Genomic DNA, 57,671 nt, shown 5'->3' with positions numbered 1-57,671 from the left:
GGTAAATGATTAACTCACCTGAACTGGGGTCTTGAATTAGACTCATGAACTTAGGTCATGAATTTAGGTATTGAGTGTCAGGTGAAGCTTCTTATCTTGGTGTTGTTTCATTAACGAACAATGATCACATATTCATGCGGATTAGTATAAAATGGAGGGCTAATTATATGGGGAAGAACTCTGTGACAGAATCTACGTTTCAACTTGAATCTCAATACACCCCGGCAGGGGATCAACCTAAAGCAATTGAAAAGTTGGTTGATGGTATTGAATCCGGAGTTGCGTGCCAAACTTTACTCGGTGTAACTGGCTCAGGTAAGACGTTTACTATTGCAAATGTGATCAAGCAGCTAGCCAGGCCTACTATTATCATGGCGCCTAATAAAACTTTGGCTGCTCAATTATATGGTGAGATGAAGGAGTTTTTTCCACACAATGCGGTTGAGTATTTTGTCTCCTATTACGATTACTACCAACCGGAAGCCTATGTACCATCTACGAATACCTTTATAGAGAAAGATGCTTCGGTTAATGCGCATATAGAACAGATGAGGCTCTCTGCAACAAAAGCCCTGTTAGAACGCAAAGATGTGGTTCTCATCGCGTCTGTATCGGCCATTTATGGTCTGGGGGATCCCGACTCTTACTTGAAGATGTTATTACACCTGAGACAAGGTGATTTCATGGACCAGAGGGATATCTTAAAGCGGTTAAGCGAATTGCAATATACCCGTAATGATATCGAATTGAAGCGGGGAACTTATCGGGTCAGAGGGGAAGTCATCGATATTTTCCCTGCCGATTCGGATAAATTGGCGATTCGTGTCGAGCTGTTTGATGTAGAGATAGAACGTTTAAGTTTATTTGATCCGCTAACGGGTCATATCAGTAAGCGCATTGCCAGAACCACCGTATACCCTAAGAGCCATTACGTCACACCGCGTGAGAAAATTCTAGCCGCTACCGAAGATATCAAAGAAGAGCTGAGGATAAGGAAGAAGCAGCTATTAGATAATAATAAACTGATAGAGGCGCAACGAATTAACGAACGTGTGCAATATGATATCGAGATGATGACCGAGCTGGGTTACTGTTCCGGTATCGAGAACTATTCCAGATACCTATCCGGTAGATCTGAGGGCGATGGGCCACCGACTCTACTTGATTATCTACCCGATGACGGACTGTTGATCATAGATGAGTCACATGTGACGGTTCCGCAAATTGGTGCTATGTACAAAGGGGATAGATCCAGAAAATCTAATCTGGTCGAGTACGGATTTCGGTTGCCGTCTGCATTGGATAACCGACCACTGAAGTTCGAAGAGTTTGAAAGCCTGATGCCGCAAACTATCTATGTATCGGCCACGCCCAGTAAATATGAGATAGATAAGAGTGATGGTGAGGTAGCTCAGCAGGTCATCAGACCTACGGGCTTACTGGATCCTGTGCTGGAAGTTCGCCCAATCGCTATCCAGGTTGATGACTTGCTTTCTGAAATTAATCAACGGGTAAAGGTAAATGAGCGTGTACTCGTGACCACATTGACTAAACGAATGTCAGAAGACCTGTCAGAATACCTCGACGAACACGGGATAAAGGTCAGATATCTGCACTCTGATATCGATACGGTTGAACGAGTTGAGATCATCAGAGATCTACGTCTAGGCGTGTTCGATGTGCTGGTAGGTATTAACCTGTTAAGAGAAGGGTTGGATCTGCCAGAGGTTTCGCTGGTGTGCATACTCGATGCCGATAAAGAGGGCTTCTTACGCTCAGAGCGTTCACTCATTCAAACCATTGGCCGCGCCGCACGAAACATTAACGGCAAGGTTATCCTCTATGCCGATAAGATAACGGATTCGATGTCCCGTGCGATGGGGGAGACCGAGCGACGTCGTAAACTACAGCATCAATTTAACCTCGATAATGGCATCGTCCCTAAGGGAGTATCTAAGAAGATCACCGATGTCATGGATGTGGGTGACAAGAGTGCAGATGGACAGGATGTTGACAATAACAAGGTTGCTGAGTCCAGGGCGCCTTACGGCGGGCCCGACATTGCGTCCCTAAGCCATCAAATGGACGCATTAGAGAAACAGATGCATGAGCATGCTAAGAACCTTGAGTTTGAACAGGCAGCGGCAGTTCGCGATCAGGTAGCAAAATTGCGAGAGGCACTGATTAAAGCTTAAGATATGAAGGTTGCGGGGCTAGCGCCCCGCATTTTCAGATATTGGCTTTACGGTACAGTTTGCTGAATAAACTGACCAAACCCACGACAAAAATGCCTGTGATGACGCCGACTAAGTGAGCTTCGGTGGCGACCCGGGCACCAATCATCTCTGTTACCTGAGCGCTCGCACCAAATATTTGCTCATAGGCGACCTTAATGATAACCCCCAACAGTAGCAGGTAGCCCGACTTAAGCCCCGTTGAGATATCTCTTATCGCGCCGTAAGTAAACAGGCCGTGTAACATGCCACTTAACCCGACATAGCCCAGCAAGCCCGGGTAGAAAAGGTACAATCCAAGGCCTTGAAGTAAACACAATGCTGAAAAAATCAAGGTAAAACTAAGTGCTTGGAAATGAGGTTTAAAGAGTAACAGGAGTACCCAAAGGCCTGCCAGATTCATTAGCAGGTGCCATTGATTGGTATGCAGTAGGTTACCGGTGAAGAGTCGCCAGTATTCACCATTAGCGATCCCATCACGCCGAAATGCCAGTAATGAGTTAGTATCCATAAAATGCAGTAGGATACAGCACGCCGTGATCAGGGCTGCAACGGCATAACTACTGCGTATAAACGGTTTTATTTTTGACATTTAGATGCTAAGTCCGATTGAACCTGCTCCCGGTTATTACAGTAGTCTTCTAAGCCTCGTTGTCTGAGAAGACATGCAGGACAAGTCCCGCACCCATTACCAATAATGCCGTTATAACACGTTAATGTTTCATCTCTGACTAACTCGAGGCTCTTATACTGGTCTGCTAAAGCCCAGGTCTCGGCTTTATTTAACCACATTAAAGGCGTTACGATTTCACATTGACGATCCATTCCTTGATTCAATGCTGACTCCATCGCTTTTACGAAGTCATTTCTGCAATCCGGGTAGCCCGAAAAATCGGTTTCACAGACGCCGGTAATGACGGAATTGGCGCCTAATTGGTACGCATAGATCCCCGCCAAAGTAAGAAACAGAATATTTCGGCCTGGCACAAAAGTATTGGGTAATCCATTTTCCATAAGCTCATTGGATACTTCAATAGAATCCCGAGTTAGCGCCGAAATGGCTAACTCGTTAAGCATAGAGACATCTAATATCTTATGACTGACCAAGCCAAGGCGTTTACCCAGAGATCTGGCAACCTCAATCTCCTCACTATGGCGTTGTCCATAATCGAACGTAATACCATGCACTTCATCATATTGGTTGAGTGCTTGGATCAGACAGGTGGTCGAATCTTGTCCGCCACTAAATACCACTACCGCTTTTGACACTTTTGACATAAATAATTTCTTACTGAATTAAACTGTGACTATTTTAACTGACAAGGAATAGCTTGCAACTCTTCCAAGAGGAATAAAGTGTGTAATCATTAGAGGGTAAATTCGAGTAACACCTGAAAGACTAATCATTACTTGCCTGCAAGCGAAAAATAATTTATAAATGCCGCCCATTCTTTTTGAGGTTTATCATGAAATACCCTGTCAATGAAGTGTTCGAGACGATTCAAGGGGAAGGCTTTTTTACCGGTGTTCCAGCTATCTTTGTTCGACTTCAAGGATGTCCGGTTGGATGCTCTTGGTGTGACACTAAACACACATGGGATGTGATAGAAGACAATAGAGTCGCGCCAGAATTGGTGATTCAAGTTGATGGAACGATTGGGCGCTGGGCCGAACTTACGGCCGAAGAGTTGATCAGCAACTTCAAAATAAAAGGTTTTACTGCAAAACATGTGGTTATCACGGGGGGAGAACCCTGTTTACATGATTTGATCCCGCTGACTGAATCACTACACCTTTCGGGTTACGCGACTCAAATTGAGACCAGTGGCACATTTGAGGTTATATGTTCAGATAAAACCTGGGTGACGGTTTCGCCAAAAATAAATATGAAGGCGGGTCTACCCATTTTAGAACAGGCCTTAATCAGAGCGAATGAGATCAAGCATCCGGTTGCGACGCAAGCGCATATCGATGATCTGGATTGTTTGCTTAAGGGGATCCCTCTGGCTGAGAAGACCATCTGTTTACAGCCTATCAGTCAGAAGAGTAGGGCGACGGAGTTGGCGATGCGCGTCTGTATTGAACGTAACTGGCGCCTTTCAATACAGACACATAAATATTTAGATATAGACTAATCAAGCTTTCCGGTGAGGCTAACCTGTTGCAGTTTAGCCTCATAGTGAGAAAGATCGCCTATGTTATTTTTAACCCATTCAGGGTTGTAATAGGTATCAAGGTAGCGCTCTCCTGAGTCACATAGCAAGGTTACCAAGGACCCTTTTTTCCCCTCTTCCAGCATTTTTGTGGCTATCTGCAGAACCCCATAAAGATTTGTCCCCGTTGAAGGTCCCACCTTTCGACCTATTATTTTTTCTAGCCAGAAAATAGTCGCAATCGAGGCCGCATCCGGAATTTTAACCATACTATCGACGACGCCGGGTATAAATGAGGGTTCGGCTCTAGGTCTGCCTATTCCCTCAATCTTGCTGCCCTTTGAGGAGGTGATACTCTTATCTCCGGTTTGGTAGTAATCGAAGAAAACGGAGTTTTCAGGGTCAACGACACAGAGTTTTGTTTCGAGCTGTTGATAACGTATATACCGTCCTATAGTGGCCGAGGTTCCCCCTGTACCCGGGCTCATCACAATCCAATTCGGGATTGGGTGAGGCTCACGACTCATCTGATCAAAAATGGAATTGGCAATATTATTATTGCCACGCCAATCTGTTGCTCGCTCAGCAAAGGTGAACTGATCCATATAGTGGCCGTTTAAGCGATTGGCTAACCGTTCAGATTCGGCATAGATCTCACTAGAATGCTCGACGAAGTGGCAAGTTCCACCATAAAATTCAATTTGCTGGACCTTCTTCTTTGCCGTCGAACGTGGCATGACAGCGATAAAGGCTAAACCTAACAGTCGTGCAAAGTAGGCCTCTGATACCGCAGTACTTCCCGATGATGACTCAATAATGGTCGTGTCACTCTTAATCCAACCATTGCAAAGCGCATAAAGAAAAAGAGAACGAGCCAATCGGTGTTTTAGACTTCCTGTTGGATGGGTACTTTCATCTTTGAGATAGATGTCGATACCTGCAAGTGCCGGTATATCGAGTTTGAATAAATGGGTGTCTGCACTACGTTGGTAATCGGCCTCAATAATGGCGATAGCCTGATTAATCCATGAATTTGACATGCTCTCTCTTATTTTAGGTGATACCAATCAGTATAAAGATGTGATCGCTCAGCGAGCATTTAGTGCTTCTGAGGCAAGGCAACGAGGGAAGAACATAGTTGTTCTACGTTCAAGTTCGTTAACACAGCATCGGATGCACTAAAACTCGCCTGTTAGGCGTGTTTTTGGCTGCCTACTTCTGCGTTGAATGGCCTTACAAGGGAACAACCATTCCATCATACATTCGCCTTGAATTAGTTGCCAAAAAACACGCTGAGTAGATCACTTTCTTATACTGATTGGTATTGTTACTTTATGTTCTAAATAATAGCTAAAATGCATTAGTGATGACAGCGAAAGCTGCAGATTATATTTGGAGTATCTGGAGCCTAAGGGATATGGATCTGGGGACAAATGGTGGTAATAGCTTTTTTACAAATAGTATTGGCTATTGTGTAACGAATGATGGGCAATATTGGGTGTGCGAGAAGGCTAGTGTACGGATAATAATGACTATGATGAGGTTTGAAATAGTTTGGAGGGAATTAATTAAGCTAGATAGAAGTGGTGGAGGGAGAAGGATTCGAACCTTCGAAGGCTGAGCCGTCAGATTTACAATCTGATCCCTTTGGCCACTCGGGAACCCCTCCACATTTTCTACTTTTTTACTTTCGAACTTTTTACTACTGATAAACTTTATATCGAATAAATTGAAGTGGTGGAGGGAGAAGGATTCGAACCTTCGAAGGCTGAGCCGTCAGATTTACAATCTGATCCCTTTGGCCACTCGGGAACCCCTCCACATTTTTCAACTTATTTTTTTCTTCTTACTCTTACATCTTTTAAATCAAGTTACTTATGCTGTCGACAAAATAAAGATGGTGGAGGGAGAAGGATTCGAACCTTCGAAGGCTGAGCCGTCAGATTTACAATCTGATCCCTTTGGCCACTCGGGAACCCCTCCGCATATATCTTTATCTTACTTTCAACACTTTTTCTCTCTTTAACAAAGCAGAGTACACAAATGGTGGAGGGAGAAGGATTCGAACCTTCGAAGGCTGAGCCGTCAGATTTACAATCTGATCCCTTTGGCCACTCGGGAACCCCTCCTCACTTGCGGCGGCAATAATAGTCACAAACGTTTGCGGAGTAAAGCCAATATTGAAATTAATTCTAAAGTTCTTGTTCAAGTGGTCGATTAACTATCAACGAGTTGATTTGTTGATGTTTTTTTATGCAGCCAGGTAAGATATTAGTTAATGAGACACAATTAGGCTCTCGCCTCAATCGCGCAATAGACAGCGATAGAAGGGGGGAGTTTGCGCTATTGCTCGCTTTATTGTCGACTGATGCGAGAGATATGGCTCAGTTTCACATTAAAGATAATGCCTTAACTCTGGAAGCTGAGCTCAGAGCTAAGTTTGACCTTCCGATTGAAGAGACATTAATTAGTGACTTAACACTTGAGCCATCACCGGTAGATAACAGTGAGCAGTTTCACCTGGGTGGTGCCAGAGCATTTCAACTTATGCAAGCCTTAAAGCCGGAAGCTATCGTTACCAGAGGTGAGGAATCTTTGGATATGCAGCAAGTTTTGGCCAACTGTGACTTAAATGTCAGGCAGAAATATCGCTACCAGACGCAAGGTGAAACGTATAGACCCGAAGTGATGCATTTTGTCGATCAGCTTTCTCAGCAACGTCAGATGAGTGAAACATTGGCCTGACCTAATAAGAAAAATTATAAGGTTTTGTGATCTAACCCTGAGTGATGTCGCGTAGGATCTAAGAAGTTGACGTATAATAAATGACATAGTTTATTTTAGAGTCTTTAAAACATGAAAAATATTAAGAGTGCCCAATCAGATCTCGTCAACGATACTTGCAGCGACTGTGGCAGCTATGCCGATATTGGGGCTGTGATTGATGAGCATGATACACAGCTAGCGATAAGTTTTACCGGAGATGCCGCTCAGGCAGAAGCCGAAGCGATGTCTGCGAAAGCAAAGAAACGATTCGAGGAGATAAAGACCGAGATTAAATCTGAAAATTCAGAGGTCACTTTATTGCTCAACTTCTCATTTAGTGCCGAAAAAATGATTTTTCAGCTCGAAAACGGTATTTAAATTAACCGGTGTGTTGCCGACTCGTGACCTTCTCGTGTAGTCTCCTAAAGAAAAATTATATTTAAAATCTGTTTGTATATTTATACATTGGTTTCATTATCTCTTGGCTCGCAAACCAAAGTTAATTTGAGACAACCAGCAAGCCATTTGGCTTGCTACTTCAAGGACATTTAGTGAAGAAACGTAAGTATCAACACTTATTGGAATTGATCGTTAATTCCAAAGCCAAACAAGAAGGTGATTTTCAAAAGACTGCCGAACTAGCCACAGAGCTTCTGTGTCAGCAGCTCCATGTCACGCACGTTGGTGTATGCATCCTCTCTTGTGATAACAACGAAATTAGTAACATAGCTAATTACGGTTCCTTGCTGTCCGACACATTTTTACGACCAGCCCCCCTCGATTGCCCTCATTATATTATCGAGCTTAAAAATCAGCGTCTCATCGATGCGACCGATATCGATACCGATGTAAGACTCAATGAGCTCGCTTCGGTCTACTTTGCCCCCAAGGGGATCAAGTCCACATTAGATATCGCAATCAGAATTAACGGGCATCTGGAAGGCGTGCTCTTTCTCGAGAGAAAAGATCATTTTCACTGGTCAGACTCCGAAATCCATATTGCGTCACAAGTTGCCGATCAATTGGCATTAACGTTGGCGACGCGCAATGCCTATGAAAAAGATGAAAAGCTCACGTTATTTTTAAGTGCGGCCGAGCAATCGGAACAGATCAGTATGTTAGTCAATCTTCATACCGATATTATTGAGTATGTAAATCAGGCTCATGAAGAGATATCGGGAGCCTCTAAAAAACAGATCATTGGCCGCTCGTTCAAACATCTCGATTTTGTTAAGCAACATCCCGAACAGGCCATGATGACATTGGCAAAAGTTCGAGAGGGTAAGTTTGCTAAAGGCGAATGTGAAATTACCCGCAAGGATGGTTCCTCCTATTGGTTAAGGTATTCGGTTAAGCAATTTATTACAGAAAGAGGCAACCATTTTGCGTTAGTTAATGCCGAAGATTGCTCCGAAGAGGTAAGGTATCAATCTGAGTTAGAACGTTTAGCATGGCATTGTGGTTTAACAGGCTTATACAATCGTACTTACTTCAATCGAGAACTTGAAAAAACGACGACGGGTCTGCTGATTTTAATCGACCTTTGTGGCTTTAAGCGATTTAACGATACCTATGGACACGAGAGTGGCGATATTCTTCTTATCGAAGTCGCGCGTAGGTTGAAACATTTTGCCAATGTAAACCATACCGATCAAATCGCGCGTGTGGGCAGTGATGAGTTTGCCATTATCCTGTCTGAGCAGAGCGAAGCCGATATGGAATACATTACCGCTAGGTTATATCGCCAGCTGATCATGCCTGTGACCATAGGTCGAGAGCATATCGATCCCAAACCCGCTCTGGCTATTGTCGATATTAACTCAGTCGAAGACCTGTTTTTACCCTTGGCATGTGCCGATATCGCACTACAATATGCGAAAAAGAAACAGGGTGATACGATTCAGATCTTCAATAATGCATTACTTAATGCCTTTAAAGATAACACTCAAATTGAACGAGATCTGCAAACCGCGTTGCGAGGCAGGGAGTTTGAACTCTATTACCAGCCATTGAAGGATCTCCAGAAGAAGGCTTATATAGGCGCTGAAGCCCTTATACGTTGGCATCACCCCAAGAAAGGGGTGCTGTACCCTGGTGCGTTTATCGATATAGCGGAACAGACAGGCTTGATCAATGCCATCGGTTCCTGGGTTCTCGAGGCTGCTTGCAGGCAGCTTAACCTATGGCAACACCATAAAATTGATATATCTATGCACGTTAATGTGTCCGCGAGGCAGTTTTTTAGCGGCAATTTGTATGAACAGGTATGGCAGTTAGTCGCCCGTTATCGTTTGAAACCGGGAACTTTGATTTTGGAGATCACCGAAACAGAGTTGATGGAAGATATCAAAAATGCCACGAAATTGTGTCAGGAGCTTTCTGAGCTCGGTGTCGGTCTTGCAATCGATGACTTTGGCACCGGTTATAGCTCTATGCGATATCTGAAACAATTTCCCATCAGTAAGCTTAAAATTGACCGCTCTTTCATCTCTGATTTAACGGTAAGCCGTGAGAGTCGGGAGATTGTGAGTGCGATTATTGCGATGGCATCTGCGCTGAACATCTCCTTGACGGCGGAAGGAGTGGAAACTCTGGAGCAGGAGAGTTTCTTGTCCGAGCATAAATGCCATCAGGCTCAAGGTTTCCTCTATAGTCCTGCGTTAAGAGAATCTGAATTTAGTCGATTTTTGTTTCAAGCGAAACCCGAGTTGATTCATTAGATACTGCCCCGTCTATAGGAATATCTCGGTGGATGACAGGGGTTATCTCATACAACACTGTTTAAACTTCTTACCGCTATTGCAGACGCAAGACTCATTTCTCTTTGGCAAAACCGCCTCTTTTTGCTCGCCCTGAGTATAAAGCCAGTGCCCATCGATACACTCAAACTGAGAGCATTCATGGATAGCATCGATCTCTGTATCATCTCTATACCAAGCCTGAAAGCAGACTTCTCCGGACTGTCCGCTACTCCTTGTCGATAAAATATCGAGAGACAACCAGCTTGTTTCTCCGCCCTGAGACAATGCCTGTGCAGTAAGACCGTCCAAATAGTCAGGGTGATGAGTCGCTATCAAGTATTCATACTCTTTGAGAACAAATGCGCTATAACGACTTCTCATTAATGCTTCAGGCGTCGAGGGGAGGGCTAAACCTTTATGAAACGGCTCACAGCAACGTGTATAGGTAAGCGGTGTCTCATCTTTAGTGTTACCACATGGGCAGATAGTGCCAGGGTTAGTTGTCATCGTTCTCTGTAGTTAACGGCGTAAATTGACGGCCATAATACAGATTTGGAGAAGGTTTTGCATTGTAGTAAAAGGGAGGTTCAGCGCGGTTATTAGTATCGACGGTCAAATACCATTTTCCATCTTCATTTTTCTTAGATACGGTGACGAATTTTCCGGCAAATTCGCTGACAGGTTCTTCTGCATCTACAGGAGGGTAAAAACGAATTAAATAGTAGCCAATATCGGTTGCATTAGTGGTTTCCATCTGACGTTCTATGACTCTGAAATCAACCTCAATTCGTGCTTCTTTGTGTTTGATCTTGCCAAAAAACTTTTTGTACAGAGCGATAATGTTTTTTCGCCCCATAGTGATCTCTTTACTCTGATTTTCAGGTATGTAGCAAGCGTCTTCGGCATAAATACTTTTTACCAGATCGGCATCGAGATGCTCAAATGCTTGAGAAAATTGGGTATAAAACTGATTGAGCGCGACGTTATCTTCAGGCATAGCTACTGCGGGCTGTAAAACACAGACAAAAGAGAGGAGAGAAGCTGCGAAAAATTTAAAAAGTGTCATTAATGATTTCAATTCTACTAATACTGATGTCACTATAATAGAAGGTGCAACCGATCTAAAGTTTTAGTTCTTAACAAAGTGTGTCTAAGAGGAGAATTCGGTAGTGAATGATGAAGTTTTATCCTTTCTGGACGAGATGGTAGGGGTTAAGCCTCTAACTGGTAGTGAGCAAGTCAGGCCGGCCCATAATAGTGAGATATCGGCATCCCAATTAGCCCGAAATAAAGCGGCACAATTAGCAGACGTGTTACTGCTGCTAACGACAGATATTAACCTTATCAATGCTGTAGAACCGGAAGAGGTGATCAGTGTCTGCCGGGACGGTGTTCAAGCGCCGGTTTTCAAGCAGCTGAGTGCAGGGAAATATGAATTTCTCTCGGAGTTGGATCTCCATGCTTTAAAAATACGACAGGCTAGGGAAGCGCTATATCACTATATCGAAGACAGGTATGAGAAAGGAGAGCGGTGCGTTCTGATCATTCACGGCAAAGGCTTTAAGAGTAAACCGATCAACGCCCTGATTAAATCTTTTGTGGTCAATTGGCTGACTCATCTGGATAAAGTGTTAGCTTTTCATAGTGCTAAAAGAGAGCACGGAGGAACGGGCGCTTTATATGTTATGTTGAGCAAGTCTGAAAACAAACGCACAGAGTCGAGAGAGCAAAATCATAAGGGTAGCGGTTTTAGATAGGTTGATTTAGAAGAGATATTAGCTTTGAAAAACGCTCAACATAATCAGTTGAGCGTTTTTCAATTCATTAGTCTGACGGTTTTAGACTACCAACCACACTGACGATTAGCTTCACTGTTTTGATTATCTAACCAGACTTGTAATGGCGCGAAGTAATCGAGAACGGCGCTGGCGTCCATCTCCTGACTACCTGTGACCACTTCCAATGCTTCAGGCCATGGGCGACTCTGTCCCATCTCTAACATTGCGTTGAGTTTAGCGCCTGCTTCCCTGTTTCCGTAGATACTACAACGATGAACAGGTCCCTTATCACCTGCAACGTCACACAATGACTTGTGGAACTGGAACTGTAGGATATGGGCTAAGAAATAACGTGTGTAGGGAACGTTACCGGGCACATGATACTTAGCGCCTGGATCAAAGTTTTCCTCACCTCGCGCAATTGGCGCCTTCACACCTTGATATTTCTCCCTTAGATCCCACCATGCCTGATTATATTGTTCCGGCGTGATCTCACCACTGAATACCTTCCAGCGCCATTGGTCGATCATCAAGCCAAATGGCATAAAGGCGACTTTATCTAACGCCTGTTTAAGTAGCAGGCCGATATCTTTCGATGCATCGGGTACTTCGTCCAGTAAACCTATCTGTTTAAGATAGCTTGGAGTGATGGATAGGGCGATGGTGTCACCAATCGCTTCATGGAAGCCATCATTGGCACTATTTTTAAAGATAAACGGCTGCTCTTTGTACGCGCGTTGATAATAGTTGTGGCCAAGTTCATGATGAATAACGGTAAAATCTTCGGCCGTTTTTTGAATACACATCTTAATGCGGATATCGTCTAAATCATCGAGATCCCATGCAGATGCATGACAGACCACATCTCTGTCTTTAGGCTGAACAAATAGAGAACGTTCCCAGAATGTGTCCGGTAACTCGGCAAAACCCAGTGAGCTGAAGAAGCTTTCAGCCTGTTTTACCATCTTTACTTCATCATAGTTATGTTGTGCGAGAAGCTCAGTTACATCATATCCAGGATCGGCGTCCTGTGGCGCGACTTTATCGTAAATATTGCCCCAACTCTGTGCCCACATATTACCCAACAGATGTGCTGGGATAGGGCCCTCTTTCGAGACAACCTCATCGCCGTACTCATCATTTAACTCGCCACGAACATAACAATGCAGTGAGTCATAGAGCGGCTTAACCTGTCCCCATAAACGGTCGAGTTCGTTAGAGAACTCGTCGGGCTTCATGTCGTATTGACTACGCCATAATTCAGATAGGTTGGCGTAGCCAAGATCTTTCGCCCCTTCATTCGCCAGCTCGACTTCACGTTTAAACAGAGGGCGCATAGGTTTGCCAATTTCACGCCATCCTTTCCAGACTTCAAGTAGTTCGGCCGGGTCTTGTGATTCAGCCATGATGGCCGACAGCTCGGGTTGTGTTAAACAACGTCCATCGTCGAAGCAGTACTTTCCTTTTCCGTAAAGTCCGTTTAACTCGGCGCTGATGTTAGCAAGCTCTGCATTTTTTTTAGGATCGAGAGGGGCTGGCAGCACCAAAGAGCTGCGTAAAATATTAAGTTTACGCAGACTGACTTCATCCAGGGGTAGTTGAGTATAGTTGGCTGCCATGGTGGCCAGTTTTACAGCGGTGGCGGTTTGTTTCTCACCTACGGCGGCTGAGAGGGCGGCCGTGTCTTCGGTAATGAAGTTACTGTAGATCCACTCAGCGCGGTTAATCTCTATAGACAGATCGCTAAGTTGTTTCTCTGATCCCTGAATAAATTGCTTGGCTTCATCAGTTTTAGATTGAGTGGCCGCATCAGAGTTTTGTGCCGTGTTACATGCCGTAGCACCGATAGACAGAGCGACTAGAAGTGAAAGCTTTGAAAGCTTTGGAGATAAACGTATCATCGAATCATATCCCTTGTTATTTTTGTGTTGCATATTTTACCCCAAAATCATCTGTTTAGTAGCATCAGATTGAAAAAGGCGGGAATATGAGATGAAAACCGGGTGATTATGTCCCTCAGACACCCATCTATCTCATGGGCTTCATACCTGAAACTTGAAGTTGGTGAACAGATAAGGCCCATTGATTAACTTTGTCATCGGACTCTTTCAGATGAGTTGAAGTTCCGCCTAGTTTAATTTCCCACTAGTTCGGCTACTTTTAAAGCAGAGAGAACAGCACCTTCCTGTAAGCCGTCATAGAGGTAAGCGCCAGCATGGTATGTGTGATTATCGCCGTTATGGTCGATGATTTTTCGACGGTAATGAAATGCTTCGACGCTATAGAGAGGGGTGTGATGTTCAAAGGATTGAATGATATTTTCTTTTGCGATCAAACTATCAATATTGTAGGCCAAGCTATAGTGCTGCTGTGAGGACAAGCCGCAGATCCGGCTTAAACTTGCGTTATAGCCCCATCCGTCTTTAGTCTGGAAAAAATCAAACTCAGATGGATGGGCTATGCCATAGCGTTGATAAACCAGAGGATCCCTATGCAGGACGGTTGTGGCAATATTCTTTTTCCATGGATCGAAAAATTGTACCTCACGCTCAGTAGGATCGGATAAGAGTGCCAGGACCTGATCAGGCGGGACGGCTAAAACCAGTTTATCGAAATTTACTTCAGTGCTATCCCTGAACCTCAATACTATCCCTGTATCTGAACGGCTTATTCCCTCAATGTCCGCATTGCGTATCACTTTACCGTTTAACAGGTGCTCAATTTTCTCGATGTAGGTGTAGACACCGCCATCTATCCGTTTCCAATCAGCCCAAAAATATCGTCGGAAAATATTAAACGCCAATTCCGCTGGAATTTTCATGATGGTTTTATAGGGAATAGAGAAACAATACATAGTAAATAGTTTTAGCCAGGTATTTTTTATCTGTTTTTTACTTACGTAGTCAGAAAAAGGCTTATCTCTGAGCAAAGAGGAGGGCTTTAAATATATCTGCAACAAGAGCCAGTTTGCAGACAGGTAAACAAAAGCGAGCTTAATAAACTCCAATATGAAGCTCACCCCCCGAATATTTCCGGTGATAACCCTAGGTGAAAGAAAGCGTTTCTTATTACGTCGGAGTATGGCTGAACCCACTTTCAAGGGTTCGAGTTCAACGTCAAGTTCATCCATCAATGCAAGAAAGTGCTTAAAGTTACTCGAAAACTCGACGACTCCACCTTCCAAAACCATGTCGGGAGCGATGCTTTCAATTTTGACATTTTTATTTACGGTGCGTATATGGCCGCCTAAGATGGCTTGCTTTTCATATACGGTAACCGAGTGGCCCTGCTTACTCAGATAGTAGGCTGTCACCATGCCACTGGTGCCGCCACCGATGATCGCAAACCTCATCGTTTCCCTCCCTAATAGCATCCGTCGTACTGGACAGATTATAGAATGCGCTCTCCAGTCAGGTTCTGGTAAAGCTTAGCCCCGGTCCAAAACGTACCGGCAAAACCAGCATAGCCGGATGAGGCATTACAAAAATAGAGACCCTTCAGTGAACTGTTATGATTTAATCTGCACAGATTGAAATAGCCGGGCGTCATCGCCGAACCATATGAGTTACCTTGAGGACACCAACAGAAATTTTCGTTTGTCGTCGGGCTACCTGTATTCTTGTAGGCTAAATATTCCCTGAAATCAGGGATATAATTATCTTCGACGATATCTATTATGTTATCTAATATGCCTCTTTTTCTCTTCCGATAAGCTCTGGAATCGCTGGCCTTCAGATCTTTAAAATATTGATAATCTGCGACGGTCAAAAATTCTATGATCTGTTGGCCCTCAGGCCGGTCAGAATGATCATCGGTTAAAAAACCAGGAGTGGAGATGGCAAAACTGGGGGCCGAATAATCATGTTGGTTATACATGGCATCAAACGCAGCGTTAAGATCTGGATTACTGGTATGGAAGATATTCCATCTACCAAAACCATAGTCTTGTAGATTGATATCCTTAACTGAACAGTAAGCCATAAAGTTCGAGGGCGAATAGGCATAGTCCAATTGCCTGCGCAGCTTCAGAGAAAACTTTTCGATGCCAATCAAGTGTGCGGCTTTCTTGGGGTCCATATTACAGATGGTGCATTTAGCCTCATAGCGTGCGGCCTCTTGGGTATTAAGATCGCTAGCTTCAACCCCAAGGACTCGATTGTTTTCGACGATAAATTTTTCTACATGAGTCTTATAGACAATCTGCCCGCCATTATCTTCAATGGTCTTGGCCAAAGAGTTAATGACATGCTCGAAATGCAGAGTCGGGTAATAGGCGCCCCTTTGATAACCGGTAAAAAGCAGTACCCAGGCACAAAATGAAAGCTGATTGGGTGGAAGTAAAAAGTCCGGCCATTGCAGAGCCAGCAGTGTTTGCGCCTCCAGAGGTAGCCGGTGTTTGTCAAAGACCTGCTGCAGGGTAGATCTGATGTTGTTAAACGCGGTTACTGTTTGACTGAAGTTTTTGAAGATATTCCTATATCGTTCGTCGCCGGAGAGCACCTCTAATCCGTCGGCAGTACGCCTGACTTCATCGATAAAGGCGGTGCACTGTTTAACATGATCAGGAAACAGTGCCCATAGACGAGCGAGCAGTAGATCTGTGTCATAGGGAATATCGAGTTGGTATCCAGGCATACGCATATGGTCGAACCCTTCAGGATCGAATGACTCGAAGGTTACCTGTTTATCGAGTTCGAGTTTCTTGAGAACCTTGTTAACGGTTTCACCCTCTCCGCAATTCCAGACATAATGAAGTTGAGCATTGAATTTGTAATGTTTGCCCATAGGGAAGGTATGGCCGAATCCTCCGGGGTACTGATGTGCTTCAAGCATGATCACTTTACTGCCCGCTTTTGCACTGAGTGCGCCGAACACTAATGCTGATAATCCACTACCGACAATCAAGTAGTCCACATCCATTATCGACTCCGTCTGGCAAGTGAGGGCAAGACTCGAGACTGATGCCCTGATCTCTTTGAGTTTTTACCCCCTGTAATATTGAGTGTAGTGCCCAACGCGATGGCCAGCAAATGAGGAAAATTGCTTTAAAAAATAGGAAATGCCCCTTAATGAGAATAAATGTCGTTCATTGATCTGTCCTTGTCTGAAAATAGGGTCAAATGATGGTTTAAAAGACAATTGTTAATTGTATATTGGGCGTAAACTATTTAGGATCACCTCAATATCTTTCCGATAAAGAATCAAGCTAATGACTTCTGATCTATATTTTATCTACGACTCCCATTGTCCTTGGAGTTACGCGGCCACACCTGTGGTAAATGCACTCAGTGAAGCTTACCCAGAAATGAATATTCACCTGCTTCATTGTACCCATTTCAACGGCAGTGATAGTGCGGGTCAGGAGCAAGTTGACGCAGTGTTGAAATTGAGTGCGGTTAAGTTTGGCAGAGAACATATTCGCTATGTTAACAGTCCCAAAAATGCCATAAAAACGGCAAATTTAATGGCTTGGATGCAAAACAAGCAACCTGATAAAATGTTACCCGTACTAAATGCATTGCAAAAAGCGCATTTTATCGAAGGTAATCCACTGAATAGTAAGCATGACTTCACTCATATTCTTGAACAGTTTAAATTGTCACCATCGAATAAAGTGTTCAGAGATGAGTTAAGTAGTGACGCAGAATATGTGCTTGAAGATATCAGTGAGATCCAAGAGATGATTGGAACTATGGCATTTCCAGTGCTCTTGTTGTCAACCGAAGACAAAGGTGTCTTTATCGACCATTCCTTGTATTTAGGCCAACCACAAGATGTTGTTGAAGCCGTAAAGCAAGAGTTAAGCTAGGTTTAATTAGGGACGTACTTTACCGGGTAAGATGTAATGGTACTGGTCGGTTAAGTGATAAAGGGGTCAGTGCAGTTTGTACCGACCTTTTTATTTCGATTCTTAGTTCGGGTTAGGTGGCTTTCCCCATAAAGAATGTAGTCTTGGAATGACTACTTACTACTTTACTGTGAACTTGGTGTTGAGTCGATTAATGAAGACCATAGCTTCATTGCTATCTATCACCTACATCCCAGTTTTCGATACCCTCAGCCGTATCAACACTTTTTCCAGTTCTCTCTTCGATATTGTCTTTTGGCTGGAGGTAATGCTACCGCTCTGTATTGTTTAATACTGCGCCAAAATAATTCTCGATAAACACCTTTCTCGCTCTCCAAACACGGCCTTAGATTGATCTCTGGATTATACTAGTGATAAGTTATTCATATTAATGAAATAACTCTCCTATGAATCCACATTAATAGTAAGCACACAAGGATTAGCATGGATAACGATGAAATTACAAAATCTCAAGAGATTTTGCTTAACATAACAAAAATTGTTGAAACTGAATGCCCTCAGGATGCGAGTGCATTATTAGAGGAGGGGTTCGTTTTACTGGGAATAAGTACTAGCATTTTTGAAGACAGTGAAAATCGTTTTGTTTATTCTCTTGGTTTTCCCAAACCAATTGCGGAACAGAGTGACTGGGCTCGCTCAAATTTTTAAGAAGCGATATAACGAGTCATTAAACCGTGAAGTGTGATTATGGGTTTAGTTTTGGCTGCTGGCAATGAGCGGCTAACCACCGGATTAACTGTTGAAATTATCCGACACAACTATGTGTAGAGAATGATGAAAGATAAAATTGGATCTATTGAGCGCCAATCGATTTCCATCGGTATTGTGGCCAACTTTGTGATGGCATTGAGCGGCTGGGCGACGTTTTATCTGTCTGGCTCTCAAGCTTTACTGCTCGACGGTAACATGTCATTTATCCTGTTTTTATCTTCGATAGTGGCGCTTAAAATATCGAAGATTAAGACTATTCGCTCAGAGAAGTTTCCCTTTGGTTTGTACGTGACCGAAGCGCTGTATTCATTGATGAAAGGCTTGCTGCTGCTCGGCGTTATCATCTCGGCTATCACCTCTAACGCCAGTAAGATCTTCCAATACCTGGAAGGAGAGCCGCTTAATATGATAAAAACCGGACCAATCGTTTACTATGCCATAGCCATGGTATCGATCTGTTGGGGATTATCGGCATTTTATCGAATGCAAAACCGGCGTATCAAGATGGGCAGCTCAATGCTCAAGGTTGACCAAAAGGCCTCATTTATTGACGGCATGCTTTCGGCTTCTACCGGTACTATCTTGGTGGTGATTGGTTATGTTCAACCCGGGACTCAACTCGATTTTCTGCTCTATATTGGCGATGCCTTGTTAGTGATACTGCTCGCTGTTGCGATACTTGGTCAGCCGATCGGCATCATTAAAGACGCATTCATTGAATTGGCGGGTGGCAAGTTACAGGATGAAGTGCAACATCAAGCTATCGAAGATAAAGTAAACCGCCAACTCGAGCTGCGGGGAATAACCTCAGAGGCGCTAAATATAGGTAAGACGGGGAGCAGTTACCTGGTGATTATCAGCTTGTCTTTTAGTAAGTTGGCAGGGCATAACAGCAATGCCATCATGGGGTTTAAGGAGTCACTGACAGCGGAGCTTGCAGGTGAACTCACCTTTGTGGATGTCGAATTGGTGCTGATTTAACGGCCCAAAAGATTATAGGTATTGTGTCACTGAAAATATCGATAACAACAACTTATAGAGAGCAGGAGCAAGGATGTCTGAATATACAGCCGTAATTCGATGGGCTCGTAGTGAAGGTGAGTGCTTCATTGATAACCAATATAGTCGAGGGCATACATGGGAATTTGATGGTGGGGTTATTGTGCCGGCTTCATCTTCTCCCCATGTAGTCCCACTTCCTTATTCTGTAGAGACGAACGTTGATCCTGAGGAAGCGTTTATCGCTGCCTTGTCCAGCTGTCATATGCTGGTGTTTCTCTCTATTGCTGCCAAGCGTAAGTACATCATAGAAAGTTATCTTGATAATGCCGTCGGTCTTATGGAAAAAGACGGCGACGGAAAAACATCAGTGACCAAAGTAAGGTTACGGCCTCACATCATCTTTTCTGGTGAGCGTCAGCCAACAATGGAACAGTTGGAAAAAATGCATCACCTGTCTCACGAGAATTGCTTCATAGCAAATTCGGTAAAGACAGCAGTGACAACTGAAATTATTGTCTGATGTTCTGTTTATTCATCAAGGAAGCATCATTGAAACTGTTCATATTTGTGTTTGTTTTTCTATGTAGTACGCCATTATTGGCAGATGCCGCCTTTGAAATCCCAAGAAGTACAGTTATAGAATTGAAAGAGCCTAAGACGGATAGAGTCTATCCTCTGTTTATCAAGTTCCCTCGCTCCTATCATAGTGACGCTAAGCGAAAGTACCCGGTTATCTATCTAACCGATGCCTGGTACAGCTTTCAACTTGTTTCCGGCGCGATTCGCTTTCCTATGAATAGTGGTGTCATGGAAGAAGCCATTATTGTTGGAATTTCATATTCTGAAGGATCGAGTGGATCTTCGAGTCGAATAAGAGATTACACACCGATAAAAGTCGATAGTTGGAAACGTGAAACGGGTAATGCCGATGGGCATATAAAATTCATTAAGAATACTGTTTTTCCTCACATTGAAAGTCATTATCGAGCAAGCTCAACACAGAGGACATTTGTCGGCAATTCTCTTGGTGGTTTGCTTGGAACCTATATCCTATTTACACAACCTAATATGTTTTCCAGTTACATTATTGGCAGCCCTTCGGTCTGGTTTAACGATAACTACATATTATCTGAGTCAGTAAAAATACCTACTCGTCCTGTTCGGGTATATTTATCTGTGGGTAGTCTGGAGAGGCCTGAATACGGTCAAAGCGAAGATATGGTTGCCGATGCTAAGGCCTTGGAAGATAAGCTTAATGGTTATAAGTATCCAAATCTTGACCTGAAACTTTCAATCATTGAAGGTGCCAGGCATGCTACTGCTTTTCCTACTACAGTGATTCAAGGGTTGGACTGGTTATACGGAAAATGATGAAGCAGATAGTGTGTAGTCGATGGCACGGCGCGCAAGGCGACATGTTTAATTGGCAACCTTAGTTATCAAAAGCGTTACTGCCAGAATAACCAGACAAAGGTGGATAGGGTGACGATACAGATAAGATTAAGAATAACCCCCACTCTCATCATCTCTCGCTGTTTGATATGACCTGAGCCAAACACGATAGCGTTCGGCGGCGTGGCGACCGGCAACATAAAGGCGCATGAAGCACTGATACCTATCAGTGCTGACAGAATAACAGGTGATACACCCAGCACTTCCGCTATCGAGGCAAATATAGGGACTAACAGTGCCGTACTTGCAGTGTTGCTGGCAAATTCTGTCAGGAAAACGACAAAGGTCACTACCATCAAAAGGATCACAAACAGATCGGCCTGCTCAAGGTATTCACTTAAGCTATGGGCCAGAAAGGTACTGGTGCCGGTTTCTTTTAGTACATTACTGAGGCAGATCCCTCCACCAAATAGCAGTAATACCCCCCAGTCTGTTGTGTTGTCTATGTCTTTCCATTCTACGACTCTGGCAAGGCTCAACATGATGATAGCAAGGAGGGCGACCAGACTATCGAATCTGCTATAGCCACCGAGATAGGCATTGAGTGGCTTACTGAATATCCACAGGAATACAGTTATGCCGAAGATGATAAAAGTGGTAATTTTTGCACTGCTCCATTTGACCTGTTCACGGGGAATGTTGAAGGTGTAACTAAGATTTGGCTTTAACATCAGGTAAAGCAGGCTGACTGCTATAGGGAGCAGAATCAAAGTTATCGGCAAACCCAGCATCATCCACTCTGTAAAACTGAGACCAACCTCGGCAGCCGCGATTGCATTGGGTGGACTGCCAACGATAGTGGCTATTCCACCGATACTGGCACAATAAGCGATTCCCAGCAGAACAAAAACATAGGTGTTGTGATCACTCTTGTCATCGACTTTAGCTAAAATACCCAGTACCAATGGCAACATCATCGCCGTCGTAGCCGTGTTACTGATCCACATAGAGAGAATGGCTGTCACTGCGAATAACATCACGACTGCGACACTCATCTTTCCATTCGCGAGTTGCAGCACTTTGTCAGCAATGACTTTATCTACTCGCTGGCGGTGCAGGGCAGCAGCAAGAGCAAAGCCGCCAAGAAACAGAAATATGATCGGGTTGGCGAAGTTGCTAAGGGCCTGAGGTGTTTCGAGGACACCGAGTCCCGCGGCAAGCAGAGGAACGAATATGGCGGTGATCGAAACGTGAATGGCCTCTGTCAGCCACAATATGGCAATAAATATTAGCAGGCTGAGACCTATCACTATATCAGGTTGAAATGGCAGTGTATTTAACATGACCACAAACAGGAGTGCATCGGCAAGAAAGATCAAACTCTTGCGGTGTAACAACCAATCTTTTATGGCGAGAGACAAGCTATGCATATGCTTTCCTTAGCACCGATCCTTTCTTTGACTAATGACCTACGTGAGAGAAGCTCATAGGGTCGTCTGTATAGATTTTACGGATAGTACTATTATTGCACAGTTGAGCGTTTTTACTGGTAATTTAATAGACATAAAACAGTTGGTTAAAATATCAATTTAACGAGGGGAGATATTCGGCAGGAGTTGATTGTTTTATCTGTTTACGGTCTGTCGTCTATCAGTCATTTACCTCATGGCAAAGCCAATAATACCAATCGGTATAAGAAAGTGGTCAACTCAGAGTTATTTTTGGCTGCATAATTCAAGGCGAAGGAGTGAGGGAATGGTGATCCCTTTTGAACTCATTCAACACGGAAGTAGGCAGCCAAAAACACTCCTGAAAGGCGAGTTTTAGCACTTGTGATGCGGCGTTAACGAGCTTAAACGTAGAATAACTATGTTCCTCACTCGTTGCCTTGCCTCACAAGCGCTAAACTCTCGCTGAGTGACCACACCTTTATACCGATTGGTATAAATCCCCTGCGTGACTGAGAAATGTTTAAAAATGTTAATCTCATATGGAAAGGAGCTATCTGGGCGAACATGCGTAAACTTCTGTGAGTTTCAAACGATAGTCGCATTAATACCAGACTTTCTTTGAAATAGTACACATAGAGTGCAATTGATAGCTAATTTCATTTGACAAAAAGTGAACCAATGTTTAATTTAAACGGGTGTTTAAAATAGAGTGATAAGGTCACGGAATGGCAAATAGATCCGATACTAAAACAAGAATACTGGATGCTGCAGAAAAGTTATTTGCAGAAAGAGGCTTTTCTGAAACCTCATTACGTCTGATTACCAGTAAGGCCGAGGTCAATTTGGCTTCAGTTAATTACCATTTTGGTTCAAAAAAAGAGTTGATACGTGCTGTATTGGCCCGGTATCTCGATGTCTTTATGCCGGTTGCTTCGGCCGAAATCGTCAGATTGCAGGCATCGGATAAAAATGCCTCACTCAATGATATCTTTTCTATCTTAGTAGAGCCTCTTCTGGATCTGAATAAAGTAAGAGCCGAAGGTACAAGCACCTTCTTGCAGCTTTTGGGCCGTGGCTACATTGAAAGTCAGGGACATCTGCGCTGGTTTATCACGACTCATTACGGCGAACATTTAGATCAGTTCGTGAAAGCGGTTGCCGCAAGCGCACCCCATATTCCCCCCGCTGAGATGTTTTGGCGTTTACACTTTACCTTAGGTACGGTCGTATTCACTATGGCTTCGGCAGATGCTTTAATTGAGATAGCCGGAGCCGATTTTGGTGAGCAAAACAATATAGAAACGGTTATTCGTAAAGTGATCCCATACCTCTCTGCCGGTGTGTCAGTTCCTGTTAATTAAGGCGCAAAACAAAAGGTAATACCATGACTCTACTTATACTTGCACTACTCGTAATCATTGTGCTTTTTGGTGTCAAAAACATCAGGATGCAGTTTATCACTCGTCCGATTTTTTCATTTTTTAAGAAGCTACTCCCGCCTCTGTCTGATACAGAAAAAGAAGCGATGGAAGCCGGCGATGTTTGGTGGGAAGGTGAACTTTTCAGGGGTAAGCCTAACTGGGAAACACTACATAGCTATGGTAAGCCTAAGCTGACCAATGAGGAACAAGATTTTATCGACAATCAGGTCATGACAGCACTGACCATGATTGATGATTTCGATATTGTTCACAACCGCAAAGACCTGCCGCCAGAGCTTTGGGAATATTTTAAGAAAGAGGGCTTTTTCTCCCTTATTATCCCTAAGCAATATGGAGGTAAGGCATTTTCGGCTTATGCTAACTCAACTATTGTCGCTAAATTAGCCAGCCGAAGTGTAAGTGCGGCCGTGACGGTCATGGTGCCTAACTCTTTAGGACCTGGCGAACTTCTTACCCATTATGGTACACAAGAGCAACGAGAAAATTGGCTACCTAAACTCGCCTCTGGTGAAGCTGTGCCTTGCTTTGCGTTAACGGGTCCCGAAGCGGGTTCTGATGCGGGCGCGATTCCAGATGAAGGCATCGTCTGTCGTCAGGAGTTTGAAGGTGAAGAGGTATTAGGATTAAAACTTAACTGGGATAAGCGTTACATTACGCTGGCTCCGGTTGCTACAGTATTGGGGCTCGCGTTTCAAATGCGTGATCCTGACGGTCTACTCGGTGATAAAGAAGCCCTTGGTATTACATGTGCCCTGATCCCAACGGATCATCCGGGAGTGAAAGTGGGTCAGCGACATAACCCACTGGGCATGGCATTCATGAATGGTACGACTTACGGGGAAGATGTCTTTATCCCGCTGGATTGGATCATCGGTGGTCCACAATACGCGGGCAGAGGTTGGAGAATGCTGGTTGAGTGTCTTTCTGCCGGCCGAGGGATCTCATTACCTGCACTGGCGACGGCTTGCGGTCACACAGCCACTAAGACCACTACCGCGTACAGTTATGTACGTCATCAATTTGGTTTATCAATTGGTCAGTTCGAAGGTGTTCAAGAGGCATTGGCCAGAATCGTCGCCAATACTTATCAGCTTGAAGCAGCTAGGCGCCTCACAACTACAGGTATTGACCTGAAAGTTAAGCCCTCGGTTGTCACTGCGATAGCAAAGTATCATATGACCGAGATGAGCCGTGATGTGCTTAATGATGCGATGGATATTCAGTCAGGCAAGGGCATCCAGCTTGGACCGAAAAACTATTTAGGTCATCCTTATATGGCCAACCCTATTTCGATTACGGTCGAAGGGGCAAATATTTTGACCCGCAGTTTGATGATCTTTGGCCAGGGCGCGACACGTTGTCACCCTTATGTACTTGCTGAGATGGAAACTGCCGCCATGGAAGATTCCAGCGCTGCATTGGAAAGGTTTGATTCTCTGTTGTTAGGCCATATTGGCTACGGTGCCAGAAATGCGTTTAGTTCGCTGTTTTGCGCATTAACCGGCAGCCGCTTCAACCAATCGCCGGTTAGCGGTGAAACACAGCAATATTATAAGGATATGACCAGACTTTCGTCGGGTTTAGCTTTTGTCACTGATCTTGCTATGTTGATCATGGGGGGGGACCTTAAGCGTAAAGAGATGTTGTCTGCAAGGTTGGGGGATGTGCTCAGCGAATTGTATTTAGGCTCTGCGACATTAAAGTTGTTTGAAGATAATGGCCGTCAGCAAGATGATCTCCCTGCCGTACGATTTGTGATGGCAACCCGGTTGCAGAAAGCGGCAAAAGCGTTGGATGGTGCGTTGCGTAATTTCCCGAATCGCCCCGTTGCTTGGATAATGAGAGCCTTGATCTTCCCACTAGGTAATCATTTTAATGGTCCTACGGATAAGATGACCACAGATTTAGCTAAGGGAATGCTGCAACCCGGACCTGCCAGAGACAGACTTACATTCCTTTGTCCCGAGTTTGAAGGTGATAAAGGTGGTATTGCCGAGGTTGAAGATGCATTTCTTGCTCAATTTGAATGTCGCAATACTTATAAGAAGATCAAAAAAGCTCAGCGCGCGGGAACCTTGCCGAAGAAAATGGCCAACATGGCACTCTTTGAGATGGCTCTTGAGGTATCAATAATCAATAAAGGTGAATTTGAAGCTATTGTGAACGCAGATAAATTACGTTTAATCGCGATTCATGTTGATGAGTTTGAAACGCTGTAACAGTGAAGCGAGAACGATAGTGTTATAACACACTGACTCAGTCGAAAAAGGCACCCAGCGGGTGCCTTTTTTAATCTTTGCGAAACTGACAGCAATAGATCAAAAGCTGACATTCGACACTCCACCGAAAAAGCGGGATCACACATGAGTGTGTAGATTTTTAACAAGGGGAGAGACTGGTGAAAAGAGACGGGTCTGTATATTTATGTCAATGCTATCGATATCCAGATCAAACAGGCAAAAAAAAGGTACGCCTGAGCGTACCTTTCTTAGAATGAATATCGAAATTAAGCGACGATTAATACTTTACAAGTATTTGTTCCGCCGATAGTTTCCATAGTGTCACCCTTAGTCATCAAGACCATATCACCGCTCTTCAGGTAACCTGCTTGAGTCAGTGATTCTAATGCTTTCGAGGCAAGCTGTTCTGCAGCGAACTGCGTAGAATCAAAATGTACAGGCTGAACACCACGGTAAAGCGCCATTTTAGCTAGAGTCACGTCATGACGAGACAAAGCAAAGATAGGCAGTGCAGAACTGATGCGTGACATTAACTGAGGTGTAGCACCTGATTCAGTCAAGGCAACAATCGCTTTCACACTTTTCAGGTGGTTAGCTGCATACATAGTTGAAAGTGCAATTGTCTCTTCAGCAGTAACAAAACTTTCATCTAGTCTGTGCTTAGATACTTGTACACTAGGATGCTTTTCAGCACCAAGACAAACATCAGACATCGCTTGTACAGTTTCTTCTGGGAAGTCACCGGCAGCCGTTTCAGCTGAAAGCATTACAGCGTCAGTACCATCGAGTACTGCGTTTGCAACGTCCATAACTTCTGCACGAGTAGGCATCGGGCTTGTTATCATTGACTCCATCATCTGCGTTGCAGTGATGACACTCTTGTTGAGTTGACGTGAGCGACTGATCAGTTTCTTCTGAACAGCAACTAACGCTGGATCGCCGATTTCAACACCTAAGTCACCACGGGCAACCATGACAACATCAGAAGCGCGGATCACATCATCCATTGCTTCGTCAGTCGCGACGGCTTCTGCTCTTTCTACTTTAGCAACGATTAGTGCATTGCTTCCCGCTTTTTGAGCAAGCTCTCGTGCGTAGTCAAGATCTGCACCACTGCGAGGGAAAGAAACGGCTAAGTAGTCGACCTGAATTTCAGCAGCTGTGACGATGTCACGCTTATCTTTTTCAGTCAATGCAGCAGCCGATAAGCCACCGCCTTGCTTGTTGATGCCCTTGTTGTTAGACAGTGGTCCGGCAACTGTGACTGTAGTGTGGACTTTATTACCGTCAACACTTTCAACTCTAAGTTGTACGCGACCGTCATCCAACATCAGGATATCACCGATGCTTACATCATTCGGTAACTCTTTATAGTCGATACCAACCTGGTTCTCATCGCCTTCACCTTTTTCAAGATCAGCATCTAAGATAAAGCTTCGACCTAGGTCTAGCTGAACTTTTTTGTTGTCTTTGAAAGTAGAAACACGAATTTTAGGACCCTGTAGATCACCTAAGATAGCAACATGAACACCAAGTTCTTTTGCTATGTTGCGTGTATCGGTAGCACGCTTAAGGTGGTCTTCAGGAGAGCCGTGTGAGAAGTTTAGACGAACAACGTTAGCGCCGGCCTTGATAATGCGGCGTAAGTTGTCATCGCGATCGGTAGCGGGACCCAAAGTTGTTACAATTTTGGTTCTGCGGAACATGAGATACTCCGTTAAGTTTAAAAAAATTCTGACACTATATTAACAGACAATACCTACTTTTGTAGGAAAATTACAAACAAAATGATCTAGCGCAAGTTCTAATTTTTGTGAAGTGCCACTAAATATTAGTCTAAATTTGGCAGTACGGTGAATGTTGTACTGCCAGAATGGAGCAGAAAGTCAATTACAGTATGGGATCTTTATCGATTCTAGATTCCTTCAATACCTCTTTAACGCGCTTCAGACTCTCTCTAAAGCGTGGTCCTCGTCGCAAGGTGAATCCGGTAGCTAACACATCGATAACCACTAATTGAGCCAGACGGGACGCCATAGGGAGGTACATGTCGGTATCTTCCGGTACTTCCATGGTGACGGGCAGGGTACATTCACTAGATAGAGGCGAGTTTCTTGCTGTGAGACCGATGACTGCCGCACCATTCTCGCGAGCAAGACGGGCGATATCTATCATAGACTTAGTCCGGCCTGTATGGGAGATAAGTACGATAACATCACCCTCACCACTATTGATGCAGCTCATACGCTGCATTAAAACGTCATCGAAACAGATAACAGGTACATTGAAGCGGAAAAATTTATTTTGCGCATCATGTGCCACAGAAGCCGAGGCTCCCAGGCCGAAGAAAGAGATCTTCTTAGCTTGAGTCAATATATCTACGGCTTTATTTATCGCTGCTGTGTCCACGCTTTGACGAGCCGTATCGAGCGAAGCCATTGAAGATTCGAAGATTTTTGTTGTATAGGAATCAGGGCTGTCATCTTCTTCTACATGTCGGCTGACATAAGGCGTACCATTAGCTAAGCTTTGAGCTAGGTGAAGTTTAAAGTCAGGAAAGCCTTTAGTATCTAACCGTCGGCAGAAGCGATTGACGGTAGGTTCACTGACATCTGCCATCTTTGCCAAAGTGGCGATACTAGAGTGGATCGCCGTTTGGGGTGAGGCAAGAATAACCTCAGCAACTTTGCGCTCTGATTTACTAAAATGTGCAAGGCTTTTTTGAACCTTTTCAAGGGTATTCATATGCGTACGTCCACTCGAAAGTAATGTAATTATATTTATTTTTTTCCGTCATTTTAGAAAGTATCTAAAATTGAGAAACACGGCCTTTATGGAGAATTATAATTCAGGCACTGGTAAAACTTTCTACTATATATAGTAATTTAATCACGAAAAGCATATCAGGTTTTGTGTGTGAATGCCTAGGGCACTAAGTCCCGCTTTTTTGCAAAATTTAGATGCAATTAACAAATTCTGTTGTTATATTACAACAAACATGTGAAATATTCATCGATTCGATGTGGCACTGTGACAAAAGGAGATTTAGGAGCTATGGGCATAACAACACCAGAAGCCAAAGCTTGTGATTTTGTATTGTTTGGTACTAAAGGGGACTTGGCTCGCCGTAAGTTACTTCCCTCATTATACCAACTCGACAAAGCTGGTCTTTTAAACGAAGAGACTAAAGTGCTCGGCGTTGCAAAAGATGCATTCACCCAAGAAGAGTATCAAGCGTTAGTCGTTAAAGCTTTGCGGGGGTTTGTGAAAGAGGAGTTGTGTGAACAGACACTCGAACGCTTCTTAGCACGTTGTCATTATATAGGTACTAATTTCACTGAGTCCGAAGGTTACAAGACTTTTCATGACATTTTAGAACCCAGTAAACGTGTCATGGTGAGTTACTTTGCTACTCCTCCAGCCATCTTCGGTGATATTTGTCGCTGCCTCCACGAACAAAATCTTATCTATCCTGACTCACGTGTAGTTCTTGAAAAACCAATCGGCTCAGATCTCGAATCTTCTAAAGTCATTAATGACCAAGTTTCAGCTTATTATAAAGAGAGTCAGGTTTACCGTATCGACCACTATTTAGGTAAAGAGACGGTACAGAATCTTATTGCGCTTCGCTTTGCCAATTCACTGTTTGCGTCTAAATGGGATAATCGTACCATCGATCATGTACAGATCACGGTGGCAGAAGAGGTGGGTATTGAGGGCCGTTGGGGTTACTTCGATAAAGCGGGTCAAATGCGTGACATGATCCAAAACCACCTGCTACAAGTATTAACTTTGGTCGCAATGGATCCACCGGTTAACCTGGATGCCGACAGTATTCGTGACGAGAAAGTAAAAGTGCTTAAGTCACTGCGTCCGATCAATTCAGATAATATTTACGAAAATACCGTTAGAGGCCAATACTCTTCAGGTTTCCTGCAAGGGACTCCCGTTCCTGGTTACCTCGAAGAAGAGGGGGCCAATACCCAGTCTAATGCGGAAACATTTGTCGCCTTGCGTGTCGACATCGATAACTGGCGTTGGTCTGGCGTACCTTTTTACCTTCGAAGTGGTAAACGCATGCCGACTAAGAGTTCTGAGATTGTGGTTTACTTCAAAAACCCGCCTCATAACCTTTACCGCTCAAACTATCGCAACTTGCCGCCGAATAAACTCACCATTCGTCTTCAACCACATGAAGGTGTTGAAATTCAGATGATGAACAAGGTGCCGGGTCTGGAACAGAAACAACGTCTGCAAACAACCAAACTCGATTTAAGTTTCTCCGATACCTTCAAGAACGAACGTATTGCCGATGCCTATGAGCGTCTGTTACTCGAAGCCATGTTAGGAAATCAAGCCTTGTTTGTTCGTCGTGATGAAGTTGAACATTCATGGAGATGGGTCGACGGTATTATTGAAGCTTGGGAAGATAGCAACGAGAAGCCAAAGGCTTATCCTGCCGGAAGTTGGGGGCCAGTGGCATCAGTTGCATTGATAGCCAAAGACGGCCGTTCGTGGGACGAGTAGAGGAACATGACTATGATTAAAGAAAGTGTGTTCAAATCTTTTGATGATAAATCATCACTGGAAACCCAGCTTGCAGAGCGAATCGCTAAGCAACTACAGGAAGCGGTCGATATCCGTGGTAAGGCGAGTCTGATTGTCTCAGGCGGTTCGACACCGCTTAAACTGTTTCAGTTACTGAGTAAGAAAAGCATCGATTGGTCCGAAGTCTATATCACCCTTGCCGATGAGCGTTGGGTCGATAATGACTCAGATGCTTCAAATGAAAAGTTAGTCAGGGAGCACCTGTTACAGAACAGAGCGTCTAACGCCAAGTTTCGTGGCTTAAAAAATATGTTTTCCTCTCCTGAAGAGGGATGCCTCATGGCTAGCGAACAGTTGGCCCATTTCCCACGTCCATTCGACGTAGTGATTCTGGGGATGGGTAACGACGGGCACACATGTTCTTGGTTCCCTTGCTCTGAAGAGATAGATACCGCCTTAAATACAGAAGATGTGTGTGTGGCGGTCAATCCTGTCAGTGCTCCGAACCCCCGATTGTCGTTATCGAAAACCGCGATATTAGCCAGTCGTCAAATTTATTTACACATTGTAGGTGAGCAGAAACTCTCTGTTTACCGTCAAGCGCTTGAAAATGAAGATGCTAACAGCATGCCGATCAGAGCCGTCTTAGCTCAGCACAAGACACCGGTCGACGTTTACTGGAGCGCTTAAGGAGATATTATGCACGCAGTCGTACAATCTGTTACCGACAGAATTATCGCTCGCAGTAAAGAAACTCGGGCTAAATACCTGGCAGCACTCGATGAGGCCAAGCTTAATGGGGTACACCGTAGTTCACTGAGTTGCGGAAATTTGGCCCATGGTTTCGCAGCCTGTCAGCCCGCTGATAAACAGTCGATTAAAGCACTGACTAAAGCGAATATTGGCATTGTGACCTCATTCAATGACATGCTGTCGGCTCATCAACCTTATGAAGCTTATCCTGCACTGCTTAAGCAGGCTTGCGCCGAAGTGGGAAGTGTCGCGCAGGTTGCCGGTGGCGTTCCCGCAATGTGTGATGGCGTGACACAAGGTCAGCCGGGCATGGAGCTCAGCCTGTTAAGTCGTGAAGTTATCGCCATGTCTACGGCGGTGGGCTTATCTCATAACATGTTTGATGGTGCCTTGTTACTGGGGATCTGTGACAAGATCGTCCCAGGCCTATTGATTGGCGCCTTAAGTTTTGGTCATCTTCCGATGCTATTTGTTCCTGCGGGCCCGATGAAATCAGGGATCCCGAATAAGGAAAAGGCTAGGATCAGACAGCAATATGCGCAAGGTAAGATCGATCGTAAAGCCCTGCTCGAAGCTGAATCTCAGTCTTACCATAGCGCCGGAACTTGTACTTTCTATGGAACAGCTAACAGCAACCAGCTAATGCTGGAAGTGATGGGACTGCAACTGCCTGGTTCATCCTTTGTTAATCCGGATGATCCACTAAGAGAAGTACTCAATAAAACCGCCGCTAAACAGGTTTGTCGTTTAACCGAGATGGGCACCCAATATACGCCTATCGGTGAACTTGTTAATGAAAAGTCGATTGTAAACGGTATCGTGGCATTGCTTGCTACAGGCGGCTCTACCAACCTCACTATGCATATTGTTGCCGCTGCTCGCGCTGCAGGCGTGATTGTCAATTGGGACGATTTCTCTGAGTTATCGGATGCTGTGCCATTACTGGCTCGGGTTTATCCTAATGGGCATGCCGATATCAACCATTTCCACGCCGCAGGCGGGATGGCATTTTTGGTAAAAGAACTGCTTGATGGTGGGCTTCTACATGAAGATGTCAACACTGTCGCGGGCTACGGATTGAGACGTTATACCCAAGAGCCAAGATTAATTGATGACGAGATTAAATGGGTCGATGGTCTAGGTGAAAGTCTGGACAGTGAAGTGTTGACTAAAGTTGAGACTCCATTTCAGGCGAACGGGGGTCTTAAGCTACTTAAAGGTAACTTAGGCCGTGCCGTGATCAAAGTGTCAGCGGTTCAAGAAGAGCATCGTTTTGTCGAAGCACCTGCGGTTGTCATCGATGATCAAAATAAGCTTGAGGCTATCTTCCAAGCCGGTGATTTAGAAAAAGATTGTGTCGTTGTGGTCAAGGGCCAAGGTCCGAAAGCCATTGGTATGCCGGAACTGCATAAGCTCACCCCTATTTTGGGAACCTTACAAGACCGCGGTTTCAAGGTCGCGCTTTTAACCGACGGACGTATGTCTGGTGCATCAGGTAAAGTCCCTGCTGCTATCCATCTGACGCCGGAAGCGCTGGACGGTGGTTTAATTGCTAAGGTTCAAAATGGTGATTTAATCAGAGTCGATGCCTTAACCGGTGAGTTGACACTGTTAGTCGCCGATGAAGAAATTGCTGCTCGTGAAGCTGAGAAAGTAGACCTGAGAAGAACGAGTTATGGAATGGGTCGAGAGTTGTTTGCTGCATTAAGATCAAACTTAAGTAGTCCGGAAACTGGTGCACGTTGCACCAGCACTATCGATGAAAACTATTAATAAGGAAGAATTACGCAATGCTTGAGAATAACTGGTCGTTACAACCACAAGATATTTTTAATCGAAGCCCTATTGTTCCTGTTATGGTTATCAATAAGATTGAAGATGCCGTGCCATTAGCCAATGCACTCGTTGCCGGTGGAATTAGTGTACTCGAGGTGACACTGCGTACACCTTGCGCTCTGGAAGCGATAACTAAAATTGCCAAAGAGGTGCCCGATGCTTTAGTCGGTGCCGGTACGATTTTGAATGAAGCACAGTTGAAGCAGGCGGAAGAAGCTGGTGCTCAGTTTGTTATCACACCTGGTGCTACGCCGAGTCTGTTAAAAGCCGCTATGGCGGGGAAAATTCCTTTGATTCCCGGCGTTGCCAGTATCTCTGAAGTGATGACGGGTATGGCATTGGGGTATACCAATTTTAAGTTCTTCCCGGCCGAAGCATCCGGTGGCGTAAATGCACTTAAAGCATTTTCAGGTCCGCTTGCGGATATTCGCTTCTGTCCAACGGGTGGTATTACGCCAAGCAGTTACAGAGATTATCTGGCGCTTAAAAATGTCGATTGTATTGGTGGTAGCTGGATAGCTCCATCGGATGCAATGGAGCAGGGTGATTGGGAGCGCATTACACAGCTTTGTAAAGAGGCGATCAGCGGTATTTAAGTGATGCACCGTCTGGTTCCGTAATAATCGTTCGGTCTGAGTTTCCGTTTAGTACAAAGAGAAAAAGGCTATCCATTCGGATAGCCTTTTTATTACTTCTTACTGAGCGTTTAGCTTAGAGCTATTGAAGATGGACTCAACACGCCAGACTCGATATCTGATTTCACTCCCCTGTGGAAGATAAAAAACCTCAGGTAAACGACTGTCATATCTTATTTTCAGGTTACCGGGGATCTGCAGGAAAGCTTCTTTCTTAGCGAGTTCTAAACATGCCATCATGGTACTAGGTCCATCGGTGATTTGATTGACCCTATAGAATTGATATCCCCAGCCTTTAACTGAATCCTGTGTCAGCTCTCCCGTTAATCCATGTTTATTACAGTCCACCATTTTGGTCTGCCCTATCAGTATCTCGACCATATAATTTTGTTCATCATCGAGCGGTGGTAGCGTGAGGATATGCTGCTCCATGCCTTCAGCGGGTGATGGAAACATCTTTGAATCTTCGTGAATCTGGTAATTAGACGCGTTGTAGGTTTGCGATGTGATCATATTTTGATTAAGGCCACTTGGATGTGCCGGACTCGTCGCTAATGCATTAAATGATAGAAGAGATACAGCTAAGGCCGAAGTGGCGATTGCATGTTTTATCGTTTGTCTGATTATTGTCATTGTTAAGTTCTCCAAAAGAGCAGGTAGCTGCTTAAATATCATTAAGAAAAATAGCATTAAGCCAAAATTATTACAGGTAAATTGAATCAGTTAACCCTATAAACGGTTCAGTTTAAGAAAAGGGTTAAGTTTTTAATTTTTTATCATGCGAGAGGTATTTGTCGAGCATGAGCGGACTGACTTGTGCATAAATGACCATCTTGTGAGGCGGCTTGCAGCTCTTAAAGTTAAATTTACTGGTATCTACTTATGGATCAATTTAACTATTTTTGAGAAGTCAGACACGGAATGATGATTATTCCTATTTAGTAATATACTTTGACTATCAAAGTATATTACTATCAGTTAAGTTTGATTTTCAAACTATTTGAATGTCGAAGTATATGTATTCGAGATTATTCAGGGTTCGAAGCTTTACATTAAATTGATGGTCAACTGTAGGCTTAACTTTAAGCTAAATTAGACCTTGGCGACGAAAAATTATTTAACTAAAAAATCTATAGGGATGATATGAATAGCAAGTCTCACTCCATTCAGGACTGGCAACATCAGCACCAGTTTGCCAATATCAACAATGATGGCGAGCGTAATACCCGGTATGTTCTGTACCTCACCTTGATCACTATGATTGCGGAGATCGCGGCCGGCACAATCTACGGTTCCATGGCGTTACTGGCCGATGGCTGGCATATGGGAACACATGCGGCGGCATTTATGATCACGCTATTTGCGTATAGTTATGCTAAAAAACACGCCAATAATCCGAATTTTACTTTTGGTACCGGAAAGGTCAGCGTCCTCGGTGGCTTTACCAGCGCTATCGCCTTAGGACTCGTGGCTCTGATCATGCTGGTAGAGTCCGCTGTACGAATATTCAATCCGCAGCAGATCCAATTTAATGAAGCGATTATGGTTGCCCTGATAGGATTGACTGTCAATGTGATCAGTGTATTTCTGTTAAAAGATCACCATAGTCACGACCATGGGCACAGCCACGGTCATTCTCATGAACATGCTCACAGTCATCATGACCATTCTGACTGCGAAACACACTCAGATCATGAGGGGGATTCACCCAAAGAAGGGCATCATGATCATAACCTGCGTGCGGCATACTTTCATGTCCTCGCCGATGCGTTAACCTCAATATTGGCGATCTGTGCTCTCTTACTGGGGAAGCTATACGGCTTGAATTGGTTGGATCCTGTGATGGGCATAGTCGGCTCGGTGATTATCAGTCGTTGGGCATGGAACCTGTTAAGGCAGACTGCACCTATCTTGTTAGATACCAGCATCGAAGATCAGTATAAGAACAAGATTGTGGCCGAGATCGAATCGGAAGACGATCACCAGATCGCCGATCTGCATATCTGGCGTGTCAGTGCAGATCATTATGCGGTTGCGCTATCGATAGTGTCCCATAAGCCGAAAGACGCCGACTATTTTAAGTCTAAACTTAAGAAATTTGATCGATTGAGCCATTTGACCATTGAACTCAATACCTGTCGTCAGGCAGAATGCACCTAACGAGTATGTCATTAGAAATAAGAGAGTGTGATGAAGTCTACTGAAGATAAACTTAACCATGTGATGGTTGAGTTTTATGAAAAACTATCTTCCTGGGAACAGGCGGTAGTTAAAGACAAAGGCTATTCATTACCCTTGGTGCATACTGTGGAAATTCTCGGAGGAAACGGTCCGATGAGAATGAAGGAGCTGGCAGAGAAGATCGGGGTGACAACCGGTACTTTAACCGTGCAGATAGACAAGATGGTTAAATTGGAACTGGTTACCCGAAAACCTCACGAGTCAGACAGGCGCTCAATTCTTGTTGAACTTACGAGTCAAGGCCATGAGCTGTATGAGGAACATGATGCGCTTCATCTTCAGCTTACCGGCGAACTGACGGCTAAGTTTTCCGATGAGGAGCGTGCCCAGTTTCTCAGTTTTTTGCAGAGAGTCAACGCAGAGTTTTAACCTGTTTCATTTTTAGGGCTGATACTCACCACAAGTATCAGCCCTCGCTCAAATTTGCCCATGGATATTGCCACCTTAACTCCTCCGGCTATCCAGCTACAGAGTGCTAATTCAGATGTAATCCTCTTAGCAAAAAATTTTCTCGTTTGTACTACTTTACTATCAGAGGTATACAAAAGAATGTGTTATATTGTTATGAAATGTGAGTTGCTTTGTAAGCAATTGTGATTGGTGAGGATGATTAAGACGGTTTTTATTCAGGACGAGAAGATTAAATATAGAAAATTAATTCTGAAACTCATGGGTTTATAGAATAGGTAATCGCGCAGTTACTTATCGGTGAGTTAAAATAATAACAACATCCCTTTGGCGGTGAAGAATGAACTTAGCTAAACATCTCTCAGATACTGAAGTATCGGCAAAAATTCTCAGACATGCGGTTCCTACAATGTCAGAGCATAACATTCCTGTCACACCTGATAATTACGCCGTATGGTATGAATATTATCTTGGAATTAATCTGGACTTGAAACGTGCGATAGATGGCCTGATCTCAAACGGCATCTCCTTTAGCACCGAGGTTAATGCTGGGTTATATAAGAATTTTATTCAAGAACAGTCGCCTGAAATTATTGAAAACGTTCAGATTGAAACTCAGATCCTGATTAATAATCTATTGACTAAAATTAGTCAGATGAACAGTGGCACCGCCAGTTTGAATGATACCCTGTCTGAATTTCATCAAGATCTAAAACAGAGTCCAGACGCCGACATGTTACAGAAACTTGTCGATAGTCTGGTCGATGAGATGGACAATGTCATTAGCAGTAATAAGCAGATGGAAACGAGCCTTAATGCGATGAGTAGTGAGGTGAACTCATTAAAATCTGAGATGGAAAATCTCAATGTCTTGGCTTTGACTGATCAACTTACCTCTTTGCATAATCGCCGTGCTTTCGAAGAGGAAGTGCTGATACACATGCAGCGTTTAACCAAGACTCAAGAATCCAGCTGTTTATTGGTCATCGATATCGATCACTTTAAACAGTTCAATGATAATCATGGTCATGTTATTGGTGATAAGGTATTGACGTATATCGCCTTAGCCCTAAAGCAAGCCGTCAAAGGAAGTGACTTCGTTGCCAGATATGGTGGTGAAGAGTTTGTTGTTCTGCTACCCGATACCGAATTGGCCGATGCCTTGATTGTTGCCGAGCAGTTGCGCAGTAAAATTGCTGAGCGAAAATTGACAGTAGGGAAAGATAAAAAACTCTCCTTAGGCTCGATTACTGTCTCCATAGGGGCTGCGACGCTCAATATCAGTGACGACAGAGAGAGTTATTTTGTCAGAGCCGATGAAGCCTTATATCGTGCTAAGTCATGCGGTAGAAACTGTGTAAGAAGTGAATAGCATTTTTTTTAAGGCGAAGGCTCCGACGGAGCCTTCGTTTGATAACAGTAACGAATAAACTTTAACGTTTGAGTCTGCTTACCTCAATTTCATATCCATCTTGATCAGATGCTCTTCCATATCGAATGTCACCGTAAAGCCTAACCGTTTGGCTAAGTTAGCCATGCTGCGATTTTCGAACATGGTGAATCCGGTAAGTACCTGGGTATCATTGCCTTTGTAGTAGGCTATTAATTTCTCAAGCAGCAGCTTGCCCAGCCCTTGTCCCTGATGATCGCTTCTTACAGCCATGGCAAACTCAGCCTCGGTATTATCGGGATCGATCGAGGCTCTGATCGCGCCCAGTGTGATCTCTTCGCCGTCATCACCCTTTGCGGTGGCAATAAAGGCCATCTCGCGTGCATAGTCAATCTGAGTCAGTACCGCCATCTCTTCGTGTGTCATCTTTGAGCGAACGCCAAAGTAACGTTTGTATCTATCTTCATCGGACAGGGAGTTATCGAAGGCCAGATGTTTAGGTTCATCTTCAGGCAATATGGGTCTGAGCATGACCTCCCGGCCGTTTTTAAGAGTGGCTTCCTGCTCCAACTCTTTGGGGTAGGGCGATATCGCTAGCCTGGATGCATTGTCTACCGGTGTGTCGTGCAGCTGAATATTGACATCGAGAAGCGTGACGTTTTCACCTGCGCATAGCACAGGGTTAAGGTCGAGACTGGCAATTTCGGGACAGTCAATTATCAAATGAGAAATCTGAGTTAACATGACACACAGGGCATGCATGTTTAAGCCTAAAGGAAGATGTCGGTCTCGTAACTTCTGTGTTTTCAGCGCCTGGATCACCATATAGCGGGCGAGTGTCATATTCAATGGAGGAAGTGCCACAACCGCATCTTTAGTTGGTTCCCATTCTGAGCCTCCTTCACCCAGTAAGATCGCCGGTCCAAAGACAGGATCGTTAATGACTGCAACCCGGATCTCCTGTGCCCCTGCTGTTAGGGCCATCTTCTGTACGATCAGCCCCTCAATCTTGGCATCTGGGTTGGTTAATAACACCCGGGATCTGATGGCCGTTGCTGCCTGGATCACTTCATCTTCGCAAGTCAGATTGAGCATGACGCCATGGACATCTGATTTATGGTGTATGTCAGGTGATTGGACCTTGACCGCCACCGGATAACCAATCTTATTGGCCACCGTCACCGCATCCTCCGGGGTGTTGGCGACATAGGTATCGATAGTCTTGAGTCCATAGGCACTGAGGACCTCCTGAGATTCATGTGTCTCAAGAATTCTCTTACCTTGTCCAAGCGCCTTAGCGAGTCGCGCTCTGGCTTGTTCTGCATTGGTAGGAATGTTATCCGGTATAGATTGAGGGACCTCTTGCAGTAATTTCTGGTTTCTACGGTACTCAACCATATGCATAAATGCACCTACGGCACCTTCGGGTGTTCTATAGGTGGGGATCCCAGTTCGGTTAAAATGCTTTCTGGCCGGATAGGCAGAATCTTCACCACTCCAGTTGGTGAGCACGTTGACCCTGTTCCTCCTGGGATGTTTGGCAACCATCTCAACGAGTGCATTGGCAATTTCGACACTGTCTCCCAGCGCCGAAGGGGAATGCAGTACCAAGATCGCATCGGCATCATCGCTGTCCATCATTATCTCAACCGCTTTAGCATAGCGCTTAGCATCGGCATCACCGCCAATATCTATCGGATTTTGACCGGACCAGGTTGAGGGCAGCAGCTCATCGAGTAAATTTAAGGTTTCACTGTTGAGGCTGGCAGACTTTCCACCGCCAAGCATGAGTTGATCCAGGGCGAGTACTGCGGGCCCGCCGCCATTACTAACGATAGCGAGTCGCTCTCCGAGCAGAGGGGAGGAATGGGCTAAGGTTTCGACCGCGGCAAACAGTTCGATAAGATCGTTGACTCTGAGCATTCCTGCACGTCTGAAAGCGGCTTCATAAACGGCATCGTTACCCGTTACGCCACCGGTGTGAAGTTTAGCGGCGTTTGTGCCCTCTAAACTCCGGCCCGATTTGATCACCAAAATGGGTTTATTGCGTGAGGCGGCTCGAGCCGCCGACAGGAAATGACGTTTTTCGTTAATGGAATCGACAAAGAGCATGATTGCGTTGGTTCTCGAATCCCGACCCAGGTAGTCCAGTAGCTCATCGAAGTCGATGTCGGTCGCATCACCTAATGAGATAAACGAGGAGAAGCCGATCCCCTTATTATTGGCCCAGTCGAGTACGGTTGTGCATATCGCAGCCGATTGCGATACAAAAGCAATTTTGCCTGGCAGGGCACTGACATGGGCCAGGCTCGCGTTTAAACCGAGGTTTGGCAGCATCATCCCTAAGCTGTTAGGGCCCAGGATACGCATGCCATAGCGTTTAGCATTGAGCTGAGTCTCCTCCAGGAAACTAACCCCTTCATCGTTAAAATGGCTGGCCATGCCGGAGGCCATGATGATGGCCACTTTACAGCCAAACTGAGCCAAGGTTTCCACGACACCGGGTACACGAAAAGCGGCGGTACAGATGATGGCCAGATCGGGTTTTAAGGGAAGGGCTTCGATATTGGGGTAGGCGAGTACGCCGAGTACCGCTTCATACTTAGGGGTAACCGGCATGATGGGACCGGAAAACCCACCAGCAAGCAAGTTTTTCATCACCACGTTACCTGCACGTTTTTCGGTATTTGAAGCTCCGATAATGGCGACAGATTTCGGTTTAAACAAAGTATGCAGTGTACGTTGACTCATTCACTTTCCCCATCGATAGGCATAGCTACGAGTGTACCTGATATGTAGAATAAATCTCCTTAAATTTAGTAGGATAATTAGCCCGTTTACACTCATGTGCCGGGTTAAGTTGCGCCGTATTGAAGTTAAGTTATTTAGCTCTTATAGCGAGTATGTATCAACACGAATTCGATATGCGTTGAATTAAATTGATAGAAGCCAGTGAGGTTACAGTCTATATTTAACAGGTCGTTTGGTATTGAGGGTTATCGCTATATGTCATTTTTACTATCCATGCATGAAATGAATTGATTTCACTCCATTGTCCGAACGGACGCGCCTGCGGGCCGTGGGCAATAACCGCCATCAAGACTATCATTATCGGGGACCGATGCCGGGCGTGATGATCAATGAGTAGTCTTACTCGAGGGGGCAGTTTAACGGCTTGGCATTACTATACGCTTGTCATTAAGATTGGAGTGTCGTCGGGTAAGACAAGCTTTACCGCCGCTGGCAGAATACCAAATTTGTGATTTATACCAGATGTAGGCTCACCGTCCAGATTGACGGGAAGCGGTTGCCTCGATTGTATCTCCACTTCCGTTGCCTGAAAACGCTGTACATACTCACCATCCAGGGTCGGGTCCAATAACTCATCGACAACCTGTTTCAGCGCTGTTGGCGGGAAGTGCTCAAGCAGTATTACATCCAGCAGACCATCATTGAGATGGGCATGAGGTGCAAGCTGCTGTCCGCCGCCGGCCATACGGCCGTTACATATCGCACCCATCAAGCCTGCCCCCTGCAGGGAGAGCATGTTTCCATCGGCTCCCTTGGCGGTGACTTTTCCCTCGTAAGGGGTGAACTTCATGGCCTGGAGTAAGCCCGAGATGAAATAGGCTTGTCCCCCTAGTAAGTTTTTCAATTCGACCGGCGTTTCTACGGTGATCTGTGCGCCAAAGCCCGCAGAAGCGACGTTGATGAAAAACCTGTCGTTCGCTATCCCCAGATCGATACTGAGTGCCGTGCCATTAACGGCGAGTTCAAGGGCCGAGCCTATTTGGTTCGGGATCCCGCAGGCCGTGGCAAAATCATTGGCGGTACCCAGGGGCAGTATCGCCATTTCAGGGAGTCGATCGCTCTGAGAGTTGGAAGTGTCGATTCGCTTGGAAAGTGTCGCTAGTGAATCGGCTAACTCATTGACCGTACCGTCACCGCCTCCGGCAATGATACGAGTCACATTCAGATTTATCGCTTCATCGACGAACCTGGCGACATCACCCTGTTCCCAAGTACAGCGGACCAAGAGATCGTGTCCCTGTGAACGTAACTGATAAACAGATTGGCGGATCTCTGCAAGGCCGGCTTTCTTACCGTTCAAGATCAACATTTTCATAGCGGTTTCATCACTTTTAACTGGTGTATTAAAGCCTACTACAAGCGAAGGGATTTTACAGCCGCGAACCACTTCAGATACGTTAAAAATTCTGATGGTTCATAAGCTTCTGTTTATAGGTTGATTATTTTGGTTGCTATCGAATAACTTGGTTGATAAACGTACTTGTCGATGCTTCGATTTATTAGACCAAGATCCCACTTTGTTCTCTGTGTCGAATTTACTGTGAAAAGTCACAGTGAAGCTCAGATCAGTTTCATTATAAAATTTTAACATTATCAGGGAGCCACACGGCTTAAAGGGGAACCGGATGTAAATTCCGGACTGTACCCGCAACTGTAACTGAGGAGCGAGCTGCAAAGCCACTGACGATAGTCGGGAAGGCGCAGCAAGCATAGATCCAGGAGTCAGGATACCCACCTTGATAACGCAGCTGTAAAACTGGGCGGGCGCTCTCGGTTTTGTGAATTCATTCGTGTCTTTACCTACCTGGTTTTCAGCATCTTTTTTCCTTTGGGACAAGTTAAGATGTGGAACATTTCAAACCCTAATAATTCAAATTTTAAGATTACTGCCGATCCCATCGGTGGAGTCATGGGGTGACGGTAACTAAAATTCGTCGTAGTCAGCATGGCAGTGAGCTTCGTAAGGGCTATACCACCGGCGCTTGCGCCACCGCTGCAGCATTGGGAGCCTTGACGCGAATATTCGATCCCGCTTCAGCTGCCGAGGTTTCTATCCTGTTACCCATAGGTGAGCGGGCGAAATTCGGGTTGCTGCATCACCAGGCCGGGGACGTTTGTGCCACCGCTGGGGTGATCAAGGATGCCGGCGATGATCCCGATTGTACCCATGGCGCAGAAATTGTAGCCACAGTCTGTGTCAGCCATAGCCCGGGTGTGCGCTTCTTTGCAGGACCCGGGGTGGCAACCATCACTCTGCCGGGACTCGAACTCGGTGTCGGAGAGCCTGCCATCAACCCTGTCCCCCGACGGATGATCGAATCCCACCTTATTCCCTTACTTTGCCATCACGGCTTCAGTGGGGCCGACGTCACCATAAGTGTCCCCGGTGGAGAAGCGCTCGCGAAACAGACCATAGGTGAGAGGCTGGGCTTGAAAGGCGGTATCTCGATTTTGGGTACCCGAGGCACGGTTCATCCCTATTCGACCTCAGCTTACGCCGCCTCAGTGCGACAGGGAGTGCAAGTCGCAGCCAAACAAAATCTGAGTCAAATGGTGTTAACGACTGGAAGCCGCACCGAGAAGCAGGCAATGATTATTCACTCTGGACTGCCGCAAACATCCTTTATTCAGGCGGGGGATTTTATCGGCGTGGGGCTGCGCGCCAGCGCTAAATATGCCATGAATCGCGTCGAATTGGTGGTGATGATTGGCAAACTTTGTAAATTAGCCTGCGGAACCATGATGACCCACGTTACCGGCAGACAGGTGGATTTCGAAAGGCTAGGCGGTTTACTCACTGAGCATTGTGATGACCCGTCCTTATTACAATCGATAGCGCAGGCGCGTACAGGGCGCCAGCTCTTGTCCATCGTTCAAAACCAAGAGTTCAGACAAGCATTCTTGACAGACATTTGTCAGCAAGCTGCCATACACAGTTTCAATTATGCCCATAAGAAGTTAGTCGTATCTGTACGTCTTATAGATTTTGACGGCACGACATTAGCTAAAGTTACCCACGGAGATCACTGATGGACCCAATGAAGCAGATAACCACTAAGGGCAGAGATATAGAAGCCAGTTCATTCTCGATTATCGATGCCGAGATGGCCGAGCGCTACGGTGGTCATCAATTTACCGCTCAGCAATGGTCAGTGGTGCGGCGCGCCATTCATACAAGCGGAGATTTCGAGTTTGCCAAGCTGTTTCAATTTAGTGAGAGTGCGATAGATTCTGCACTCCAAGCTATAAGAAATGGCTGCCCCATAGTGGCCGACGTGACCATGATCACCTCCGGGCTCAGTAAACGAAGAATGGAGCTGTATGGCAACCAGGCTCATTGCTTTATCAGCGATGAGGAGGTGATGGCGACCGCAATCGAATCCGGAGGCACTCGGGCCGTCGAGGCCATGCGAAAGGCCAGAGATCTGGGTTTACTCGATGGTGGGATCGTAGGCATTGGTAATGCTCCAACCGCGCTATTTGAGGTGCTCAGAATGGTCGAAGCCGGTGAAGCGAAACCCGCATTAATCATCGGTATTCCCGTAGGGTTCGTGAAAGCCATAGAGTCGAAACTTGCCTTGGCAGAACAAGATCGCGTGCCATTTATTGCATCTTTGGGACGTAAGGGGGGCAGCCCTCTGGTCGTATCGACTTTGCATGCTCTCATGGTCGAGGCCGCAAAATGACGGGCAGCATTACCTTAGTTGGCATCGGCGATGATGGCTGCATTAGTTTAACGAGTCGTGCCATTAACGCGGTTGCTCAAACTGAGTTATTGGCCGGCGCCACTCGGCATCTGGATTTCTTTCCCCAGTACCGTGGTGAAAGGTTAACGTTTGTCAGTGGCCTCAATGGCTACCTTGCTCAGATCGTTGAGGCGGCAAAAGATAAAGATATCTGTGTGCTAGCCTCGGGCGACCCACTCTTTTTTGGCATAGGTAAAAGGCTGCTAAGACTGGTTGGCGAAGCGGATACACAAATTGATGTTGAGGTGATCACCTCGCCTAGCAGTGTGCAACTGGCCTGCGCCAAAGCCTTGATTCCATCAGATGATGTCAAGGTGATCTCTCTTCATGGCCGTCCTATGACGGGCTTAGTTGCTCGCCTGCAGCAGGGGGATACCTTTGCGCTGCTTACTGACAATAACCACAACCCAGTGGTTATTGCCAGACACTTGCTTAGCTATGATGAAACACGCTGGCGACTGGTTCTGTGTGAACATCTTGGCGGCAGTAAAGAGCGTATCAGGGAGTTCACCGCTCAAGAGTTAGCCGCAACATCGATAGATGATATCGAGTCTCTCAACGTATTACTCCTGCAGCGTCAAGGGCAAGCGTATTGGGGCGGCTTAGCCATGCATTGCCCGGATGGTGCTTATCAGGTGCTCACCCCATTAAATGGCTTGATAACCAAGGCAAACACTCGTGCTGTCGTTGTGGCGCGCTTAGGGTTAACTGCCAAGAGCGTGATGTGGGACATAGGTTCAGCATCCGGCTCAATTGCCATTGAGTCCGCCAAGCAGGCCTGGAATGGCCAGGTCTACGCACTGGAATGTAACCCGGAATGTTTCGATGTGATCGAGCAAAACCAGATGCGTCACAGAGTCGATAATCTCACCCTTGTTAAGAGTAAGGCGCCTTCTGGGTTAGATGATTTACCTGTGCCTGATGCCGTGTTTGTTGGCGGTAGCCGAGGGCAAATTGATCCCATCGTTGAACTTGTGATGAGTCGGTTAACCTCGGGCGGAAAATTGATCCTGTCAGCAGTGACCCTAGACAGTGTCAGCGAGTTTTTTGACCTATGTAAATCCAATCAATATCACTATGAAGTGGTGATGTTACAAAGTTCAGTCTCTCAGCCCTTGGCGCATTACCAGCGTTATCAGGCAGAAAATCCAATTCACCTGTTTGTGATCACTAAAGAAGGCAATAACACATGACCCAGAAAATCGGAAAACTCTATGCAATAGGTGTAGGGCCTGGCGATAGCTCATTGATGACGCTTAAGTCGGTAGAGTTATTGAAAACCATAGATGTTATCGCTATTCCTGAGAAGAATCGGGGCCAGCAGGATTCATTTGCCTGGTCTATCGTACGCGGCGCCATCGATGAAGATCTGATGCAGGGGCAGCGCAGCTTTTTATGGTTCCCTATGAGCAAAGACCACACCATTACCGTGCCAGCTTGGCGGGAAGGGGCGGCGACCATAGCCGAGCACCTCAAGGCAGGCAAAGATGTCGCCTTTATTACCGAGGGAGACCCTTCAGTCTTCAGTACCTGGGCTTATCTTCAGGAAGATTTAAATGAACATTTCGAAGAACTTGACGTTGAAATAGTACCGGGTGTCACCTCATTAACTGCGGTACCCGCGGCGACTCAAGTCCCGCTTTGTGATGGGGAAGAGCGTTTCTGTGTTGTTCCGGCAACTTATGGCGTCAGCATACTGACTGAGCTGGTCAAAGAGTTCGATACCATCTTGCTGCTTAAATGTGGCCGCATGGTGCCGGAGCTAATCAAGGTATTGGAACCTCTGGGACTGCTGGAGTGTGCAACCTATGTCTCCTATGCGACTGACCCTCGTCAGCGTGTCTTCACCGATCTTAGAGATGTCCCACCAGAGTTTTGCTACTTCGCCACTGTGCAGCTATCGGTTCGGGTTCGTAAAGGGGTGTTACGCCACGGTGGTCAGGCCTAATGTCGATTGCGGTACATGCCATTACTAAAAATGGTGTAGCACTTGCCCGTCAGCTGGCTAAAGTGATGCCTGAGGTGGATCTCTTTATCGGCGTACAATTCTCTCCAGAGGGCAATGAGACTGGGTTTTGTTTCCCCTTGTCGGTTCACTTTGACAGGCAATTTCACCAATTTAGCCATCATATCTGTCTGTTTAGTGTCGGCATCGCCGCCAGGATCATTGCTCCTCGTCTGGTCGATAAACGCACCGACCCGGCCGTTGTCTGCGTCGATGAGCAGGGACATCATGCGGTGGCATTTAGCGGTGGCCATCGCGGCGGCGCTAACGAACTATGCGAACGTGTTGCTTTTCTGTTAGAAGGTCAGGCAGTGGTGACTACGGCATCAGACAACGCACAGACTTTATCGGCAGACATGATGGGAGCGCATCTTGGTTGGACCCTGGACCCGAGTTACGAGAAATCAATTACTTCAGTCAGTGCAGCCATCGTAAATGCTAAACCTGTTGTTATCTGTCAGCAGAGCGGTGAACGCAGCTGGTGGAAGCAAGCGGGTCCATTGCCTCTGCATCTGGAACTGACCGAAGATCCGCAGCGCCTGCAACAAGAAGATGTGAAGGCTGGGATCCTTATCTCTGACAAGACTGATCTTGATCCAAAGTTAGCCGATAGTGCCGAGCTGGCGCTGGTGGTATGGCGTCCCAGGTCGCTGTTTATCGGTATTGGCTGTGATCGCAACACCCCGCAAAGCGCGATTGAAAGAGGCCTGGCCAAATTTATGGCTGATAACTTCCTTGCGATCGATTCAATCGCCGAACTGGCCTCTATCGATCTCAAAGCGGATGAAACCGGGATAGTTGCAGCGGCGAATCGATTAGATCGCCCCTTCAATACCTTTAATCCACAGACACTTGAGAAGGTAGTGGGGGTTGAGAACCCGTCTGAAACTGTTAAGCGATGTATCGGTGTCTCTTCCGTTGCCGAGGCGGCGTGCCTGCATGCATCCGGGCGAAGCGAGCTCTTGATCCCTAAGAGCAAGTTTAAATTCGATGGCTTCAATATGACCTTAGCCGCCTGCCGCCGTGACTTCCCGCTGTCGCAATCTCATCAAGCTGACAAGCTCCATTCCAGCCACAAACCCATGAAGGCCTGTCCTAATCGCCCCATAAAACACTATCTGTATCATCTGATTGTGTGTGAAGGGGGGCGCTGCGATGTGCCAGGCCAGACGGGGTTAGCTCATCACCTTCGCACCTTATTAAAGCAGTTTGGATTCGCGAGGGGAGCCAAGCGAATAAAGGTGAGCCGTAGTCACTGTTTGGGTTGTTGTCGCAAGCTGGTTCCTATGGTGATTTATCAAGGCAAGAGTCAGACAGAGCTGAGTGTAAATCATGCCTTATGGCTGCAAAAAGTCGACAAGCTAACGGATGAACAGTGGAAAGAGGTGTTTCAGGCATTAGTCACAAACATGCCTCTAAAAACATTGTTGCCGAGCCAATACCTGAGTGAGCAAGAGGTGGCAGCATGATGCCGCTTATTTTGACGACACCACTACGAGTACTGGTGATCGGTGCAGGTAAGGCCGGGCTGATCAAAGTGCAAAGCGCACTACGTTAATGTTTAAGGATAAAGAAATAGATGAAAAGATTGCGACATTATAAGAAGGGCACGGCCATAGTCTTGTGTTGCTTTGGCTCAGTCAATCAGCAGGCGAAGTACGAAGCACTGCGTAAGCTGTGTACGGCTCAATTTCTCGACACCGATCTGTTTATGGCGTTGAGTTCACGTAGCGTGTTAAATAAACTGGCCGATCCGGAACTTAAGACACTACCGGAGCAACTCGCCGCTCTGGATCGTGCTGGGTATCAGCGGATCTGTGTGGTCTCCTGTTACCTGTTTCCGACAGAAGAGCACCAACAGGTGATTAAAACCATCGAAGGGTTTAAGGCTTTCAGCCTGTCAAAAATCGAGCACACTTCGGCAATAATCAATCAAGTCAAATACGCCAACCGAATATTAGCGGCGCTCAATAACCGATTTCCCTGTATGAAAGATGAATACAACCTGTTTATTTACCATGGCGCTCCCAATCTGGATGCACCGGGTTATAGCAGTATCTGGTATGCAGAATCTTTATTGAAAAACTTGTCTGAGCGGAATCTGACCTGCTCGTTAGAGGGGGCCAATCCCTACCCGCTATTAGCGGATACCCTCAAGGTGAAATTTACCGGCGCCGAAAAAGTCCGGCTCATCCCCCTGCTGCTAGTCTCGGGTAATCACTTCGAGAATGATGTGAAGAATATTGCCGATGATCTGCGCCAATGTACACAAGTTGAGACGGCTCAGGCTATAAGTGGAGACAGGTTCTGCCTGTTAGACCTACCGGAAGTTAAAGAGGCCCTCATAGAGCAAACCTCTGAATGTTTACTTAAATTAGGAGCCTCTCGAACATGAGCGACAAGTTAACTATGAACGACAAGCCAAAAATAAACGGCACCTTGAGTATCGTGGGTATTGGTCCCGGCAGTGAAAAATTACTGACCCCGATGGCACGTGAAGCTATCGAGGCCGCGGATTCCGTTGTGGGTTATAAGCCCTATATCGACTCCCTGCATTTTGTGATTACAGATCAAGATATCACTGCTAACGGTATGACAAGTGAAGTGGAACGAGCAAGAGTTGCCGTGGAACAAGCATTAAGCGGACGTAAAGTTGTGGTCGTGTCATCGGGAGATGCCGGTATTTATGCCATGGGGTCATTGGTTTATGAATTGCTTCAATATAGTGGTTGGAATGAAGGGGATGCGTTAAAGGTCGATATGATCCCCGGTGTGACGGCGGCTACATCCTGTGCATCTTTGGTAGGCACCCCTTTAGGTCACGATAGCTGCACTATTTCACTTTCTGATCTACTGACCCCTTGGGAATTGATCGAGCGACGTGTTGCCGCGGCTGCCGAGGCGGATTTCGCGGTCACTTTTTATAACCCTCGTTCACGTCGTCGTCAGGAACACATTCGCATCGCTAGGGATATCTTACTCAAGCACCGTGATGCCGCGACGCCGGTCGCCATTGTGAAAGATGCTTATCGTGAAGAACAAACTATCACTATTTCGACACTTGGCGACTTTGTAGAGTGTGAATTTGGTATGACAGCTGCGGTGATCATAGGCAACAGTCAAAGTTACAGATTTGGTGACAAGATCATCACCCCTCGCGGCTACAGCCGTAAATATCATTTTGAAAACGGGTCAGTTAAACCGGGCCAGAAACGTGGCAGAAGCCTTAATACAGAAGTAGGAGAATTAGCATGACCGTATACTTTATTGGTGCAGGCCCAGGAGATCCAGATCTGATCACAGTTAAAGGGGCTAAATTAGTCGAGCGCTGTCCGGTTGTTCTTTATACAGGCTCCTTGGTTCCGGCTGAAGTGGTGGCCCGTGCAAACGAAGATGCACTGGTTTTAAGCTCTGAAGCTATGGATCTCGATGAAATTGTCGCTGTATGTAAGCAGGCACATGATAATAATCAGGATGTGGCACGAGTACAGACCGGCGATCTCTCTATCTATAGCTCCCTTGCCGAAACCACTCGCAGGCTCGATGATCTGGATATCGACTGGCAAGTCGTTCCGGGGGTCAGCAGCTTTCAGGCAAGTGCCGCTGCATTGGGCCAGGAATTAACCTTGCCAGAGGTATGTCAAACCATCATCTTGAGCCGTGCCTCCGGTCGAACGCCCGTGCCGGACAAAGAGAATCTTAAGTCATTAGCAAAACATGAAGCGACTCTATGCCTATTTCTCTCTATTAGTCTTATCCGCAAAGTGGTACGTGAGCTAAAAGAGGTCTATTCAGATGATTGGCCTATCGCCGTCGTCGAGAAAGCCTCTCACCCCGAGCAGCGGATCATTCGTGGCACTTTAGCTGATATTACCGAGAAAGTAGAGGCCGCGGGCATAAAAGCGACTGCCATGATCATTGTGAGTAAAGTTTTGCAAGAAAAAGACTTTAACGATTCAAAACTCTATGACAACACATTTTCTCATGGTTTTCGTCGTGCCAGAAATGTGGAGGCGAACTCATGAATCCAGGAAAAGTGTTTCTGGTTGGAGCTGGCCCGGGAGATCCCGGTCTTCTGACCTGGCGTGCGATAAAGTTGATGTCTTCCTGTGATGTGGTCTGTTATGACCTGCTTGTCAGTCCGGCTATTCTATCTTTGGTGCCTGCCGAAAAGGAAATGATGCCCGTGGGCTACCGTGGGTATTGTGGCAGCAGCATCGAGTATGGCATGCACCCTGATGTCGTTGCCGAGGCTTTGGCGGGCAGGACGGTATTGCGCCTCAAGTCCGGTGATCCCTTTATCTTCGGCCGCGCAACCGAAGAGTGTCGTAGTCTGAGTCATCACGGTATCGATTATGAGATAGTTCCCGGGATCACTTCCGCCTTGGGGGCAGCCGCCTATGCAGGGTTCCCGTTGACCAGCAATGGTATGGCATCGGATGTGACGTTCGTGAGTGGTCACAGGCCCTCTAAAACTCTGACCAGTTGGGCCTCTATGGGCAAGAGCTCCGGAACCTTAGTGCTGTATATGGGGGCGAAAAAATTAGCATTACATGCGGCGAAGTTGATTGCCGAAGGGCGGGATCCGGGTACGCCGGTGGCGCTTGTTTCTTCGGCAACCAGCTATAAACAGAAGCTGCTCACTACGACCTTAGGTAAGGTCGATGAGGTGATGGATGCCGATATTCACAGCGACGGCAGTCCTGTGTTGGTGATCATGGGTCAGGTGGTCGAGCTCTCATCGGAACTGGATTGGCGCAGCAAGTTACCACTGGCAGGGCGTTCGGTGATGGTACCGAGTCAACACGAAGAGATGGCTGAAACCTTGCGCGTTATCGGCGCCGAGGTGATAAAGGGGCCGGGAGTCGAGATGGAATGCGGCTTTAATCCCTTCGATTGGAATCGCATTATGGGATCCACGACACTCTGGCTTGCCGATGAAGATGCCGCCAAAGCGCTACAGGCATCTGCAGCGGAACATAAAATGGATATACGCCTCTGGCCATGGCAAATAACGGGGACAAAATCGGCTTTGTGCCATTTGGCTCGCTATGGGGTATTCATTGAGGAAAGCGAGCGGGCGCCAGAGTCGTCATTGTCATTGGTATCCAGTGACAATGACGCCGGTTTATGCGGCTGTCAGCTCAATGTCACGGCACCTAAATTCTCTATGGGGAAGCTGGATATATGCTGGGTGGATGATAGCGCAGTCATGGAGATGATAATAACGCGACCGGATCTCTTTAACTGGCGATATCTGGTGACGACAAAACCTAAGCTGGCACATATTCTGAGCCAACAAGGGATAGCGCATCATCTGGTGACATTCGATGATATCGGGCAGGCATTGGCCCTGTTGACGCCGGAGCAGAATCGCCATGTGGCCTGATCCCCTCTACTGCGCCGGTATCGTCGCACTGGCTTTAGTGCTCGACAGAGTATTGGGTGAGATGACTCATTTTCACCCCTTAGTTGGGCTGGGGCGTTATGCAGCATGGGTCAAGCGTACTCTCTGGCGCCCGACAAAGGCGAGGGGTGTATTGGCGGTGATAGTGGTGTTATTGCCGATATTACCTTTCTTGTTGGCACCGCGCCTTTGGTGGCTCGATGCCTTGATTCTCTATCTGGTTATCGGTGGTAGAAGCCTGTCTGAACATGGCAATGCCGTAGGGCTGGCGCTACAACATGGCGATCTAGATTTGGCACGGAAGAGGGTCGGCATGATTGTCAGCCGTAAGACAGAAAACCTGACCGAACAACAGGTTGTCAATGCGACACTGGAGTCGGTATTAGAAAATGGCAACGATGCACTGTTCGGCGCACTATTTTGGTTTTGTGTCGCCGGGGTTCCCGGTGCGCTGGTGTATCGATTCAGTAATACCTTAGACGCCATGTGGGGCTATAAGAATGAGACCTTCCTTAATTTTGGCTGGGGAGCGGCAAAATTTGACGATCTGTTAAATTATATTCCTGCGCGCCTATGTGCATTGGCTTATGCACTGGGAGGTAACGTCACTCTCGCACTGAGTTGCTGGCGTGAGCAGGCACCTCAATGTGCCAGTCCCAACGGTGGTGTCGTGATGGCCGCCGGAGCGGGCAGCCTGAATATTACGATGGGAGGCGCAGCAGAATATGATGGTTATCGCTGTGATAAACCTCTGCTGGGTACTGGCAGGCCGGCACAAGCCGGCGATATTCCACGAGCGTGTCGTCTTGTATGGCTAAGTGCTGCCTATTGGCTTGCACTGTTATTGATATTGGCTTTATTTGAGAGAGTGTTATGACCTTATTGCATCACGGTGGCCGCCTTCGGGATGTGGCTGAAAAATATGGAATCGACGAGTCAGACTGGCTGGACCTATCTACTGGCGTGAGTCCATGGCACTACCCTGTACCGGATATTCCACCCTCGTGCTGGAATCGCTTACCGGAGGAGGAAGATGGCTTAATTCCGGCGGCCGACCGTTATTATGGTGGCCACAATGCCTTGGCCGTTGCCGGTTCTCAGGCGGCGATTCAATGTCTGCCACAAGTATTAACGTCAATGCGCGATGGCCCCGGCAGAGTCTTGCTGCCTAAGGTGGGTTATAAGGAGCATGAAAGGGCATGGCGGATGCGGGGATGGCAGATAGAATACTATGGTAATAATAGTGAGCATGGCAATAACTGTGAGTATGGGGAGGATAGCGATAAAGGTGATAGTGAGAATGAGGCTGGTGATGAGAGAGCCCCTGAATCTGACCAACGGCCAACGCCTGAGCAGATAGACAGATGTGATGTCTTGCTGGTTATTAACCCCAATAATCCGGCCGCAGGTCTGATCCCTGCAGCTCAACTCAACGTCTGGTTAGAATTGTTGTCGGAAAAAAATGGCTTTCTGGTTGTCGATGAGGCTTTTATGGATATGACACCAGAAGCAAGCCTGAACTCAGTCGTTAGCCCAAACTTAGTCATCTTGCGATCCATAGGAAAGTTTTTTGGCCTGGCGGGAGTCAGAGCTGGATTCGTCTTTGCACCACAGAAGGTGAGGCTAGCCATGCAGGAGCTATTAGGTCCCTGGTGCCTCAATGGCCCCGCAAGATTTGTCTGTACCCGGGCTTTTGCCGATATCGAGTGGCAGCAGATGCAGATTAATCGGCTAAACCAATCGAGTGAGCGTTTGTGCCAGTTGTTATCAAGTCTAGAGGCGCCGGTTGTCGGTACTTCGCTATTTCAATGTGTATATCTACCACAGGCGCCTCTGTGGTTCGAACGACTGTGCCAACATGGGATATTGACGCGGTTAACCGATGAGCGCGATGCCCTACGCTTTGGTCTTCCTGCAGATGAAAAACAGTGGGTCAGGCTAACCGATGTTTTGCAGACCGTTTTAGCTGAAATCAAGTTTAAACAGGCATAATATTCAGAGCTGCCTCTGCCTATATTCCCCATAAAAGCATGCCAGCCCCAACTCTACGCCTGTCGGCGGCTGGCGCAGATAAATATGACGCCATGAGTCACAAAATGCACAGTGATGAGTATGATCTCTAACACGAGTGCTTTATATTATTAATAACTGTTTTACGAGAATTCACATCTGTATAACTGAGGTCATAATCGTGTACGGTTAAGGCCGTTAAATCGGATTTATGTGAGCTTTCGACTATCTTGTGACAATAAATGGTTACTCTCGATATGTTTGGCAATCCCGCCTGGGGCATGAAGTTTTACATTATGTCTAATCCTCCGGGTATTTTAAGGAGATAACTCTTGAATAAACTTGATGATCATTGCCGGGAAGATATTGCCGACAGGCTAACGCTTTTTTGTAAGAAATATCAAATATCAGATATCGCCTATTGTATCGATTTGGTTGACCACAAACCCCGATTTTCTCATTACAGCTCTAAGACGATTGTTCATCAAAAAGTCGCTGGCAGAAAACATATCTATGCAAGCTCTGCTAATGCGCTGAATTACTGGCGTTGTTGGGGAAATCGTTGGATTGTCAAAGACAAAAATTTTGAACAGGTGTTAGAAAATGATTGTCACCTTTGGGAATATGATTGTGACATCAAGGGCAAGCCATCGCCGCTTATCGATATGATTAAGTTTGGCTACCAGCATAGATTGACCTTCACGGTCCCTTGTCCATTTTCACCTGAAATGATCGGGCGCTTTTCACTGTTACTCGACTGCGACATGATAAAGGATGAATTGTTGAACGACCACTCGAACCTGGTGCAGGAGTTGGAATACCTGCATATGAAAATCGCGAGTGATCATGGAAGAGAGATCAACCCTCTGGTTGATTTTAATATCGTTAAACCCGTATCCAGAAATATCCTTTCACTACTCTCAAATGGATATAGCAGAGCCGAAATTGCCGAATCATGCCATCTTACCGAGCGTGGCATCGATTATCATATCGATGTGTTAAAAGAGACACTAGCGGCCAGAAATATGGCTCACCTGATAAAACTGGCTAATACCAGCTACCTTATCTGAATACCCTCCATACAGCTAAGATCTGAATAAGGCTGACAGTTCGCTCCGGGATAAGAGGGGGTGATCTAGCCTTGCTTAGTTTATGGACTTTCGTTTATCCATTATTTATTTACCCACTAATAGTGTGGCTCTTCTTGGGATAACTGTACTCTTGCTCACGCGTCATTTTTCCTTTTGTTATCAACCGTTATTATCCCTTTACCAGTGATACAGCTCTCACTTTATACTTGGCGCAAAATTTACTGTGAAAACTCACAGTGAAGGGGAAATGCATCTGCCATAGAATGATCCCATTGAGGAGCCGTAAGGCTTATACCGATTGGTATTAGGGGGAACCGGATGAAAATTTCGGACTGTACCCGCAACTGTAACTGAGGAGCAAACCGCATAACCACTGGCTCAGGCTGGGAAGGTGTGGTGAGCGATGATCCAGAAGTCAGGAAACCCACCTTAATGGCAACACTGGAATCTGGGCGGGAGCACTCAGTCGGCAGCTAACATTCAATCGATGAATGTTCAGGTTAGATTTCAGATTATTTTAGATTAACGTTATGGTTATCCTTGATGAAATCAACCTTGTCCTTAAGCTTCATTCTTATCAGTATTTGCCTCTATTCGTGTAATGTATCAGCACATTTCCTAGCCTTGTTCCCGGAAAAACAGGTGATTGATGCAGGAGACTCGCGTCAGCTTCACTTTCCCATTCATTTTACGCATCCATCGACCCTAGGGCCCACCATGTCGATAGCACGTCCGGTATCGACGGGTTATATGATTAATGAGACTCGTGTGGATCTCTCCGAACGCCTCAAAGCCATTACCTATGGGGGGGAAACGAGTTGGCAATTAAATATGAAGCTTCAGAGGCCAGGAACATACACCTTCTTTACCAATCAGTCGCCCTATCTGGATAAGACTGAAGGGGTGGTGATCACCCAATTCGCCAAAGTTATCGTCGATGCATTTGCGGCGCTGGGCGAGTGGCAGCATAGGTTAGGCACACCGGTTGAGATCATTCCCCTGACGCGTCCGTTTGCATTGTGGACCCATAGTGTGTTCACGGGGCGGGTATTGACTGACGGTCGACCGGCAGTAAATGTCCCGGTCGAAATGGAATATTACAATGACTCTGGCGTGACATTACCTTCCGATGCATGGGCATCGATAGAGGTTCGTACCAATGCCGCGGGAGAGTTTTCAGTCTCCTTACCTCATGAAGGCTGGTGGGGGCTTGCAGCTCTCGTATCCGATGAAGAGCCTTTTACGCTGGAAGGTAAACAATATCAGCACGAGCAGGCAGGCGTTATCTGGTTGCAAGTTCGGGATATGAAATAAGGAAATAAGATGCATATAGCAGATGGAGTATTATCAACGCCGGTATTAGTGGCCGGAATCGCCATGACCTTAGCCGGAACGATACTGGGGTTAAAAAAACTCGATGATGACAAAATTCCTTTTGCGGCCGTGCTCTCGGCTTGCTTTTTTGTCGCATCACTTATTCACTTGCCCCTTGGGCCTTCGAGTGTGCACTTAATATTCAATGGGTTAATCGGACTGTTATTAGGCTGGCTGGCTTTTCCTGTCATGCTGGTAGCCCTGATATTGCAGGCGATGTTTTTCGGTTTTGGAGGCATTGTCGTACTTGGGGTTAATTGCCTGAATATCGCCTTGCCGGCGGTAATGGTGGGCGCTCTGTTAAGGCCAATGAGACATCATATCCCTGCTCAGTTACTGGGTTTTTTGGCCGGTAGTGGGGCGGTATTATTAACCGGCATTATGGTGTCGTTATCTCTTTATCTCTCTGGAGAGGCCTTTAGTAAAACGGCAAACGTCGTATTTTGGGGCAATCTTCCACTGTCTTTACTGGAAGGTGTTATATCCGGTTTTATTATCGTACTCATTAATCAGGTTAAGCCTGAAATTCTCAAGGGAGTCCATTCCAATGTATAAACATATTTGCTTGATTTTCATCCTCTCTTGCTGTCTGGTTAATACGGCGCAGGCGCATCGTACTAAGGTCTTTGCCTGGGTTGATGGCACAAGCGTCGCCGGGGAAGTCTACTTCGGTGGGGGGGATCGGGCCAAGGGAGCAAATGTTGAATTATTGGTGGGCGAACAGCTTGTGGCGAGCACAAATGCAGACGAACAGGGCGAGTTCAGATTCGAAAGGCCACAGCCCGGTGATTATCAACTCAAAGCTAATGCCGGACAGGGTCATGTCGCGACGTTCGTCATTAGCGCGGATGAGTTTCTTGATTTAAGTGGGTCTGCGGCCGGAACGATTGAGACGCAAGGGGCGGAGCATGAAGATGAGGTAGGGTTCAAGAATCGTGAAACTTGTGCAGTACTAAATGAAGCCGCGTTGGTTAAAGTCATTCAGCCGCTACGTAATCAGTTGGATCAATATGAAGCTAATATTCGCTGGCACGATATTTTGGGCGGTATTGGCTATATCTTAGGGCTGTTTGGGCTCTGGTCTCTGATGAGAACCAGACGCGGATGATTGAGACCCTGCTAGCCCCTAAAATCATCAGTGAGAAGTCTATACCAATCCCTCCCAAGCTTAGGGTCGTGCTGATCGTATGCCTGGCAATGGGAACGGTGTTGTCTACAAGCTGGCTAACCTTATGGTTATTTATTGCATTGGTGGTTTACCTGTGGTGGCGTAGTGACTTGACTGTGAAGCAAACGATTAAACGCTTGTTGGCAATGGACTGTTTGATATTATTCACTGTTGCCTTAATCCCTTTCAGTGTGCCGGGGGAGCCTCTCTTTAGTATCTTGAGTTTTACGGCGACTAAGGAAGGTGGTCTGATGGCTCTGATGATCTTATTCAAAGCCAACATTGTAATGCTAACTGTCATGGCACTCTGTGAAGGAGTCGATGCACTCACTTTAGGCAAGGCATTGGTGGAACTGGGAGTATCGAGACGTTTCGCGCTATTGATGCAATTTACCGTTCGGTATATCGGGCTTTTGTATCTGGAGTTTCATCGATTACGCCAATCAATGAGGGTCCGTGGGTTTAAGGC

The 57,671-nt window shown here is 46.0% G+C and carries 50 protein-coding genes, 4 tRNA genes and 2 riboswitches (1 of these 56 only partly in view); of the genes, 36 read left to right on the top strand and 18 right to left on the bottom strand.

The features are described 5' to 3' along the window. Positions 1-182 precede the first annotated feature (182 nt). On the top strand, positions 183-2,195 hold the full coding sequence (gene uvrB / locus EKG38_RS18060) for an excinuclease ABC subunit UvrB (protein WP_126521737.1): 2,013 nt from the start codon (positions 183-185) through the stop codon (positions 2,193-2,195). A gap of 34 nt (positions 2,196-2,229) precedes the next feature. On the opposite strand, the gene rrtA is transcribed toward uvrB, so the two are convergent. Together rrtA and queC are read right to left on the bottom strand one after the other, a co-directional pair. Further along, positions 2,230-2,826 (bottom strand): rhombosortase, encoded by a 597-nt coding sequence (gene rrtA, locus EKG38_RS18055; protein ID WP_185826898.1) that lies wholly within the window; start codon positions 2,824-2,826, stop codon positions 2,230-2,232. After that, positions 2,814-3,512: a 7-cyano-7-deazaguanine synthase QueC gene (queC, locus tag EKG38_RS18050; RefSeq protein ID WP_126521666.1), complete on the bottom strand. Its 699-nt coding sequence runs from the start codon at positions 3,510-3,512 to the stop codon at positions 2,814-2,816. Before queC ends, rrtA begins: the two co-directional genes overlap by 13 nt. 188 nt (positions 3,513-3,700) lie before the next feature. On the opposite strand from queC, the gene queE reads away from it, so the two are divergent. Next, entirely contained in the window at positions 3,701-4,369 is a 669-nt protein-coding gene (queE, locus tag EKG38_RS18045; RefSeq protein WP_126521664.1) for a 7-carboxy-7-deazaguanine synthase QueE, read from the top strand. On the opposite strand, the gene EKG38_RS18040 is transcribed toward queE, so the two are convergent. The 5 genes from EKG38_RS18040 to EKG38_RS18015 all read right to left on the bottom strand — a co-directional run bounded on the left by EKG38_RS18040 (position 4,366) and on the right by EKG38_RS18015 (position 6,516). Further along, on the bottom strand, positions 4,366-5,427 hold the full coding sequence (locus tag EKG38_RS18040) for a PLP-dependent cysteine synthase family protein (protein ID WP_126521662.1): 1,062 nt from the start codon (positions 5,425-5,427) through the stop codon (positions 4,366-4,368). The genes queE and EKG38_RS18040 overlap by 4 nt on opposite strands. A 544-nt stretch (positions 5,428-5,971) precedes the next feature. Further along, positions 5,972-6,056, bottom strand: a tRNA-Tyr gene (locus EKG38_RS18030). A gap of 66 nt (positions 6,057-6,122) precedes the next feature. Continuing rightward, a tRNA-Tyr gene (locus EKG38_RS18025) sits at positions 6,123-6,207 on the bottom strand. 78 nt (positions 6,208-6,285) lie between these two features. Further along, a tRNA-Tyr gene (locus EKG38_RS18020) sits at positions 6,286-6,370 on the bottom strand. Between the two features lie 61 nt (positions 6,371-6,431). Continuing rightward, positions 6,432-6,516 (bottom strand) — tRNA-Tyr (locus tag EKG38_RS18015). A gap of 124 nt (positions 6,517-6,640) precedes the next feature. Here EKG38_RS18015 and EKG38_RS18010 point away from each other — a divergent pair. The 3 genes from EKG38_RS18010 to EKG38_RS18000 all read left to right on the top strand — a co-directional run bounded on the left by EKG38_RS18010 (position 6,641) and on the right by EKG38_RS18000 (position 9,873). After that, complete coding sequence (locus EKG38_RS18010; protein ID WP_126521660.1) at positions 6,641-7,132, top strand: VC2046/SO_2500 family protein; 492 nt, start codon at positions 6,641-6,643, stop codon at positions 7,130-7,132. A 111-nt stretch (positions 7,133-7,243) separates the two neighbouring features. Further along, on the top strand, positions 7,244-7,531 hold the full coding sequence (locus tag EKG38_RS18005; RefSeq protein ID WP_126521658.1) for a DUF406 family protein: 288 nt from the start codon (positions 7,244-7,246) through the stop codon (positions 7,529-7,531). Between the two features lie 173 nt (positions 7,532-7,704). Continuing rightward, a complete protein-coding gene (locus EKG38_RS18000) occupies positions 7,705-9,873 on the top strand; it encodes a sensor domain-containing phosphodiesterase (RefSeq protein ID WP_126521656.1) in 2,169 nt (722 codons plus the stop codon). 42 nt (positions 9,874-9,915) lie between these two features. Here EKG38_RS18000 and EKG38_RS17995 read toward each other — a convergent pair whose 3' ends face one another. Further along, the gene (locus EKG38_RS17995) at positions 9,916-10,401 is read right to left on the bottom strand and encodes a YchJ family protein (RefSeq protein WP_126521654.1); all 486 of its coding nucleotides are present in this window, start codon (positions 10,399-10,401) and stop codon (positions 9,916-9,918) included. Next, positions 10,391-10,960 (bottom strand): YybH family protein, encoded by a 570-nt coding sequence (locus EKG38_RS17990; protein WP_126521652.1) that lies wholly within the window; start codon positions 10,958-10,960, stop codon positions 10,391-10,393. The genes EKG38_RS17995 and EKG38_RS17990 overlap by 11 nt, the downstream gene beginning before the upstream one ends. Before the next feature lie 103 nt (positions 10,961-11,063). On the opposite strand from EKG38_RS17990, the gene smrA reads away from it, so the two are divergent. After that, positions 11,064-11,651: a DNA endonuclease SmrA gene (gene smrA / locus EKG38_RS17985; RefSeq protein WP_246033210.1), complete on the top strand. Its 588-nt coding sequence runs from the start codon at positions 11,064-11,066 to the stop codon at positions 11,649-11,651. A gap of 86 nt (positions 11,652-11,737) precedes the next feature. On the opposite strand, the gene EKG38_RS17980 is transcribed toward smrA, so the two are convergent. The 3 genes from EKG38_RS17980 to EKG38_RS17970 all read right to left on the bottom strand — a co-directional run bounded on the left by EKG38_RS17980 (position 11,738) and on the right by EKG38_RS17970 (position 16,592). After that, the gene (locus EKG38_RS17980) at positions 11,738-13,573 is read right to left on the bottom strand and encodes a M2 family metallopeptidase (protein WP_126521731.1); all 1,836 of its coding nucleotides are present in this window, start codon (positions 13,571-13,573) and stop codon (positions 11,738-11,740) included. A gap of 233 nt (positions 13,574-13,806) precedes the next feature. Further along, on the bottom strand, positions 13,807-15,024 hold the full coding sequence (locus tag EKG38_RS17975; protein WP_126521650.1) for an FAD-dependent oxidoreductase: 1,218 nt from the start codon (positions 15,022-15,024) through the stop codon (positions 13,807-13,809). A 38-nt stretch (positions 15,025-15,062) separates the two neighbouring features. Beyond that, positions 15,063-16,592, bottom strand: a complete 1,530-nt coding sequence (locus EKG38_RS17970) for a phytoene desaturase family protein (RefSeq protein WP_126521648.1) — start codon at positions 16,590-16,592, stop codon at positions 15,063-15,065. A gap of 289 nt (positions 16,593-16,881) precedes the next feature. Between EKG38_RS17970 and EKG38_RS17965 the strand changes: the two genes are divergently transcribed. From EKG38_RS17965 to EKG38_RS17945, 5 genes are all read left to right on the top strand, one after another. Next, positions 16,882-17,481: a protein-disulfide isomerase gene (locus EKG38_RS17965; RefSeq protein WP_126521646.1), complete on the top strand. Its 600-nt coding sequence runs from the start codon at positions 16,882-16,884 to the stop codon at positions 17,479-17,481. A 483-nt stretch (positions 17,482-17,964) separates the two neighbouring features. Then, positions 17,965-18,189: a hypothetical protein gene (locus EKG38_RS17960; protein WP_126521644.1), complete on the top strand. Its 225-nt coding sequence runs from the start codon at positions 17,965-17,967 to the stop codon at positions 18,187-18,189. 123 nt (positions 18,190-18,312) lie between these two features. After that, on the top strand, positions 18,313-19,233 hold the full coding sequence (locus EKG38_RS17955) for a cation efflux transmembrane domain-containing protein (protein ID WP_246033209.1): 921 nt from the start codon (positions 18,313-18,315) through the stop codon (positions 19,231-19,233). Positions 19,234-19,306: 73 nt separating this feature from the next. Then, positions 19,307-19,774: an OsmC family protein gene (locus tag EKG38_RS17950; protein WP_126521642.1), complete on the top strand. Its 468-nt coding sequence runs from the start codon at positions 19,307-19,309 to the stop codon at positions 19,772-19,774. Then, positions 19,774-20,625, top strand: coding sequence for an alpha/beta hydrolase (locus tag EKG38_RS17945; RefSeq protein WP_126521640.1), 852 nt, complete (start codon positions 19,774-19,776; stop codon positions 20,623-20,625). Before EKG38_RS17950 ends, EKG38_RS17945 begins: the two co-directional genes overlap by 1 nt. A 77-nt stretch (positions 20,626-20,702) precedes the next feature. On the opposite strand, the gene EKG38_RS17940 is transcribed toward EKG38_RS17945, so the two are convergent. Then, positions 20,703-22,076: an SLC13 family permease gene (locus EKG38_RS17940; protein WP_126521638.1), complete on the bottom strand. Its 1,374-nt coding sequence runs from the start codon at positions 22,074-22,076 to the stop codon at positions 20,703-20,705. 746 nt (positions 22,077-22,822) lie between these two features. Here EKG38_RS17940 and psrA point away from each other — a divergent pair. Then, complete coding sequence (gene psrA / locus EKG38_RS17930; RefSeq protein ID WP_012142410.1) at positions 22,823-23,458, top strand: TetR family transcriptional repressor PsrA; 636 nt, start codon at positions 22,823-22,825, stop codon at positions 23,456-23,458. A 23-nt stretch (positions 23,459-23,481) separates the two neighbouring features. Continuing rightward, positions 23,482-25,758: an acyl-CoA dehydrogenase gene (locus EKG38_RS17925; protein WP_126521636.1), complete on the top strand. Its 2,277-nt coding sequence runs from the start codon at positions 23,482-23,484 to the stop codon at positions 25,756-25,758. Positions 25,759-26,045: 287 nt separating this feature from the next. Here EKG38_RS17925 and pyk read toward each other — a convergent pair whose 3' ends face one another. Then, on the bottom strand, positions 26,046-27,485 hold the full coding sequence (gene pyk, locus EKG38_RS17920) for a pyruvate kinase (protein ID WP_126521634.1): 1,440 nt from the start codon (positions 27,483-27,485) through the stop codon (positions 26,046-26,048). A gap of 184 nt (positions 27,486-27,669) precedes the next feature. Continuing rightward, a complete protein-coding gene (locus tag EKG38_RS17915; RefSeq protein ID WP_126521632.1) occupies positions 27,670-28,524 on the bottom strand; it encodes a MurR/RpiR family transcriptional regulator in 855 nt (284 codons plus the stop codon). Positions 28,525-28,833: 309 nt separating this feature from the next. Here EKG38_RS17915 and zwf point away from each other — a divergent pair, with 309 nt between their 5' ends. From zwf to EKG38_RS17895, 4 genes are read left to right on the top strand one after another with little or no spacing between them, the layout of a single operon-like run. After that, entirely contained in the window at positions 28,834-30,306 is a 1,473-nt protein-coding gene (gene zwf / locus EKG38_RS17910) for a glucose-6-phosphate dehydrogenase (RefSeq protein WP_126521630.1), read from the top strand. Between the two features lie 12 nt (positions 30,307-30,318). Next, a complete protein-coding gene (gene pgl / locus EKG38_RS17905) occupies positions 30,319-31,017 on the top strand; it encodes a 6-phosphogluconolactonase (RefSeq protein WP_126521628.1) in 699 nt (232 codons plus the stop codon). A 9-nt stretch (positions 31,018-31,026) separates the two neighbouring features. After that, positions 31,027-32,853, top strand: coding sequence for a phosphogluconate dehydratase (gene edd, locus EKG38_RS17900; RefSeq protein ID WP_126521626.1), 1,827 nt, complete (start codon positions 31,027-31,029; stop codon positions 32,851-32,853). Positions 32,854-32,870: 17 nt separating this feature from the next. Further along, positions 32,871-33,512, top strand: a complete 642-nt coding sequence (locus EKG38_RS17895; protein WP_126521624.1) for a bifunctional 4-hydroxy-2-oxoglutarate aldolase/2-dehydro-3-deoxy-phosphogluconate aldolase — start codon at positions 32,871-32,873, stop codon at positions 33,510-33,512. Between the two features lie 99 nt (positions 33,513-33,611). Here EKG38_RS17895 and eco read toward each other — a convergent pair whose 3' ends face one another. Then, on the bottom strand, positions 33,612-34,184 hold the full coding sequence (gene eco, locus EKG38_RS17890; RefSeq protein ID WP_126521622.1) for a serine protease inhibitor ecotin: 573 nt from the start codon (positions 34,182-34,184) through the stop codon (positions 33,612-33,614). Between the two features lie 510 nt (positions 34,185-34,694). Here eco and dmeF point away from each other — a divergent pair. From dmeF to EKG38_RS17875, 3 genes are all read left to right on the top strand, one after another. Beyond that, positions 34,695-35,711 (top strand): CDF family Co(II)/Ni(II) efflux transporter DmeF, encoded by a 1,017-nt coding sequence (gene dmeF, locus EKG38_RS17885; protein WP_126521620.1) that lies wholly within the window; start codon positions 34,695-34,697, stop codon positions 35,709-35,711. A 30-nt stretch (positions 35,712-35,741) separates the two neighbouring features. After that, positions 35,742-36,161 (top strand): MarR family winged helix-turn-helix transcriptional regulator, encoded by a 420-nt coding sequence (locus EKG38_RS17880; protein ID WP_126521618.1) that lies wholly within the window; start codon positions 35,742-35,744, stop codon positions 36,159-36,161. Positions 36,162-36,540: 379 nt separating this feature from the next. After that, positions 36,541-37,572: a diguanylate cyclase gene (locus EKG38_RS17875; protein ID WP_126521616.1), complete on the top strand. Its 1,032-nt coding sequence runs from the start codon at positions 36,541-36,543 to the stop codon at positions 37,570-37,572. Between the two features lie 78 nt (positions 37,573-37,650). Here EKG38_RS17875 and EKG38_RS17870 read toward each other — a convergent pair whose 3' ends face one another. Both EKG38_RS17870 and yegS read right to left on the bottom strand, forming a co-directional pair. Then, positions 37,651-40,341: a bifunctional acetate--CoA ligase family protein/GNAT family N-acetyltransferase gene (locus EKG38_RS17870; protein ID WP_126521614.1), complete on the bottom strand. Its 2,691-nt coding sequence runs from the start codon at positions 40,339-40,341 to the stop codon at positions 37,651-37,653. 433 nt (positions 40,342-40,774) lie between these two features. Further along, on the bottom strand, positions 40,775-41,716 hold the full coding sequence (gene yegS, locus EKG38_RS17865) for a lipid kinase YegS (protein WP_126521612.1): 942 nt from the start codon (positions 41,714-41,716) through the stop codon (positions 40,775-40,777). 264 nt (positions 41,717-41,980) lie between these two features. Continuing rightward, positions 41,981-42,154, top strand: a riboswitch (cobalamin riboswitch). A 161-nt stretch (positions 42,155-42,315) separates the two neighbouring features. Between yegS and EKG38_RS17860 the strand changes: the two genes are divergently transcribed. The 16 genes from EKG38_RS17860 to cbiQ form a co-directional block, all read left to right on the top strand. Continuing rightward, entirely contained in the window at positions 42,316-43,431 is a 1,116-nt protein-coding gene (locus EKG38_RS17860; protein ID WP_126521610.1) for a cobalt-precorrin-5B (C(1))-methyltransferase, read from the top strand. Next, positions 43,431-44,087, top strand: a complete 657-nt coding sequence (locus EKG38_RS17855; protein WP_126521609.1) for a precorrin-8X methylmutase — start codon at positions 43,431-43,433, stop codon at positions 44,085-44,087. The genes EKG38_RS17860 and EKG38_RS17855 overlap by 1 nt, the downstream gene beginning before the upstream one ends. Continuing rightward, positions 44,084-45,340 carry a precorrin-6y C5,15-methyltransferase (decarboxylating) subunit CbiE gene (gene cbiE / locus EKG38_RS17850; protein WP_126521608.1) on the top strand — a complete coding sequence of 419 codons (1,257 nt, stop codon included), beginning with the start codon at positions 44,084-44,086 and terminating at the stop codon, positions 45,338-45,340. Before EKG38_RS17855 ends, cbiE begins: the two co-directional genes overlap by 4 nt. After that, complete coding sequence (gene cobI / locus EKG38_RS17845; RefSeq protein ID WP_126521606.1) at positions 45,337-46,095, top strand: precorrin-2 C(20)-methyltransferase; 759 nt, start codon at positions 45,337-45,339, stop codon at positions 46,093-46,095. Before cbiE ends, cobI begins: the two co-directional genes overlap by 4 nt. Next, entirely contained in the window at positions 46,095-47,621 is a 1,527-nt protein-coding gene (locus tag EKG38_RS17840; RefSeq protein ID WP_126521604.1) for a cobalamin biosynthesis protein, read from the top strand. The genes cobI and EKG38_RS17840 overlap by 1 nt, the downstream gene beginning before the upstream one ends. 110 nt (positions 47,622-47,731) lie before the next feature. Next, a complete protein-coding gene (locus tag EKG38_RS17835; protein ID WP_126521602.1) occupies positions 47,732-48,547 on the top strand; it encodes a sirohydrochlorin cobaltochelatase in 816 nt (271 codons plus the stop codon). Then, positions 48,544-49,407: a precorrin-3B C(17)-methyltransferase gene (gene cobJ, locus EKG38_RS17830; RefSeq protein ID WP_126521600.1), complete on the top strand. Its 864-nt coding sequence runs from the start codon at positions 48,544-48,546 to the stop codon at positions 49,405-49,407. Before EKG38_RS17835 ends, cobJ begins: the two co-directional genes overlap by 4 nt. After that, positions 49,404-50,177, top strand: a complete 774-nt coding sequence (gene cobM, locus EKG38_RS17825) for a precorrin-4 C(11)-methyltransferase (RefSeq protein WP_126521598.1) — start codon at positions 49,404-49,406, stop codon at positions 50,175-50,177. The genes cobJ and cobM overlap by 4 nt, the downstream gene beginning before the upstream one ends. Continuing rightward, positions 50,174-51,541: a uroporphyrinogen-III C-methyltransferase gene (gene cobA / locus EKG38_RS17820; protein WP_126521596.1), complete on the top strand. Its 1,368-nt coding sequence runs from the start codon at positions 50,174-50,176 to the stop codon at positions 51,539-51,541. The genes cobM and cobA overlap by 4 nt, the downstream gene beginning before the upstream one ends. Continuing rightward, positions 51,531-52,436 carry an adenosylcobinamide-phosphate synthase CbiB gene (gene cbiB / locus EKG38_RS17815; RefSeq protein ID WP_126521594.1) on the top strand — a complete coding sequence of 302 codons (906 nt, stop codon included), beginning with the start codon at positions 51,531-51,533 and terminating at the stop codon, positions 52,434-52,436. The genes cobA and cbiB overlap by 11 nt, the downstream gene beginning before the upstream one ends. Next, positions 52,433-53,551, top strand: coding sequence for a threonine-phosphate decarboxylase CobD (gene cobD, locus EKG38_RS17810; RefSeq protein WP_126521592.1), 1,119 nt, complete (start codon positions 52,433-52,435; stop codon positions 53,549-53,551). The genes cbiB and cobD overlap by 4 nt, the downstream gene beginning before the upstream one ends. Positions 53,552-53,901: 350 nt before the next feature. Further along, positions 53,902-54,639, top strand: coding sequence for a LuxR C-terminal-related transcriptional regulator (locus EKG38_RS17805; RefSeq protein WP_126521590.1), 738 nt, complete (start codon positions 53,902-53,904; stop codon positions 54,637-54,639). A gap of 279 nt (positions 54,640-54,918) precedes the next feature. Beyond that, positions 54,919-55,106, top strand: a riboswitch (cobalamin riboswitch). A 97-nt stretch (positions 55,107-55,203) separates the two neighbouring features. After that, positions 55,204-55,974, top strand: coding sequence for a DUF4198 domain-containing protein (locus EKG38_RS17800; protein WP_126521588.1), 771 nt, complete (start codon positions 55,204-55,206; stop codon positions 55,972-55,974). Between the two features lie 9 nt (positions 55,975-55,983). Further along, positions 55,984-56,589, top strand: a complete 606-nt coding sequence (gene cbiM, locus EKG38_RS17795) for a cobalt transporter CbiM (protein WP_126521586.1) — start codon at positions 55,984-55,986, stop codon at positions 56,587-56,589. Further along, positions 56,582-57,142 (top strand): NikL family nickel/cobalt ECF transporter subunit, encoded by a 561-nt coding sequence (locus EKG38_RS17790; protein ID WP_126521584.1) that lies wholly within the window; start codon positions 56,582-56,584, stop codon positions 57,140-57,142. The genes cbiM and EKG38_RS17790 overlap by 8 nt, the downstream gene beginning before the upstream one ends. Beyond that, positions 57,139-57,671 carry the 5' portion of a cobalt ECF transporter T component CbiQ gene (gene cbiQ / locus EKG38_RS17785; RefSeq protein WP_126521583.1) on the top strand. 235 nt of this gene lie beyond the right edge of the window, so the window shows 533 of its 768 coding nt (coding positions 1-533); it begins with the start codon at positions 57,139-57,141; its stop codon lies beyond the right edge, outside the window. Before EKG38_RS17790 ends, cbiQ begins: the two co-directional genes overlap by 4 nt.

This window comes from Shewanella canadensis, from assembly GCF_003966225.1.
Taxonomy (GTDB): domain Bacteria; phylum Pseudomonadota; class Gammaproteobacteria; order Enterobacterales; family Shewanellaceae; genus Shewanella; species Shewanella canadensis.
Note: the sequence above shows the minus strand (reverse complement) of the source record. Positions and strands in the feature narration are given on the sequence as shown.

Coding starts and splice junctions, on each gene's coding strand:
- EKG38_RS17800 (WP_126521588.1), top strand. CDS start 55,204: ATGAAATCAACCTTGTCCTTAAGCTTCATTCTTATCAGTATTTGCCTC.
- EKG38_RS17970 (WP_126521648.1), bottom strand. CDS start 16,592: ATGGATGTGGACTACTTGATTGTCGGTAGTGGATTATCAGCATTAGTG.
- pyk (WP_126521634.1), bottom strand. CDS start 27,485: ATGTTCCGCAGAACCAAAATTGTAACAACTTTGGGTCCCGCTACCGAT.
- rrtA (WP_185826898.1), bottom strand. CDS start 2,826: ATGTCAAAAATAAAACCGTTTATACGCAGTAGTTATGCCGTTGCAGCC.
- EKG38_RS17880 (WP_126521618.1), top strand. CDS start 35,742: ATGAAGTCTACTGAAGATAAACTTAACCATGTGATGGTTGAGTTTTAT.
- EKG38_RS18005 (WP_126521658.1), top strand. CDS start 7,244: ATGAAAAATATTAAGAGTGCCCAATCAGATCTCGTCAACGATACTTGC.
- cobJ (WP_126521600.1), top strand. CDS start 48,544: ATGAGCGACAAGTTAACTATGAACGACAAGCCAAAAATAAACGGCACC.
- EKG38_RS17955 (WP_246033209.1), top strand. CDS start 18,313: ATGATGAAAGATAAAATTGGATCTATTGAGCGCCAATCGATTTCCATC.
- EKG38_RS17945 (WP_126521640.1), top strand. CDS start 19,774: ATGTTCTGTTTATTCATCAAGGAAGCATCATTGAAACTGTTCATATTT.
- queC (WP_126521666.1), bottom strand. CDS start 3,512: ATGTCAAAAGTGTCAAAAGCGGTAGTGGTATTTAGTGGCGGACAAGAT.
- psrA (WP_012142410.1), top strand. CDS start 22,823: ATGGCAAATAGATCCGATACTAAAACAAGAATACTGGATGCTGCAGAA.
- EKG38_RS17995 (WP_126521654.1), bottom strand. CDS start 10,401: ATGACAACTAACCCTGGCACTATCTGCCCATGTGGTAACACTAAAGAT.
- EKG38_RS17980 (WP_126521731.1), bottom strand. CDS start 13,573: ATGATACGTTTATCTCCAAAGCTTTCAAAGCTTTCACTTCTAGTCGCT.
- cobA (WP_126521596.1), top strand. CDS start 50,174: ATGAATCCAGGAAAAGTGTTTCTGGTTGGAGCTGGCCCGGGAGATCCC.
- EKG38_RS17965 (WP_126521646.1), top strand. CDS start 16,882: ATGACTTCTGATCTATATTTTATCTACGACTCCCATTGTCCTTGGAGT.
- EKG38_RS17790 (WP_126521584.1), top strand. CDS start 56,582: ATGTATAAACATATTTGCTTGATTTTCATCCTCTCTTGCTGTCTGGTT.
- EKG38_RS18040 (WP_126521662.1), bottom strand. CDS start 5,427: ATGTCAAATTCATGGATTAATCAGGCTATCGCCATTATTGAGGCCGAT.
- EKG38_RS17960 (WP_126521644.1), top strand. CDS start 17,965: ATGGATAACGATGAAATTACAAAATCTCAAGAGATTTTGCTTAACATA.
- queE (WP_126521664.1), top strand. CDS start 3,701: ATGAAATACCCTGTCAATGAAGTGTTCGAGACGATTCAAGGGGAAGGC.
- EKG38_RS17835 (WP_126521602.1), top strand. CDS start 47,732: ATGAAAAGATTGCGACATTATAAGAAGGGCACGGCCATAGTCTTGTGT.
- EKG38_RS17855 (WP_126521609.1), top strand. CDS start 43,431: ATGGACCCAATGAAGCAGATAACCACTAAGGGCAGAGATATAGAAGCC.
- zwf (WP_126521630.1), top strand. CDS start 28,834: ATGGGCATAACAACACCAGAAGCCAAAGCTTGTGATTTTGTATTGTTT.
- cbiE (WP_126521608.1), top strand. CDS start 44,084: ATGACGGGCAGCATTACCTTAGTTGGCATCGGCGATGATGGCTGCATT.
- EKG38_RS17870 (WP_126521614.1), bottom strand. CDS start 40,341: ATGAGTCAACGTACACTGCATACTTTGTTTAAACCGAAATCTGTCGCC.
- EKG38_RS17975 (WP_126521650.1), bottom strand. CDS start 15,024: ATGAGGTTTGCGATCATCGGTGGCGGCACCAGTGGCATGGTGACAGCC.
- EKG38_RS17925 (WP_126521636.1), top strand. CDS start 23,482: ATGACTCTACTTATACTTGCACTACTCGTAATCATTGTGCTTTTTGGT.
- EKG38_RS17990 (WP_126521652.1), bottom strand. CDS start 10,960: ATGACACTTTTTAAATTTTTCGCAGCTTCTCTCCTCTCTTTTGTCTGT.
- pgl (WP_126521628.1), top strand. CDS start 30,319: ATGATTAAAGAAAGTGTGTTCAAATCTTTTGATGATAAATCATCACTG.
- EKG38_RS17940 (WP_126521638.1), bottom strand. CDS start 22,076: ATGCATAGCTTGTCTCTCGCCATAAAAGATTGGTTGTTACACCGCAAG.
- cbiB (WP_126521594.1), top strand. CDS start 51,531: ATGTGGCCTGATCCCCTCTACTGCGCCGGTATCGTCGCACTGGCTTTA.
- EKG38_RS17950 (WP_126521642.1), top strand. CDS start 19,307: ATGTCTGAATATACAGCCGTAATTCGATGGGCTCGTAGTGAAGGTGAG.
- dmeF (WP_126521620.1), top strand. CDS start 34,695: ATGAATAGCAAGTCTCACTCCATTCAGGACTGGCAACATCAGCACCAG.
- EKG38_RS17895 (WP_126521624.1), top strand. CDS start 32,871: ATGCTTGAGAATAACTGGTCGTTACAACCACAAGATATTTTTAATCGA.
- edd (WP_126521626.1), top strand. CDS start 31,027: ATGCACGCAGTCGTACAATCTGTTACCGACAGAATTATCGCTCGCAGT.
- EKG38_RS18010 (WP_126521660.1), top strand. CDS start 6,641: ATGCAGCCAGGTAAGATATTAGTTAATGAGACACAATTAGGCTCTCGC.
- yegS (WP_126521612.1), bottom strand. CDS start 41,716: ATGAAAATGTTGATCTTGAACGGTAAGAAAGCCGGCCTTGCAGAGATC.
- EKG38_RS17875 (WP_126521616.1), top strand. CDS start 36,541: ATGAACTTAGCTAAACATCTCTCAGATACTGAAGTATCGGCAAAAATT.
- EKG38_RS17840 (WP_126521604.1), top strand. CDS start 46,095: ATGTCGATTGCGGTACATGCCATTACTAAAAATGGTGTAGCACTTGCC.
- cobM (WP_126521598.1), top strand. CDS start 49,404: ATGACCGTATACTTTATTGGTGCAGGCCCAGGAGATCCAGATCTGATC.
- EKG38_RS17915 (WP_126521632.1), bottom strand. CDS start 28,524: ATGAATACCCTTGAAAAGGTTCAAAAAAGCCTTGCACATTTTAGTAAA.
- cobD (WP_126521592.1), top strand. CDS start 52,433: ATGACCTTATTGCATCACGGTGGCCGCCTTCGGGATGTGGCTGAAAAA.
- cobI (WP_126521606.1), top strand. CDS start 45,337: ATGACCCAGAAAATCGGAAAACTCTATGCAATAGGTGTAGGGCCTGGC.
- cbiM (WP_126521586.1), top strand. CDS start 55,984: ATGCATATAGCAGATGGAGTATTATCAACGCCGGTATTAGTGGCCGGA.
- eco (WP_126521622.1), bottom strand. CDS start 34,184: ATGACAATAATCAGACAAACGATAAAACATGCAATCGCCACTTCGGCC.